57 protein-coding genes and 1 tRNA gene (2 of these 58 only partly in view) are annotated in these 55,244 nt (G+C 71.2%); 22 read left to right on the top strand and 36 right to left on the bottom strand.

The window, feature by feature from the left end; translation table 11 throughout:
- Nucleotides 1-1,288: the 5' portion of a HAMP domain-containing protein gene (locus tag SMD20_RS29145; RefSeq protein ID WP_329587295.1), read on the bottom strand. The gene continues 2,906 nt to the left of window position 1, outside the view; only the first 1,288 of its 4,194 coding nucleotides appear in the window; the start codon lies at nt 1,286-1,288; the stop codon falls past the left edge of the window.
- Nucleotides 1,289-1,749: 461 nt separating this feature from the next.
- Between SMD20_RS29145 and SMD20_RS29140 the strand changes: the two genes are divergently transcribed.
- Nucleotides 1,750-2,952, top strand: coding sequence for a PP2C family protein-serine/threonine phosphatase (locus SMD20_RS29140; protein WP_329587291.1), 1,203 nt, complete (start codon nt 1,750-1,752; stop codon nt 2,950-2,952).
- Between the two features lie 278 nt (nt 2,953-3,230).
- On the opposite strand, the gene SMD20_RS29135 is transcribed toward SMD20_RS29140, so the two are convergent.
- The 3 genes from SMD20_RS29135 to SMD20_RS29125 form a co-directional block, all read right to left on the bottom strand.
- Nucleotides 3,231-4,997 carry a S9 family peptidase gene (locus tag SMD20_RS29135; RefSeq protein ID WP_329587288.1) on the bottom strand — a complete coding sequence of 589 codons (1,767 nt, stop codon included), beginning with the start codon at nt 4,995-4,997 and terminating at the stop codon, nt 3,231-3,233.
- A 144-nt stretch (nt 4,998-5,141) separates the two neighbouring features.
- The gene (locus SMD20_RS29130) at nt 5,142-6,158 is read right to left on the bottom strand and encodes a putative RNA methyltransferase (protein ID WP_329587285.1); all 1,017 of its coding nucleotides are present in this window, start codon (nt 6,156-6,158) and stop codon (nt 5,142-5,144) included.
- Between the two features lie 89 nt (nt 6,159-6,247).
- Entirely contained in the window at nt 6,248-6,508 is a 261-nt protein-coding gene (locus SMD20_RS29125; protein WP_329587282.1) for a GntR family transcriptional regulator, read from the bottom strand.
- Nucleotides 6,509-6,709: 201 nt separating this feature from the next.
- On the opposite strand from SMD20_RS29125, the gene SMD20_RS29120 reads away from it, so the two are divergent.
- Complete coding sequence (locus SMD20_RS29120; protein ID WP_329587279.1) at nt 6,710-6,886, top strand: hypothetical protein; 177 nt, start codon at nt 6,710-6,712, stop codon at nt 6,884-6,886.
- Nucleotides 6,887-7,246: 360 nt separating this feature from the next.
- Here the strand turns inward: SMD20_RS29120 and SMD20_RS29115 are convergent, their stop codons facing one another.
- The 4 genes from SMD20_RS29115 to rho form a co-directional block, all read right to left on the bottom strand.
- Nucleotides 7,247-7,813, bottom strand: coding sequence for a hypothetical protein (locus tag SMD20_RS29115; protein WP_329587276.1), 567 nt, complete (start codon nt 7,811-7,813; stop codon nt 7,247-7,249).
- A gap of 10 nt (nt 7,814-7,823) precedes the next feature.
- A complete protein-coding gene (locus SMD20_RS29110; protein ID WP_329587274.1) occupies nt 7,824-9,914 on the bottom strand; it encodes a hypothetical protein in 2,091 nt (696 codons plus the stop codon).
- The gene (locus SMD20_RS29105; RefSeq protein WP_091087807.1) at nt 9,911-10,162 is read right to left on the bottom strand and encodes a hypothetical protein; all 252 of its coding nucleotides are present in this window, start codon (nt 10,160-10,162) and stop codon (nt 9,911-9,913) included. The genes SMD20_RS29110 and SMD20_RS29105 overlap by 4 nt, the downstream gene beginning before the upstream one ends.
- Before the next feature lie 65 nt (nt 10,163-10,227).
- Nucleotides 10,228-11,493: a transcription termination factor Rho gene (gene rho / locus SMD20_RS29100; RefSeq protein WP_329587268.1), complete on the bottom strand. Its 1,266-nt coding sequence runs from the start codon at nt 11,491-11,493 to the stop codon at nt 10,228-10,230.
- 201 nt (nt 11,494-11,694) lie between these two features.
- Between rho and SMD20_RS29095 the strand changes: the two genes are divergently transcribed.
- The 4 genes from SMD20_RS29095 to SMD20_RS29080 are packed head-to-tail and all read left to right on the top strand — an operon-like array spanning nt 11,695 to nt 13,973.
- Entirely contained in the window at nt 11,695-11,841 is a 147-nt protein-coding gene (locus SMD20_RS29095; protein ID WP_329587265.1) for a hypothetical protein, read from the top strand.
- A 14-nt stretch (nt 11,842-11,855) separates the two neighbouring features.
- On the top strand, nt 11,856-12,599 hold the full coding sequence (locus SMD20_RS29090; protein ID WP_329587262.1) for an MBL fold metallo-hydrolase: 744 nt from the start codon (nt 11,856-11,858) through the stop codon (nt 12,597-12,599).
- A gap of 26 nt (nt 12,600-12,625) precedes the next feature.
- Nucleotides 12,626-13,489: a hypothetical protein gene (locus SMD20_RS29085; protein ID WP_329587259.1), complete on the top strand. Its 864-nt coding sequence runs from the start codon at nt 12,626-12,628 to the stop codon at nt 13,487-13,489.
- Nucleotides 13,490-13,496: 7 nt separating this feature from the next.
- The gene (locus tag SMD20_RS29080) at nt 13,497-13,973 is read left to right on the top strand and encodes an NUDIX hydrolase (RefSeq protein ID WP_329587256.1); all 477 of its coding nucleotides are present in this window, start codon (nt 13,497-13,499) and stop codon (nt 13,971-13,973) included.
- Here SMD20_RS29080 and SMD20_RS29075 read toward each other — a convergent pair.
- On the bottom strand, nt 13,938-15,839 hold the full coding sequence (locus tag SMD20_RS29075; protein WP_329587252.1) for a sensor histidine kinase: 1,902 nt from the start codon (nt 15,837-15,839) through the stop codon (nt 13,938-13,940). The genes SMD20_RS29080 and SMD20_RS29075 overlap by 36 nt on opposite strands.
- A gap of 62 nt (nt 15,840-15,901) precedes the next feature.
- Here SMD20_RS29075 and SMD20_RS29070 point away from each other — a divergent pair, with 62 nt between their 5' ends.
- A complete protein-coding gene (locus SMD20_RS29070) occupies nt 15,902-16,333 on the top strand; it encodes a hypothetical protein (RefSeq protein ID WP_329587249.1) in 432 nt (143 codons plus the stop codon).
- A gap of 5 nt (nt 16,334-16,338) precedes the next feature.
- Here the strand turns inward: SMD20_RS29070 and SMD20_RS29065 are convergent, their stop codons facing one another.
- Entirely contained in the window at nt 16,339-16,785 is a 447-nt protein-coding gene (locus SMD20_RS29065; RefSeq protein ID WP_329587246.1) for a hypothetical protein, read from the bottom strand.
- A gap of 74 nt (nt 16,786-16,859) precedes the next feature.
- On the opposite strand from SMD20_RS29065, the gene SMD20_RS29060 reads away from it, so the two are divergent.
- Nucleotides 16,860-17,387, top strand: a complete 528-nt coding sequence (locus tag SMD20_RS29060) for a DUF6886 family protein (RefSeq protein ID WP_329587243.1) — start codon at nt 16,860-16,862, stop codon at nt 17,385-17,387.
- Here the strand turns inward: SMD20_RS29060 and SMD20_RS29055 are convergent.
- The 9 genes from SMD20_RS29055 to xylA all read right to left on the bottom strand — a co-directional run bounded on the left by SMD20_RS29055 (nt 17,353) and on the right by xylA (nt 25,997).
- Nucleotides 17,353-18,324 (bottom strand): ketopantoate reductase family protein, encoded by a 972-nt coding sequence (locus tag SMD20_RS29055; protein WP_329587241.1) that lies wholly within the window; start codon nt 18,322-18,324, stop codon nt 17,353-17,355. The genes SMD20_RS29060 and SMD20_RS29055 overlap by 35 nt on opposite strands.
- 19 nt (nt 18,325-18,343) lie before the next feature.
- Nucleotides 18,344-19,078 carry a glycosyltransferase family 2 protein gene (locus SMD20_RS29050; protein WP_329587238.1) on the bottom strand — a complete coding sequence of 245 codons (735 nt, stop codon included), beginning with the start codon at nt 19,076-19,078 and terminating at the stop codon, nt 18,344-18,346.
- 58 nt (nt 19,079-19,136) lie between these two features.
- Nucleotides 19,137-19,670, bottom strand: a complete 534-nt coding sequence (locus SMD20_RS29045) for an AAA family ATPase (RefSeq protein WP_329587235.1) — start codon at nt 19,668-19,670, stop codon at nt 19,137-19,139.
- Nucleotides 19,667-21,295, bottom strand: coding sequence for a lysine--tRNA ligase (gene lysS, locus SMD20_RS29040; RefSeq protein ID WP_329587233.1), 1,629 nt, complete (start codon nt 21,293-21,295; stop codon nt 19,667-19,669). The genes SMD20_RS29045 and lysS overlap by 4 nt, the downstream gene beginning before the upstream one ends.
- 40 nt (nt 21,296-21,335) lie before the next feature.
- A complete protein-coding gene (locus SMD20_RS29035; RefSeq protein ID WP_329587230.1) occupies nt 21,336-21,545 on the bottom strand; it encodes a hypothetical protein in 210 nt (69 codons plus the stop codon).
- A 1-nt stretch (nt 21,546) separates the two neighbouring features.
- Complete coding sequence (locus SMD20_RS29030) at nt 21,547-22,890, bottom strand: S8 family serine peptidase (protein WP_329587227.1); 1,344 nt, start codon at nt 22,888-22,890, stop codon at nt 21,547-21,549.
- 115 nt (nt 22,891-23,005) lie between these two features.
- Entirely contained in the window at nt 23,006-24,109 is a 1,104-nt protein-coding gene (locus tag SMD20_RS29025) for a Gfo/Idh/MocA family protein (RefSeq protein WP_329587224.1), read from the bottom strand.
- Entirely contained in the window at nt 24,106-24,849 is a 744-nt protein-coding gene (locus SMD20_RS29020) for a sugar phosphate isomerase/epimerase family protein (protein WP_329587221.1), read from the bottom strand. The genes SMD20_RS29025 and SMD20_RS29020 overlap by 4 nt, the downstream gene beginning before the upstream one ends.
- Nucleotides 24,846-25,997 (bottom strand): xylose isomerase, encoded by a 1,152-nt coding sequence (xylA, locus tag SMD20_RS29015; RefSeq protein ID WP_329587219.1) that lies wholly within the window; start codon nt 25,995-25,997, stop codon nt 24,846-24,848. Before xylA ends, SMD20_RS29020 begins: the two co-directional genes overlap by 4 nt.
- A gap of 90 nt (nt 25,998-26,087) precedes the next feature.
- On the opposite strand from xylA, the gene SMD20_RS29010 reads away from it, so the two are divergent.
- The 3 genes from SMD20_RS29010 (at nt 26,088) to SMD20_RS29000 (ending at nt 28,378) form a co-directional block, all read left to right on the top strand.
- Entirely contained in the window at nt 26,088-27,203 is a 1,116-nt protein-coding gene (locus SMD20_RS29010; protein WP_329587216.1) for an ROK family transcriptional regulator, read from the top strand.
- Nucleotides 27,204-27,225: 22 nt separating this feature from the next.
- On the top strand, nt 27,226-27,663 hold the full coding sequence (locus SMD20_RS29005) for a GNAT family N-acetyltransferase (RefSeq protein WP_329587214.1): 438 nt from the start codon (nt 27,226-27,228) through the stop codon (nt 27,661-27,663).
- A 79-nt stretch (nt 27,664-27,742) separates the two neighbouring features.
- On the top strand, nt 27,743-28,378 hold the full coding sequence (locus SMD20_RS29000) for a hemerythrin domain-containing protein (protein WP_329587211.1): 636 nt from the start codon (nt 27,743-27,745) through the stop codon (nt 28,376-28,378).
- On the opposite strand, the gene SMD20_RS28995 is transcribed toward SMD20_RS29000, so the two are convergent.
- The 4 genes from SMD20_RS28995 to SMD20_RS28980 form a co-directional block, all read right to left on the bottom strand.
- Nucleotides 28,359-31,673, bottom strand: coding sequence for a BTAD domain-containing putative transcriptional regulator (locus SMD20_RS28995; RefSeq protein WP_329587208.1), 3,315 nt, complete (start codon nt 31,671-31,673; stop codon nt 28,359-28,361). The genes SMD20_RS29000 and SMD20_RS28995 overlap by 20 nt on opposite strands.
- Before the next feature lie 46 nt (nt 31,674-31,719).
- Nucleotides 31,720-33,099 (bottom strand): PQQ-dependent sugar dehydrogenase, encoded by a 1,380-nt coding sequence (locus tag SMD20_RS28990; protein ID WP_329587205.1) that lies wholly within the window; start codon nt 33,097-33,099, stop codon nt 31,720-31,722.
- Nucleotides 33,100-33,218: 119 nt separating this feature from the next.
- On the bottom strand, nt 33,219-33,740 hold the full coding sequence (locus SMD20_RS28985; RefSeq protein WP_329587202.1) for a tetratricopeptide repeat protein: 522 nt from the start codon (nt 33,738-33,740) through the stop codon (nt 33,219-33,221).
- 21 nt (nt 33,741-33,761) lie between these two features.
- Nucleotides 33,762-34,223, bottom strand: a complete 462-nt coding sequence (locus tag SMD20_RS28980) for an iron chaperone (RefSeq protein ID WP_329587199.1) — start codon at nt 34,221-34,223, stop codon at nt 33,762-33,764.
- Between the two features lie 124 nt (nt 34,224-34,347).
- Here SMD20_RS28980 and SMD20_RS28975 point away from each other — a divergent pair, with 124 nt between their 5' ends.
- On the top strand, nt 34,348-35,124 hold the full coding sequence (locus SMD20_RS28975; RefSeq protein WP_329587196.1) for an endonuclease/exonuclease/phosphatase family protein: 777 nt from the start codon (nt 34,348-34,350) through the stop codon (nt 35,122-35,124).
- On the opposite strand, the gene SMD20_RS28970 is transcribed toward SMD20_RS28975, so the two are convergent.
- From SMD20_RS28970 to SMD20_RS28955, 4 genes are read right to left on the bottom strand one after another with little or no spacing between them, the layout of a single operon-like run.
- A complete protein-coding gene (locus SMD20_RS28970; RefSeq protein WP_329587193.1) occupies nt 35,111-35,947 on the bottom strand; it encodes a phosphotransferase in 837 nt (278 codons plus the stop codon). The genes SMD20_RS28975 and SMD20_RS28970 overlap by 14 nt on opposite strands.
- The gene (locus tag SMD20_RS28965) at nt 35,947-36,486 is read right to left on the bottom strand and encodes a GNAT family N-acetyltransferase (protein WP_329587190.1); all 540 of its coding nucleotides are present in this window, start codon (nt 36,484-36,486) and stop codon (nt 35,947-35,949) included. The genes SMD20_RS28970 and SMD20_RS28965 overlap by 1 nt, the downstream gene beginning before the upstream one ends.
- A gap of 46 nt (nt 36,487-36,532) precedes the next feature.
- Entirely contained in the window at nt 36,533-37,054 is a 522-nt protein-coding gene (locus SMD20_RS28960) for a hypothetical protein (protein ID WP_329587187.1), read from the bottom strand.
- A 30-nt stretch (nt 37,055-37,084) separates the two neighbouring features.
- On the bottom strand, nt 37,085-37,645 hold the full coding sequence (locus SMD20_RS28955) for a hypothetical protein (protein WP_329587184.1): 561 nt from the start codon (nt 37,643-37,645) through the stop codon (nt 37,085-37,087).
- Nucleotides 37,646-37,688: 43 nt separating this feature from the next.
- On the opposite strand from SMD20_RS28955, the gene SMD20_RS28950 reads away from it, so the two are divergent.
- From SMD20_RS28950 to SMD20_RS28935, 4 genes are all read left to right on the top strand, one after another.
- Nucleotides 37,689-39,092 (top strand): hypothetical protein, encoded by a 1,404-nt coding sequence (locus SMD20_RS28950; RefSeq protein ID WP_329587180.1) that lies wholly within the window; start codon nt 37,689-37,691, stop codon nt 39,090-39,092.
- 153 nt (nt 39,093-39,245) lie between these two features.
- Nucleotides 39,246-39,959, top strand: a complete 714-nt coding sequence (locus SMD20_RS28945; RefSeq protein ID WP_329587176.1) for a response regulator transcription factor — start codon at nt 39,246-39,248, stop codon at nt 39,957-39,959.
- Nucleotides 39,956-41,404 carry a sensor histidine kinase gene (locus tag SMD20_RS28940; protein WP_329587173.1) on the top strand — a complete coding sequence of 483 codons (1,449 nt, stop codon included), beginning with the start codon at nt 39,956-39,958 and terminating at the stop codon, nt 41,402-41,404. The genes SMD20_RS28945 and SMD20_RS28940 overlap by 4 nt, the downstream gene beginning before the upstream one ends.
- Before the next feature lie 102 nt (nt 41,405-41,506).
- On the top strand, nt 41,507-42,655 hold the full coding sequence (locus SMD20_RS28935) for a serine hydrolase domain-containing protein (RefSeq protein ID WP_329587170.1): 1,149 nt from the start codon (nt 41,507-41,509) through the stop codon (nt 42,653-42,655).
- 113 nt (nt 42,656-42,768) lie between these two features.
- Here SMD20_RS28935 and SMD20_RS28930 read toward each other — a convergent pair whose 3' ends face one another.
- The 4 genes from SMD20_RS28930 to SMD20_RS28915 all read right to left on the bottom strand — a co-directional run bounded on the left by SMD20_RS28930 (nt 42,769) and on the right by SMD20_RS28915 (nt 46,099).
- Nucleotides 42,769-43,974 (bottom strand): MFS transporter, encoded by a 1,206-nt coding sequence (locus tag SMD20_RS28930; RefSeq protein ID WP_329592704.1) that lies wholly within the window; start codon nt 43,972-43,974, stop codon nt 42,769-42,771.
- A gap of 2 nt (nt 43,975-43,976) precedes the next feature.
- Nucleotides 43,977-44,849 (bottom strand): class D beta-lactamase, encoded by an 873-nt coding sequence (gene blaOXA, locus SMD20_RS28925; protein ID WP_329587167.1) that lies wholly within the window; start codon nt 44,847-44,849, stop codon nt 43,977-43,979.
- 243 nt (nt 44,850-45,092) lie between these two features.
- A tRNA-Pro gene (locus SMD20_RS28920) sits at nt 45,093-45,166 on the bottom strand.
- Between the two features lie 66 nt (nt 45,167-45,232).
- Nucleotides 45,233-46,099 carry a metallophosphoesterase gene (locus SMD20_RS28915; RefSeq protein ID WP_329592702.1) on the bottom strand — a complete coding sequence of 289 codons (867 nt, stop codon included), beginning with the start codon at nt 46,097-46,099 and terminating at the stop codon, nt 45,233-45,235.
- An 89-nt stretch (nt 46,100-46,188) separates the two neighbouring features.
- On the opposite strand from SMD20_RS28915, the gene SMD20_RS28910 reads away from it, so the two are divergent.
- Entirely contained in the window at nt 46,189-46,647 is a 459-nt protein-coding gene (locus tag SMD20_RS28910) for a GatB/YqeY domain-containing protein (protein WP_329587164.1), read from the top strand.
- Between the two features lie 208 nt (nt 46,648-46,855).
- Here the strand turns inward: SMD20_RS28910 and SMD20_RS28905 are convergent, their stop codons facing one another.
- Nucleotides 46,856-49,129 (bottom strand): transglycosylase domain-containing protein, encoded by a 2,274-nt coding sequence (locus tag SMD20_RS28905; protein ID WP_329587160.1) that lies wholly within the window; start codon nt 49,127-49,129, stop codon nt 46,856-46,858.
- A 243-nt stretch (nt 49,130-49,372) separates the two neighbouring features.
- Here SMD20_RS28905 and SMD20_RS28900 point away from each other — a divergent pair, with 243 nt between their 5' ends.
- Complete coding sequence (locus SMD20_RS28900) at nt 49,373-49,669, top strand: WhiB family transcriptional regulator (protein ID WP_020542548.1); 297 nt, start codon at nt 49,373-49,375, stop codon at nt 49,667-49,669.
- Nucleotides 49,670-49,764: 95 nt separating this feature from the next.
- Here the strand turns inward: SMD20_RS28900 and SMD20_RS28895 are convergent, their stop codons facing one another.
- Nucleotides 49,765-50,892, bottom strand: a complete 1,128-nt coding sequence (locus SMD20_RS28895; protein WP_329587157.1) for an ArsA family ATPase — start codon at nt 50,890-50,892, stop codon at nt 49,765-49,767.
- Nucleotides 50,889-51,890: an ArsA-related P-loop ATPase gene (locus tag SMD20_RS28890; protein ID WP_329587154.1), complete on the bottom strand. Its 1,002-nt coding sequence runs from the start codon at nt 51,888-51,890 to the stop codon at nt 50,889-50,891. Before SMD20_RS28890 ends, SMD20_RS28895 begins: the two co-directional genes overlap by 4 nt.
- A 77-nt stretch (nt 51,891-51,967) precedes the next feature.
- On the opposite strand from SMD20_RS28890, the gene SMD20_RS28885 reads away from it, so the two are divergent.
- Genes SMD20_RS28885 through SMD20_RS28870 form a run of 4 tightly spaced genes read left to right on the top strand, consistent with a single transcriptional unit; the run spans nt 51,968 to nt 54,232 of the window.
- A complete protein-coding gene (locus SMD20_RS28885) occupies nt 51,968-52,123 on the top strand; it encodes a DUF4177 domain-containing protein (RefSeq protein ID WP_091100512.1) in 156 nt (51 codons plus the stop codon).
- Entirely contained in the window at nt 52,124-52,582 is a 459-nt protein-coding gene (locus tag SMD20_RS28880; protein ID WP_329587146.1) for a RidA family protein, read from the top strand.
- A gap of 55 nt (nt 52,583-52,637) precedes the next feature.
- Nucleotides 52,638-53,441, top strand: coding sequence for an NUDIX hydrolase (locus SMD20_RS28875; RefSeq protein WP_329587143.1), 804 nt, complete (start codon nt 52,638-52,640; stop codon nt 53,439-53,441).
- Nucleotides 53,438-54,232, top strand: a complete 795-nt coding sequence (locus tag SMD20_RS28870; protein ID WP_329587140.1) for an MBL fold metallo-hydrolase — start codon at nt 53,438-53,440, stop codon at nt 54,230-54,232. Before SMD20_RS28875 ends, SMD20_RS28870 begins: the two co-directional genes overlap by 4 nt.
- Here the strand turns inward: SMD20_RS28870 and SMD20_RS28865 are convergent.
- Nucleotides 54,214-54,894, bottom strand: coding sequence for a Crp/Fnr family transcriptional regulator (locus SMD20_RS28865; protein ID WP_329587137.1), 681 nt, complete (start codon nt 54,892-54,894; stop codon nt 54,214-54,216). The two genes, SMD20_RS28870 and SMD20_RS28865, sit on opposite strands and share 19 nt — an antisense overlap.
- Nucleotides 54,895-55,022: 128 nt before the next feature.
- Nucleotides 55,023-55,244, bottom strand: the 3' portion of a protein-coding gene (locus tag SMD20_RS28860; protein WP_329587135.1) for a hypothetical protein. It continues 225 nt past the right edge of the window; the window shows 222 of its 447 coding nt (coding positions 226-447); the start codon falls outside the window, past its right edge; it ends in the stop codon at nt 55,023-55,025.

Here is a 55,244-nt window from a genome sequence, read left to right as displayed (position 1 = left end):
GGTCGACCATCGTGTTCATGGTGGACTTGAGCTCCAGGATCTCGCCCTGGGCGTCCACGTCGATCTTGCGGGTGAGGTCGCCGTTGGCGACCGCGGTGGTGACCTGCGCGATGTTGCGCACCTGGTAGGTCAGGTTGTTGGCCATCGAGTTGACGTTGTCGGTGAGGTCCTTCCAGACGCCCGACACGCCCTTGACCTCGGCGCGCCCGCCGAGCTTGCCCTCGGTGCCGACCTCGCGGGCGACGCGCGTCACCTCGTCGGCGAACGACGAGAGCTGGTCCACCATCGTGTTGAGGGTGTCCTTGAGCTGGAGGATCTCGCCCTGCGCGTCGACGGTGATCTTCTTCGACAGGTTGCCCTGGGCCACGGCCGTCGCCACGGTCGCGATGCTGCGCACCTGCGAGGTGAGGTTGTTGGCCATGAAGTTGACGTTGTCGGTGAGGTCCTTCCAGACGCCCGACACGCCGGTGACCTGCGCCTGGCCGCCGAGCTGGCCCTCGGTGCCGACCTCGCGGGCGACCCTGGTGACCTCCTCGGCGAAGCCGGAGAGCTGGTCGACCATGGTGTTGACGGTGTTCTTCAGCTCGAACATCTCGCCCACGGCGTCGACCGTCACCTTGCGGCTCAGGTCGCCCTTGGCGACCGCGGTGGTGACCACGGCGATGTCGCGGACCTGGGCCGCGACGCGCGAGGACATCGTGTTGACGGCCTCGGTGAGGTCGCGCCAGCTTCCCGACATGCCGCGCAGGTTGGCGCTGCCGCCCAGCCGCCCCTCGGTGCCGGCCTCGCGGGCGACCCTCGTCACCTCGGAGTTGAACAGCGCGAGCTGGTCGACCATGCCGTTGATGGCCTTGCCCAGGCGGCGCACCTCGCCGCGGGCCGAGCGGTCGAGGTCGATGCGCCGCGACAGGTCGCCCTTGGCCACCGCGTCGATGACGTCCGCGGCGCCGCTGACCGGGCTGACCAGGGCGTCGATCAGCATGTTGACCGACTCGACGCTCTCGGCCCAGGCGCCCACGCCGGGGCCGGGCGTCAGCCGCTCGCTGAAGCGGCCTTCCTTGACCACTTCTTTACGTACGCGGACCAGCTCGTTCGCGAGATGCTCGCGACGGTCGGCCACCTCGTTGAGCAGCAGCCGCACCTCGCTCAGGATGCCCGGGGGTGCGTGGGGGACCCGCCGCCGGAAATCGCCGTCACGCCACGAGAAGAGAGTCTCCAGAATGGGCACGAGATCGGACTCGGTGTAAGTCCTCTCCTCCGGTGTCGGCTCGGCCTTGGCCGTGGTCATGGGGCCTCCTTCACTCGCATTGGGCCTGGCGAGTGATTCAAGTCTGTCACGTTGAGTAGCTCGTAGTCCTGCCCTTGGATTTACCCCAAGCCAATGCGATGTGTGGTAGGCACGTTGGGATGACTGGTTCTCCCCATGCGGTGCTGGCTGCGACGTTCGCGCCCGGCGAGACCGCTGTGACGGCTGCGATGAGGTTCACGCGCGAGGTGATGACCGCGTGGGCCGCCGGTGGCGTGCTTCACGCCGCTGAGCAGGTCGCGGGAGATTTGGCGGAGCAAGTCGCTGACGAGCCCTTTGAAGTGATCTGGCAGCATTTTGGGGATGCGGTGCGGGTCGAGTTGCGGCAGCGCATGGTTTCCCAGGGTGATCCGAAGGCTCCTTCCGCCAACGTGGAGGAGTGGGGAGTCACCTTCAGGGGCGATTCCCGTGTCCATTGGGCAAGACTCACGCTACCGGGCTCCGTGGACCGCGTGACCGCCGAGCGGGTGGAGGAGAGCACCCGCGGGCCGCACTGGCTGGGGTTCCTGGCCGACGCGAGCGACCTGCTCGCCGGCACCCTCGACCCCGACATGGTGCCCGCCATCATCGCCCAGATCGTGGTGCCGCGCCTGTCGAGCTGGTGCGCGGTCTACACCTCCGACGGCGACTCCGGGCCGTTGCGGCTGGTCTACCTGTGGCACGCCGACGAGGCCAGGATCGACGGGCTGCGCGAGCAGCTCGACGGCATGGACGTCAGCGCGGCCGACGACCGGATCACCTCGCTCATCCACCTGCCCGACACCCAGGTGCTGGCGGTGCCGCTCACGGCGCGCGGGCGCGGCCTCGGCCTGATGTGCCTCGGCCGGCCCGACCGCTTCCCCGACGAGGTCATCCAGTTCGCCGACGACATCGGCAGGCGCGCCGCGCTCGCGATGGACAACGCCCGCCTGTACGCCCAGCAGGCCGCCGCCAACCGGGCGCTCCAGCGCAGCCTGCTGCCGCCCAACGAGCCCGAGGTGCCGGGGCTCGACTACGGCGTCATCTACGAGCCCGCCGGCGAGGTCAACGAGGTCGGCGGCGACTTCTACGACCTGTTCAAGGCGGGCGACGACTCCTGGCGCTTCGCCATCGGCGACGTCTGCGGCACCGGGCCGGAGGCGGCCGCCGTGACCGGCCTGGCCCGGCACACGCTGCGGCTGCTGGCCCGCGAGGGCTACGGCATCGCCGCCGTGCTCGGGCGGCTCAACCAGGCGATCCTGGAGGAAGGGGAGCGGGCGCGCTTCCTGACGCTGCTGCACGGCGACATCACGCCGGTGGCGAGCGGGCTGGAGGTGCGGCTGGTCTCGGCGGGGCACCCCGAGGCGCTGCGGCTGCGCCCCAACGGCAAGGTCGAGGCGGTGACCACGCCGCAGTCGCTGCTCGGCGTCTTCCACGAGGTCTTCTTCGAGGCCGACACCGTCCACCTCGACCACGGCGACGTGCTGCTCGCCGTCACCGACGGCGTCACCGAGCGGCGCAACGGCGGGCGGCTGCTCGACGACAACGGCGGTCTGGCCAGGATGCTGGCCGAGTGCGCGGGGCTGTCGGCGCGGGCCGTGGCCGAGCGCATCCGGCGCGGGGTGGCCGAGTTCGCCACCGAGCCGAGCGCGGACGACCTCGCCATCGTCGTCCTGCGCGCCCGCTGACGCTTTTGGGCGCCCGGCTTTTGGGTGCCCGGCTTTTGAGCGCCCGGCTTTTGGGTGCCCGGCTTTTGGGTGCCCGGCGCCGGGCCCGCCCTCCGCGCCGGCGGGCACGCCGGTCGGGGCAGGACCGAACGGCGGCGGGCCGGGGAGGGCGTGGCCGGGCGAGCGGGGCCCGTACGTCCCGGTGACCCGGTCGTGACGGCGCTCCGCGCGAGCCTGACAGTGCGGACCGCCGACGATCAAGTCACCGGAGCCGCCAACTCTTTACGACATGTCACATGTCAGCGTGTTTTCACATGTTTCCTGGCGAAGTCGAGCTGCAGCGCGATCTGCGCGATCTGCTCGGAGACCACCAGAGAGCCGTGAATGGCGTCATAGGTGTAGAGCTCGTGCTCGCGCCCGTGCTCGGCGAGCTTGGCCACGTACTTCTCGATCTGGCGGAACGGGCAGCGCGTGTCGTTCTCGCCCGCGAGGATCAGCAGCGGGGCGCTCACGCGGTCCACGTACGTGATGGGGGAGCTGGCGGCGTACCGTTCGGGCTGCTCGTCGGGGGAGCCGCCGAACAGCGCCCGGTGGTAGGCGCGCAGGCTCTCGACCTCGTCCTCGTACGACGTCTGGTGGCACGCGATCGGCGCCGCCGCGATGCCGGCCGCCCACAGGTCGGGCTGGGTGCCGAGGCCGAGCAGCGTGAGGTAGCCGCCCCACGCCGAGCCGGCCAGCACCAGCCGGGCGGGGTCGGCGATGCCGCGTTCGACGACGCGCTGCCGCACCGCCGCCACGTCGGCCAGCTCGATGTGGCCGACGTCGCCGTGGAGCGCGTCGCGCCAGGCCGTGCCGTAGCCGGTCGAGCCGCGGTAGTTGACCCGTACCACCGCGAAGCCCGCGTCCACCCAGGCCGCGACCGTGGGGGAGAAGGAGTCGCGGTCGTGCATGGTCGGACCGCTGTGCAGCAGGAAGACGGTGGGATAGGGGGAGAGGCCGTGCTCCGGCTTGGAGATCAGCGCGTGGATGCGCCCGCCCTCGCCCTCGACGTCGAGGTCCTCGACCGGCACGCTGTGCGGCGCGGCAGGACCGCCGGAATTGACCACGACCTGGCCGTTGGTGGAGCGGATGACGGGCGGCCTGGACCCGCTGGACCAGGAGTACTCGACCTGGCCGCCGGGCCGGGGCGCGGCCTCGTCGATGACGCCGTGCGGGGTCTCGATCGAGGTCAGGGTGCCGCCGCCGAGGTCGTAGCGGTGCAGGTGGCTGCGGGCCCGGTCGTCGCGGAGGATGAGCAGGGCGCGGCCGTCGTCGTACCAGTCGGCGTCGAGGTCGCCGGAGTCCTTCAGCCAGATCTCGCGCTGCTCGCCGGTCACCGGGTCCCAGACCAGCGGCTCGTTGCGGTGGCGGCGCTCGTGCAGGGCGAGCAGCCGGCGGTCGCCGGGGACGGGGGCGAAGCCGAGGCCGGTCACGCCCTTGCCGGGGCCGTCGTGCAGCTCGCCGACGACGCTGCCGTCGGGGCGGACGACGCGCAGCGCCGGGTGGCGGAAGTCGCCGTACTCGCCGTGGTTGATCGCGATGAGGGAGCCGTCGAGCGACATGGCGGCCACCCAGGCGGCCTCGGTGTGCTCGTACAGCTGGCGGAACGGCTCGCCGGGGCGGCCCAGGTGGATGCGGAAGGTGCCCTCGGCGGCCCAGCTGATCGCGGCCACGCCGGTCATGGACAGCGCGATGCCGCCGGGCTGGCCGGGCGGCAGGCCGGGGGCGACCTCCTGGTCGGGGCCGCCGGTGAACGGCTGACGCCACCACACGCCGAACTCGTCGCCCTCGGTGTCGGCGAACCAGTAGATCCACTGGCCGGTGGGGTCGAGCGCCGCGTACGCCGTGCCCTTGGGCCGGTCGGTGACCTGGCGGAGGGCGCCGGTGACGCGGTCCCAGGCGTAGACCTCCCACTTGCCGGTGGCGTTGGAGCGGTAGATGGAGCGGTGCGGGGCCTGGCGAGCCCAGGACGGCAGCGTCATGCGCGAGGCCCGGAACCTGGCCTGCCAGCGTTCCTCCGCCTTCATGCGGAGCGCCCCCTCCCGTTGATGTCCCGTGCCAGCGGGCCCGGGATGCCGTCCAGTATTACGTCTGTCTGGGAGAAATACTTGGGGAATGTGGGGGAATTTCGGACTAAATGCCCCATCAGTAACACCAGTCGCACACGTCAGTCAAGGAGCAGGTCTTGAACGCGGTGCGGGCTCGAAGATAGACAGGTGAAACGCCGCGCGAGTCACCACTTTCTCCCTCTCAGGGGAGAAAAGTGCCGCGATGCGGGCGTCGAGTTCGGCCGGATCGGTGTGCCACGCGCTCGGGCCCATGCCGACCACCTGGGCGATCTCGCCGGCGTCCAGCTCCATGTCGAACGCGACGGTGCGCCGCTCCGCCAGGGTGAAGCCCTCCATGCCGCGCGCGACCCGGCGCTCCTTCTCCTCGTCGACGGAGAGCAGCCCCAGCTCGCCCACCAGCGGGCTCAAATGCTCGGCGGCCGGCGTGACGACCACCGCGACCCCGCCCGGCCGCAGGATCCGCCCGAACTCCGGGCCGTTCCTGGGCGCGAAGACGTCGATCACCACGTCCGCCACCCCGTCCCTGATGGGCAGCGGCCTCCAGACGTCGGCCACGAACGCGCCCGCCCTCGGATGCACCCGCGCCGCCCGGCGCACTGCGTGTTTCGACACATCGAACGCCATCCCGATGCCATCGTTCACGGCATTGAGCGCGGCCGCCAGGTAGTGCCCGGTGCCCGCGCCCGCGTCGACGATCACCGGCGCGGACCTGCCCTCCGCGCGACGACCCTCGACGCTGTCCCGGCCGGACTCGGGGCCTTCTGCCTGCCCCGGGCCGCGACCGGCCTCCATTACCGCCCCACGGTACGCCCTCAACCGGCTGCCGTCATTGGTTTCGGTAATCGGCTCACGTTCTGCTCGCACGTTCGCCTTGACGGCCTCGGCCACGGCCGCCGCCAGCGGCGCGTAGTGGCCGGCATCGAGGAAGGCGGCACGGGCGGCGACCATCTCCGCACTGTCGGCCGTCCCGGGCGCGCGGGAGCCGACGAGCAGGCTGACGTACCCCTGCCGGGCGACGTCGAACACATGCCCGCCCGCGCACCGCAGGGCACGCTCGTCCAGCCGCAGGTCGGCGCGGCAGACGGGGCATACGAGGTATTCGACGATGTCAGCCAGCATGCGGCCCATTCTCGTGCACCCGCACAACGGCGACATCAGTGGCCGAACTCCTGGCTGTCACTGAACCCCGGCTTCGCCCGCCGGGACCCCTAACCGGTTGGTTTCGCCCACTCGCTGGGCTCCGCCACGAAGCTGCCCATGCCGCGCACGGTGAAGATAAGGCCGCGCTCTCTGAGGATCACGGTCGCTTTTCGCGCCGTCTCCCTTGCAACCCCGAACTCCTGTACGAGTCGAACTTCATATATGGGATGTTTTGGCGGGTATTCGCCGACGTGGATACGTCGCTCGATCTCGGTCGCGATCTGCACGGACTTGGGGATCGTGTGGTCGAACTGCCAGCCATCAGCCATATCCAGAACAATAGGAACCCCCTCATGCCACCCCACTTTCCCCTATGTCGGCTGGCACCTATAGGCAGGGGTAGACAAGGGTAGGGATGACTCCTAGACTCGGGTCGGCAAGAAAGCTCAGGGCAACCCGCTGCCCCACGAGTCGGGCCTGTTCGAGGAGGCGGGCTTCAGTCAGCACGCAACCGCACTGGAGGTCCAGTCATGCGAAGTACAACCACGGACCTGCGATTCGAGCCACTGGCGGCCGAAGTCCTGGGCCTGCTTGAGCGGTACGGATACCGGCTGCCCCCGGGCGATCACGTCCGCGACCTCGTGCTGGTCCGCGTCGAGGGTGCGCTCAAGAACCTTGTGGAGATCTTCGAGGGAAGGACGTGGTGACGGCGTGATGAGGGAGATGCGCGACTTCCACGGGCCGCATGCCGCGTCGCCTCTGCCAGGTCATCTGGTGCTGACCTGGCAGGAGCCGGCCCGCCGGGCGGCGCGTGTCCGTGTGGTCTCGTGGACGTGTGGATGCCGGTCGATCACGTACGAGTTGTGCGCCGCCGCCGGGCAGGGCTTCGTCCGCCGTACTGACCGGGACAAGCGGACCGTCCACGAGACAGCGTGGACGTTGATCGCGACAGCCAGACGCACCTTCGATCGGATCCTGCGCGGCGAGGCCCGATGAGCCCGACCTGGCAGGCGCGCGCGAGGACCGAGATCCGGCCGAATCTGGGCGACCGGCGTTTTCACGTCGCGCTAGCCCTGCGGCGGACCGCCGGGTTGGCATTTGAACATCTCGGCGAACCGTCGCTGAGCGATCTTCGTGAGCTGAATGAGGTCGTGGTCCTGATCTCGGGCGGGATTGCGCTTGACAGTGATGGCGATGAGCGAGTTGTTGGATCCGCAGCGGAACCAGACGGACGCCCTCCGGTACGGATACAGCCGGATATCGAAGTCGCTTATCCCTCCCTTGCCCAGTTCCTCGGGAAGTGTGACCAGGTTGCTCTGTTTCCCGAATTCGAGAAAGTTCTCGATGACCCTTGCAGGAGCTGACACGTCATAGCGGGTGATGAAAAGACTCTGTTCATCGTTGGATACAACACAGCTGTAGCCGTCAGGATCGCGTTTGTCGTCACCGGCATCGTAAGGCCCGGTGTAGCCGGTGATGTCGGCCACCGCGGCCTGCGGGATGAAGTAACAGATGTACGGGGCGCGGTCGGCAACGGAACCACGTACGGGAGCGAGGCGGGGGGTCGGAGGAGTCGTGGGCAGGTCTGGCGTGCATCCGGTGATCATCGTGACAGCGGCGGTCGCGCAGAGCAACCTTGCAAGCCTACTCATTTTGGGCCGCAGCAGCTTTGAGGTTGGCAAGGAGTTCCCCGGCTCCGACGGCGGTGGTCTGTTGGACTTCCTTGTAATCGGCCGGCACCGTGGAATTCTCTTCGATCCAGTCCACGAAGCTCTCGTATTCGTTCCTGGTCATGTGGAGTGGAGGTTTGATTCGAGGTGGGTCGCCGGTCACGAAAGGCCCCTTGAGGTCATCATGGCTGTAAGATTCGTGAGCCACGGCAGAGGATTCCATCATCTGCTTCATCAACTGCTGGACGGTCTTGTCGTTCGTCGCCGCGTCGCCGACGGCCTTGGTCATGTTTCCGCCGGCGTGGCCGCTCTGCTGCACCAGCCAGTCCCCGGCTTTCGCGTAACCGTTGCTGACGAAGTTCTCGTATATGGTGCCGGCCGCCTTGAGCCCCACCTTGCCCACCTGCTGGGCGAAGGGGATCGGGACAAGGCCGACTCCTTCCTGAACCAGTTTCCGCAACGCCTCGTCCGCCGCGTCGGCCTCCTTGCCTCGGCCGACAAGAGCCATTCGGCGTGCCTCCACCAGATGCCCCAGCGCTGTCGAGTTGAGTGCGATCACGTTGTTCAGCCAGTCCCTGTTGCGTGTCGCCATCGCCTGATCGATCTTCCCGCGCATGTCCGCGACCTGTCCGAGGAGCAGGGCCCTGTACCCCTGGTCATCGGCAGCCACATCGAGCAGGACGAGATCGAGGTCGGGCGGGTGGAAGCGTGCTGTGTTCCTCCCCTCGACGTTGCCTACGAGCTCGTTGTCGGGCAGCCGTGGATGATTCTGGTAGTAGGAGGACACGATGTCGTCGGAGTGTTCGGCGAGGATGCGGCCCATGTTGTCGCGGATGCCCGAGAGCCAATCCAGTTCGGAGGGGTTCCCGATTTCGACCTCCCCGGCGTCGTTGAACGACACGTGCGGCCTCACCTCGTCGGCGAGGATCTGTGTGGCCCTGACCGCCAGTCGTTTGGAGTCGGCGTCCGAGCCCTTCATGGCGGCCTCCATGGCCTCGCCCAGCGACTCCCCGTGATCGCCCATCGCCCACTGCGGACGCCGGTCGCTCATCAGGTACTTCAGCAGATCCCGGTCGTCGAGCAGGGCCTGGGCGCGTTCGCGCGACGTGCCCGCGACGGTCAACAACGCGGCGATCGGGTCGGCGGCGCCGATGACGTCGGAGCTCTGGAAGGGGCGGGTCTCGGTGGGGGCGGGCAGGTTGTAGACGTCGGTGTCCTTCGGCAGGAAGCGGGTGCGGTGCTGCTTCAGGTAGTCGCGGTCCCAGCGGATCATGTCCTGGCCGATGGTCTTCATGAACCACTCGCTGTACGCCTGCTTCGGCGCAGCCGCGAGGATCTGGCCGAGCGACCAGTAGCCGGGGTTCGTCAGGCCGCCCATGTCCGGGGCCGGGATCTCCGTGCGGCCCTGCTGCTTCAGCTCCTCCAGGAACTTGCGGCCGAGACGGGCGTTCGCGGCCGGGTCGGTGGCCGTGGCCAGGGCCTTGCTCAGCATGGACAGGACGTCGTGGTTCTGACGTCGGACGGCCGCGGCCGAGTCGTCGTCGGCATCGAGGGCCTTGCGCACTCGCGTGCCCATGGCGGCGGGGATCGTGAGCAGACCTCGGGGGCCGAGTTGTTCCAGGAGGGCGGTGGCGAACTGCGGGTCGGACAGTCGTTCCTTGAAGGCGGCGAGCTGCTTCAGCGCGCCGGCGTCCCCGCGGGCGGCGGCCGTGAACAGTGGGGCCGCTCGGGCCGCCTCCGCGCGCAACGCGGCCGGGATGATTCTGGCCTCGTCGATCCGCGTCATCCCGGCCGGGACGGCCGCGCCGGGCAGCGGGTTGCCGAAGACGTCCACGTCGACCTTTTCGGCCTCGTACGCGAGGTCGCGCCGCCGGTAGAGGTCGGGGGCCTGGTCGGTCAGCCACTGCCCGATCCGGCCGATCGCGGCCACGCCGGGGTGGGTGAGCTCGACCTCGTTCAGGATCGCCCGGAGCTGCGCCGCGCATTCGGTCAGGCTTTTTCCCGCATTCTGCACGCCGGATCCGAGCTGGTGCATTTCGCCGGCGTGGATGGAGGAAAAAGTCATTCGTCCCTGGGCCCCATCACGGTCTGGTGGGAGATCGTCTCGTGGAGGTGGTCGATGACTCCGCGCAGCCCCCGCCACAGCTCCGCGCGCTGGTGCGCCAGGTCTCCGGCGAACCTGTCAGCGGTCGGGCCCGTCCACGTGCGGCCGCTCGACAGCTGCAGCAGCGGCCGGTCCAGGGAATGCCAGTGCTGGTCCGACAACTCCTGCGCGCGGCGCAGCGCGTTCATCAACTCGGTACGAGTAGCCATGCTGACCTCCCACCGCAGTTGTACGTGATTCGCCCCCGCCCGGTCTCGAATACATAGCGATTCGCTCAGGCGGCGGCGGCCGTCTCCAGCAGGAAGGCGGCGTTGGAGGAGGTGCCGCGCAGCTTGTCGATGAGCATCCGCGCGGCCTGCTGCCGGTCCAGGCCGGACAGAGAGCGGCGCAGCCGCCAGACGATCTGGCGTTCCTGCGGGTGCAGCAGGATCTCCTCGCGCCGCGTGCCGGAGGCGTCGAGGTCCACGGCGGGGAACAACCGCTGCTCGGCCAGCTCGCGGGTGAGGTGCACCTCCATGTTGCCGGTGCCCTTGAACTCCTCGTACAGGCTGTTGTCCATGCGGGAGCCGGTGTCGACGAGCGCGGTGGCGAGGATGGTGAGTGAGCCGCCGCCCTCGACGTTGCGGGCGGCGCCGAAGAAGCGCTTGGGCGGGTAGAGTGCGCCGGCGTCGAGGCCGCCGGTGAGCACCTTGCCGCCGCCGGGCGCCAGGTTGTTGTAGGCCCGGCCGAGCCGGGTCAGGGAGTCGAGCAGCACCACGACGTCCTGGCCGTCCTCGACGAGCCGCTTGGCGCGTTCGACGGCCAGCTCGGCGATGGCCGTGTGGTCGCGGTCGGGGTGGTCGAAGGTGGAGGCGAAGACCTCGCCGGGGATGCCGGCGCGCATCTCGGTGACCTCCTCGGGCCGCTCGCCCACCAGCACCACCAGCAGGTGGGCCTCGGGGTGGTTGCGGGCGATCCCGGCGGCCAGCGCCTGCAGGACCATCGTCTTGCCGGCCTTGGGCGGGGCCACGATCAGGCCGCGCTGACCTTTGCCGATGGGCGCGAACAGGTCGATGACGCGGGTGCTGAGCGACTCGGTCTCGACGCGCAGCCGCTCGGTCGGATGGACGGGCACGAGCTCGGCGAACGCCGGCCGCTCCCGCCAGTGCGGCGAGCCGTTGACCGACTCGACGCTCACGAGCCTGCCGCCGGTGTACGACGCCACGACGTGGTCGCCGGCACGCAGGCCGAACTGCTTGATCTTCTCGGGGGGCACGCGGACGTCCCCCGCTCCGGGAAGGTGCCCGGCCCTGATGAACGCGTTCTTGTCGCGTACGTCGAGGAGGCCGCTCACCCGCCGGTCGGCGGAGTCCGCGCGCTGCTGCGGAATGGTGTGCACAGACATGGTGAACCTCTTGGGAAGGTGCCAAGCCCAGGTGTGGCCTGGCGGATGATGAGGAAGCCGGGCCTGCCGGACGAAGCCGGGGCGAGGCTGTGATGAAGATCGGCGGAGCTTGAAGCTCAACGCTTGAGTGGGAACATACCACACGATCCGACCCATGAAACGTCTAGCCCTCTCGGACTATTCCCGGGCGGTTGTCGGCGTTTCCCCCGCGAATCCGCGGCGTCGCGCGTGACAATTCTCGGAGGCGCAGAACCCCCAGCGCAGCGGCTTCACGGTGTCAAGTGACATGCAGGGCCCCTGCAACTTCGCCGGGGTTTCCTAGACGCAGACAGAAAAACTCCTTGGGGGAGCACCATCATGAAGACCGTCAACCACTGCCCGCGGTGCCACCACGAGCTCGACGAGGGCCCGATCATGTACCGGTGCGCCAACTGCTGCCGCGCCGTCTACGCCGCCGACCTCGAGAACGAGTACGTCGCCCCGCTCCAGCCGGTCGCCGCCTAGCTAGTCTGGGGCTCGTGCCGCACCAGCCGATCACCGTCTCCGGCGTCGAGGTGACGCCGCTCTGCGACGCCGTGGGCCCGATGGGGCCGGCGATCCGCCGCCCGCTGCCCGAGATGTTCCCCGGTTCGGGGCTCCCGGACGAGCCGTGGGTCCTGCACTTCCACTGCTACCTGCTGCGTTCCGCGACGGGCCGCCTCACGCTGGTCGACACCGGCATCGGCGGCACCGGTTCGCCGGCGGCGAGCTGGGCGCCGGTCCCCGGGACGCTGCTCGGCGAGCTGGCCGCGGCCGGCGTCGCGCCCGCCGACGTCGAGACCGTCGTCCTCACCCACCTGCACAGCGACCACGCGAGCGGCGGGGTGACCGACGACGGCCGCCCGGCCTTCGAGAACGCCCGCTACGTGCTCCAGCGCGCCGAGCTCGACGCCGCCGAGGACGGCGCGCTCGACCGGCTGATCGCTCCCGTCAAGGCGCAGCTCCAGGTCGTCGAGGGCACCGCCGAGGTCGCGCCCGGCGTGTACGTGCACCTGACCGCGGGCCACACGCCCGGCCACCAGATCGTCCGGGCCGGCGACCTCGCGATGACCGGCGACCTCGTCCTTCACCCGGTCCAGCTCGACGATCCCGGCGTGCCCTACTGCTACGACGACGACCTGGAGGCCGCCGCCCGCGTCCGCGCCGAGGTGCTGGAGCGGCTGCGGGCCGAGCGGGCGGTGCTCGCCACGTCCCACTTCAGCGAGCCCTTCGTACGTCTATGAGTCGCTGACCTGTCACGATGCCTGGCATGAAGATTCGTATCGTGGCCGGCGTCGTGCTCGGTCTCACCCTGGCGGCCCCCACGCAGGCCGTGGCCGCCGCCCCGCAGCCGCTGTCGGGCGCCGCCGTGTACGGCGGCGACCGGCTCGACCGCTACCAGGACGGCGCGTGGAGCACGCTGGCGAGGACCGGCACGCTGCCCCAGGTCGCCGCCTCGCCCGACGGCAGGAAGGCCGCCTGGGTGACGCAGGGCGGCCGGCTCCAGGTCCGTGAGGGCGGCAGGACCGTCACCCTGGCGAGCGGAATCCAGGGCGGCACCCCCTGCCTGACGCCCGTGTGGTCGCCCGACTCCACCCGCGTCGCCTACGCAGGCGGCGGTGACGCCGTCATGTCCGTCAAGGCCGACGCGAGCGCCCCGCCGCGCAAGCTCGGGAGCTCCAAGGGTGTCTGCCACCTCGCCTGGTCGGTGAACGGCCGCTACCTCGCCGGCTACACCGGCGAGGCCGACGCCGTCTACCGGCTCGACGCCAAGACCGGCAAGGCCGTCCGGGCCAAGGGCGTCAAGCAGGTCACGCACGTCCAGAGCCTGTCGCCGGACGGCCGCCGCGCCGTCGTGGAGTTCCCGTCCAACCCCGACGCGCTCGGCGACGGGAGCTGGCCGTCCGCGTTCAAGCCGGTCGTGCTCGACCTCGTGACGGGCCGGCGGCAGACGCCGAAGGTGAAGGGCCGGCTCATCGGCGCCTCCTACCTGGCCGACGGCCGCCTGGTGGTGCGGGTCGCGGGATCGCCGGCCAACACGCTGGTCGTGCTGGACGCCGCCGGCGCGGAGCTCCAGCGGCTCGCCGAGCCGGCGCGGGCGCGGAACCGGGCGCTGCTCCAGGTTCTGCCATAGTTCGTGGGTGGACGATTTCTGGGGCACGGTCAACCGGGCGGTCTGCGGGGCGGCGGCGTACATCACGGACGAGCGCGGCCGGGTCCTGCTGGTGGATCCCAACTACCGCGAGCACTGGGGCTTCCCCGGCGGCATCATCGACGCCGGGGAGCACCCCGCGCAGGCGTGCGCGAGGGAGGTCGCCGAGGAGGTGGGGCTCACCGTCAAGGTCGGCCCCCTGCTGACCGTGGCCTGGCTCGACCGGACGCCGAACGTGCCCTTCCCGATGGTCAACTTCATGTTCGACTGCGGCGAGGTGCGTTCGGACACGCCGATCACGTTGCAGGCCGAGGAGCTCGACGGCTACGGGTTCTTCACCGTCGAGGAGGCCGGGCGGCTGCTCGCGGGCCACGCCCACGCGCGGCTGGTGGCCGCCGCGGCCGCCCGGGTCTCCGGCGTGATCGCCTATCTAGCGCCCGGCCAGGGCCGGCTGATCGGCCAGTAGCGACGACGGCAGCGCCACCACCGCGGTCAGACCGCCGTAAGGGGAGGCCACCAGGGTCGCCTTGATGCCGTGCCTGGCCGCCAGCCGGCTGACCACGAACAGCCCGAGCCGCTCGCTCTGCGCCAGGTCGAACTCGGGGGTGCGGTCCAGCCGGTCGTTGAGCTCGTCCAGCTCGGCGCGGGGCAGGCCGAGCCCGCGGTCCTCGATCTCGACCAGGAGGCCGTGCGGGCTGGTCGAGGTGCGTACGTCCACCCGGGTCTGCGGCGGCGAGAAGAGGGTGGCGTTCTCGATCAGCTCGGCCAGGAGGTGGGCCACGTCGGTGACGGCCGAGCCCACGAGCGCGACCGGCGGCGTCGAGAGCACCTCGACCCGCTCGTACTCCTCGATCTCGGCCACGGCGGCGCGCAGCACGTCGTGGATCGGCACCGGGTTGCGCCAGGCGCGGCCGGGGCTCTGGTCGGACAGGATGATCAGGCTCTCGGCGTGCCGGCGCATGCGGGTCGTCAGGTGGTCGAGCTTGAACAGGTCGGCCAGCATGCCGGGCTCCTCGGCGGCCCGCTCCATGCTGTCGAGCTGGAGGAGCTGGCGATGCAGCAGCGACTGGTTGCGCCGGGCCAGGTTGACGAACACCTGGTTGACGCCGTGCCGGAGCCGGGCCTGGTCCACGGCGGCCTCGACGGCGGTCGACTGCACCCGGTTGAACGCCTTGACGATGTCGTCCACCTCGGAGCTGTGCGTCACGACCTTCAGCGGCGCGGTCTCCTCGGGCGTCGGTTTGGAGGTGTTCGTACGCAGCCGCGCGACCAGGGCGGGAAGGCGCACCTCGGCCAGCTCGGTGGCCGCGTCGCGGAGCCCGGCCAGCTCCTCCACCAGCCGCCGGCGGAAGCGCAGCGAGAGCAGGACCGAGGCGACCACCGCGATCAGGCCCACGCCGCCGGCCACGCCGACCTTGACCAGCAGCCCGATGGCGGCCGGCTTGCTCCGGCCGGTGATGTCCTGGGTGAGCCGCACCTGTTCGCGCTCGACCACGGTCCACATGTTCTGGGCGTCGACCGGCCACGTGGCCGCCGCGGCGGGCAGGCCGGCGGCCGTCGCCTGGTCCCTGATGGCGTTCTCGGCCGTCAGGAACTCCTTGTTGACGGGCGAGGCGACCAACCGCTCGTACGACCCCCGCAGCTTGTTGTCGAGCTGCGGGAGCGCCTGGTTGAGCAGCAGCCGCCGGGTCGCGACCATCCCGGTGAACGCCTCCCGCTCCCGCGCGCCCACCCGGCCGGCGGAGAGCACGACCGCGATGAGCGCCCGCTCGCGCGAGAGCATCTCCGCGGCCTCGCCGAGCATGGTCGAGGCCCGCGCCTGGCGGTAGAGGGCCGTGTCGGGCACCAGGATCATGGCGTCGTACATGCGGAAGAAGGCGTCCACGGTCGTGCTGTAGCCGTTGATGACGTCGAGCGGCGCCCTCGTGCGCGCGTCCACGCCGCGGCGGGTCTCGCTGAGCTGGTCGAGCTTGCCGAACACCACGTTGAGCTGGGTCGCCATCTCCGGCGACAGGTCACGCATGGGCCTGGCGGAGGAGCGGAAGGTCGACACGGCCTGGTCGGTGCGGGTGCGCTGCTCGGTGACCTTGCTGAGCGGCAGGTCGCCGACCATGAACTCGACCGAGGCCAGCCGCTCCTTCTGCAGCTCGGCGGCGGCCCTCTCCGAGGGCAGGGCCACGTTCGTGGCCAGCTCGCTGATCGCGAGCAGGCGCAGCCCGTCTCCGCCGGTCAGGCCCGCCGCGAACGCCCACAGCCCGGCCAGGGACAGCAGGGGGACGAGCAGCAGGACGAGGAGCTTCACCGCGATGGGACGGCCACGCTTGGGGGGCATGCGACCTCCGGGTGCATGATGAGATCGCCTCGCAGATTACACCCCCCTTCGGAAGGATTCCTGTGCGTCTCCCGCGTTCCTTCTCCGGCTGGACCATGGCGGTGTTCGGATTCCTGGCCTTCGCGCTGGGTCTGCTCGGGCTCGTCTCGCCCACGACGCTGCTGGCCATGCTGGGGTTCGAGGTCCTCGACGTACGACCTGCGGGGGACTACACGCTGGTCTACATGGCCGCCTCGTCCATGGCGGCGGTGAACATGGGCGTCTACTACCTGTTCGCGGCGGCGGCCGACTACACGCCGTTCTTCCGCTGGACCGTGCCCTTCCGGCTGGTCACCTTCGCGGTCTTCACCACGCTCGTGCTGACCGGGGCCGCGCCGGCGAAGTTCTTCGGCGTCGGGCTCTGGGAGGGCGTGGGGGCGCTGGTGACGGGGTTCGCGCTCTGGCGCGAGGGCAAACTTCTGCCCTCGCGCCAGCAGCCGCGTGACGTGGCCTGACGGCCTTACCGCCTGCTGTCCTCGGAGCCGCGGGCCACGAGGCGGTCGTCCTCGGGAACCGAGTGGCGACCGGTGTGCTCAGCGGTGTGCTGGGCGGTGTGCTCCCGCTGCGCGGGAACGCCCTTGACGGGAGCCTGCTTGGCGGCGTGCTCACGTTCGAGACGCCGTTCGAGCTCGCGCTTCTCCTCCTCCAGCCGCGCCATGCGGCTGGAGGCCTCCGCCCGCTGGTCGCGGAGGCTGCGACGCTGCTTGGCCGTACGGCGCGCGCCCGAGCTCAGCATCCAGAGCCCCGCGAGCAGGACGGCCGCCGTGACCGCCCCGGCGAGGAACATCTCGACCTGGTTGAGCTCGAAGGTGTAACCGAAGAGGATGTACCTGCTGCTCTCCTCGGTGAAGACCAGGACACCGGCGCCGACGGCGAGCAGGACCAGGATCAAACCCAGGAAGATCATCCGACTCACCCCTTGTCGTAAGAGTGGGTTTCATCTGCCCGGCGGGCGCGGGGGTATGCGCGATGATGACTTTCATGAGACCAGAGCCCGGTCAGGTGCTGCACTTCTCCGAGGACCCGTCGATCGCGCGGTTCGTCCCGCACGTGGCGGTGACCACCTCGCTGGCCGAGCCGTACGTATGGGCCGTCGGTGCCGAGCGCTGCCCCGACTACTGGTTCCCGCGCGCCTGCCCGCGCGCGATGGCGTGGGTGGGCCCGCGCACCACCGAGGACGACCGGGCCAGGATCATCGGGGCCGGCTGCGGCGAGCGGGTGCACGCCGTCGAATACAGCTGGCTGCAGGCCATGCGGGAGGTCGAGCTGTTCGCCTACCGGCTGCCGGCGAGTGAGTTCAGGCCGATCGGCGACCCGCCGCACGCGGTGGTCGCCACCGTGCCGGTCGAGCCGCTGGGCCCGCCTGAGCCGGTCGGCGACCTGTTCGAGCTGCACGAGCGGGCGGGCATCCAGCTCCGGGTGCTGCCCAACCTGTGGTCGTTCTGGAACGAGGTGACGGCCAGCAGCCTGGAGTTCAGCGGGATCCGGCTGCGCAACGCTCGTCGATGAGCGCGTTGAGCGTCTCCAGCGGCATCGAGGCGGGCGGCAGCTTCTCGCGGGCGCACCGGTCGGCCTCACGCCGCAGCACCTCGTTGACCGGGGTGGGCACGCCGTGCAGGCGGCCGAGCAGGACGATCTCCCCGTTGAGGTGGTCGGTCTCGATGGAGCCGCTGCCCCTGGCCAGGCTCTGCCACGACGAGCCGCCGCCGCGCCGGACGCCCGCGATCGGACGGACGTCCACCTGGTGGCCGCGCACCGCGGCCTCCTCCTCGGGGGTGGAGTAGGGGATGCCGGCCCGGTCGAGCACGGTCCTCGCCTCCGCGCGGGCGCGTTCGACCAGATCGGCCATGCCGTCGGGATGGCCCACCAGGGCCTCGACGGCGTTGCCGAGGTTGCCGAGCAGCTTTCCGTGCTTCCAGCGCATCACGTCGGGGGTGGCGCGGGCGGCGAGCCCGTGCTTGCCGAGGTCGGTGACGATCTGCTCGGTGAGGTCGTCCACACCCTGGGGATAGCGGCCGACGTGCAGCATCCCGGTGCAGGGCTGCGCGTACGCGGCCACCACCCCGGGCTCCAGGTGCTGGGCGGGCAGCCACACGCACATGCCGTAGACGTCGGGGAAGCGCCGCAGGACCTCGCGCTCGTTGGCGACGCCGTTCTGCGCGCACACCACGGGCAGGTCGCGGGACCAGCCGTCGAGTGCGGCGACGGTGTCCTGGGACTTGGTGGCCAGGATCAGCACGTCGTCGGCGCGGGCCGGCACCGGCCCGCCCGCCGCGGGGATCCGGAGGGTCTCGGCGCCCTCCGGCGTGACGAAGCGGAGTCCGTCGGCGCGTAGTGCCGCCAGATGGGCGCCTCTCGCGACCAGGAGGACGTCATGTCCTCCCTGGTGCAGGCGCGCCCCGATGGCGCCGCCGACGGCCCCCGCTCCGATCACTATGTAGCGCATCGTTGCAGGATGCCATCCGTCACTCCGCGAAGGCGACCTGGGTGTGCCCCTGTATGGAGGCGCGCCCGGACCGCTCCCGGAGGATCGTGCGCAGCACCCGCAGGCCGTCGCGGACGGCGTTGAGGTTGCTGGTGCCGTGGATGCGGGAGCGCTCGTGGCTGGGCACCTCGCTGATGACGAGCCCGGCCTTGGCGGCGCGGACGTTCATCAGCGTCTCGATCTCGAAACCGTCGCAATCGAGGTTCAGTGCGTCCAGGTGGCGAGCCCAGAAGGCGTTGTAGCCGTAGCAAAGGTCGGTGTAGCGGGTGCCGTAGAGCAGGTTGGTCAGGCCCGTCAGGGCCTTGTTGCCGAGCGAGCGCACCGGGCTGAGGTCGTCGGAGCCGCCGCCGGGCGCGTAGCGGGAGCCCTTGGCGAAGTCGGCGCCGGCGAGCAGCGCGTCGACGAAGCTGCGGATCTCCCGGCCGTCGGTGGATCCGTCGGCGTCGATCATGACGATGATGTCGCCCTTGGCGGCCTGGAAGCCCTCGATGAGCGCGTTGCCCTTGCCGCGCCGGGTCTGCACGACGACCCGCAGGTCGGGGCGCAGCTTCCGCGCGACGGCGACGGTGTCGTCGGTTGAGTTGCCGTCGACGAGTATCACCTCGTCGATCCATTCGGGCAGCGTGGCGAAGACGTGGGGCAAGTTGTCGGCCTCGTTCATCGCGGGCACGATGACGGTGACGCTGACGTCGGCGGCGGAAGGCTGCATGTTCATGACTTCAGATTCTCCACAGCGCATGCAGTCCGCTTGACAGCGCCTTGCATAGATCGTTCTATGATTTGACGATTATCGCTTCATCCCATCTAGTGATGATTTTGGCGACCGTCTCCTCGGGGGTTTGCTCCGAGGTGTCCAGCCATAGCCCGAGCCGCGGCGTTTCGCGGCGGAGCACGTCGTCGAGCATGGCCGGGGTCCATCCGCCGGCGTAACCGGTCTTGGCCCGCCCCCGCTCCCGCTCCGCCACCACCTCGGGCCGGGGGGCCAGCACGACCACGTGCAGAGGGCGGGTGCGGATCAGGCCGACGAGGTGCTCCAGCTCGGCGCCGAGCACGACGTCCTGGACGACCGGGGTGAAGCCGGCCTCGGCGTACAGGTCGGCGGTGGTCGCGGTGAGACGATAGCGCAGGCGGAGCTGGCGGAGCGCCTCTTCGGACGGGTCGGGGGTCATCTCGGCGCGGCCGGAGACCACCATCCGGCGGAAGGCGTCGCCGCGGACGTGGGCGGCCCGCGGCAGGCGTTCGGCGAGCCGCTGGGCCACCGTGCTCTTGCCCGAGGCCATGATGCCGGTGATGAGGAAGGCGGTCATGCGCCCACCAGCTTGCGTACGCGGTCGGCGCCCACGGCGAGCAGGAGCGTGGGCAGGCGCGGGCCCGTGTCGCGGCCCACGAGCAGCCGGTAGAGAAGGGCGAAGAAGGCCCGCTGGGCGGCCTTCAGCTCCGGGGTCGCCGCGGCGTCGGCGGGCAGGCCCGCCTGGAGCTTGGGCACGCCGTACACGAGCGTGGTCAGCCCGTCCAGCGACCAGTCGTCGAGGCCGTCGGCCAGCAGCCGCAGCGACTCGCGCTCGTCCGGGCCGAGCGAGTCGAGCAGCCCCTCGTCCGGCTCCTCGCGCACCCGCGTGCGCTGGTCGGCGGGCAGGTGCAGCTCCACCCAGCGCTGCGCCCGGTCCAGGCGCGGCGCGGCGGCGTCAAGTCCGGTGACGCCGTCGAGGTCGCGCAGGATGCGCAGGGTCTGCTCGGCGTCGCCGGTCGTGATGTCGGCGATGGAGGCCAGCGTGCGGTAGGGGACCGGGTGCGAGGTCGCCGGCAGCGGGCCGTCGGCGGTGGTGACCGCCCGCTCGTACGCGGCCAGCTCGGCCGGCTGCCCCTGCCCGGCGGCGACCTTGCGGCCGAGGGCGTCCCACTCGTCGTAGAGCCGGTGGATCTCCTGGTCAAAGGCGATCTTGAAGGACTGGGCCGGCTTACGGCGGGCGTACAGCCAGCGCAGCACCGGGGCCTCCATGATCTCCAGGGCGTCGGACGGGGTCGGCACGTCGCCCTTGGAGCTGCTCATCTTGGCCATGCCGGTGATGCCGACGAAGGCGTACATGGGGCCGATGGGCCGTTCGCCGCCGAACACCTCGCCGACGATCTGGCCGCCGACCGTCCACGCCGAGCCGGGGGAGTGGTGGTCGACGCCGGACGGCTCGAACAGCACCCCCTCGTACGCCCACCGCATCGGCCAGTCGACCTTCCACACCAGCTTGCCCTGGTCGTGCTCGGCCAGGCGTACGGTCTCGCCGAAGCCGCACTCGCAGGTGTAGGCCAGCTCGGTGGTCTCGTCGTCGTACGCGGTGACCGTGGTGAGGTCGCGCCCGCACAGCTCGCAGTAGGGCCGGTAGGGGAAGTATTCCCCGGCCCGCTCGGGCTCCTCGGGCTGCTCCGCCTGCTTGGTGCGGTGCCGCGACAGCACGGCGTCGATCGCCGCCCGATCGCGCATCGCCCGCAGGATCCGCTCCCGGTAGGCCCCCGAGGTGTACTGCTCGGTCTGGCTGATCATCCGGCACCGCACGCCGAGCGCGGCCATGGCCTCGATCATCGGGGCCTTGAAGTGCTCGGCCCAGTTGGGGTGCGGGCTGCCGGGCGGCGCGGGCACCGCGGTCAGCGGCTTGCCGATGTGCTCCGCCCAGGACGGGTCGATGCCCGCGGGCACCCGGCGGAAGCGGTCGTAGTCGTCCCACGACAGCAGGTGGTCGCAGGGCACGCCGCGCCGCCGCAGCTCGTCGGCCACCAGGTGGGGGGTCATGATCTCGCGCAGGTTGCCCAGATGGATCGGGCCCGAGGGGCTGAGACCGGAGGCGCAGACAATCGGGTGGCCGGTGCCGCGCCGCTCCGCCTCGGAGATCACCTCGTCCGCGAACCTGGACACCCAGTCGCCTTCACCACGTTCAACCATCGGGCTATTGTCCCGGTTCTGGATGGTCGGAGCCAACGGATCAGCCGGGTTCGATCGGCGGATCCGAGAAGACCTGCCCGCCGACCCGGCGGCCGGCCTCCTCCGTGACGCGCAGGACGTGCAGCCCGGCCTCGGGAAGGACGGGCACCAGCCCGTAGCCGGTGTCGACGTCCTCCTCGGTCAGGCCGAGGGCGTCCAGGGCGTCGGCGAGGGTGGCGCCGGGCGGCAGGCGGACCTGGAGCAGGATCATGTCAGGCCGCGCGGGCGCGACTGAGGGCGGCGACCGCGGAGGGCGGGTCGATGATCCCCCAGCCGTAGTCGTAGTCGTAGCCGACGGTGCTGCGGTCGTCGGCCGTGCGGTTGAGCTGGGTGCGCAGCTGCTCGGGGGAGAGCTGCGCGGCCGGGCGCGTGTTGCGGACGGCGGCGACCACCCCGGCCGCGACGGGGCAGGCGGCGGAGGTGCCGCTGTCGGCCTCGCCGACCGCGCCCGAGCCGGCGAAGTGCGTGTAGGCGCACAGGTCGGGCTTGCGTTCCGCGAGCCGGCCCGGCCCCTGCGAGGAGTAGCCGACGCGCTCGCCGCGGACATTGACCCCGCCGACGGACAGCACGTCGGGATGGCCGTTGGCGCCGACGATCGGCCGCTCGCGAAAGCCGCAGCGCCCGTCGGGGCAGTCGCGCCCGCAGTTGCCGGCCGCGAAGACGATGTCGGCGCCCGCGTCGGCCAGGCTGCCCACGATCAGGTTGAACGGGTGCGCGGGGTTGTCGGAGTAGTTGCCGGGGTGGCCGGGCGGCAGGTCGTGCAGAGGGCTGAACAGGCCCCAGCTGTTGGAGACCACCAGCGACCTCGACTCCTCCGGCATGGCGTTGAGCACGTCGCGCAGGTGGGAGTAGGCGGCGACGGCGTCGGAGAGCAGGCCCGACATGTCGCCCTGCCGCGAGAGCAGGATCGGGATGTCGAGCAGGGTGGCCTTCGGCGCGGGCAGCAGCGCGTCGAAGGCGCACATCGTGCCGTGCTCGACGGGATAGCGGCCGGGGGTCTTGCGAACCCCTGGCGGCGCCCAGCTGCGCTCCGCGTCGATCCTGACCTCCTCGCCGAGGACCGACCGGACGTGCGCGGCGTTGATGCCGGTGTCACAGACGGCGACGGTCACGCCCTCGCCGTCGTGGCCCTGCTCCCACAGGTCGGAGGCGCCCAGCAGCCGCCTGACCTCCTGCCAGTCGCCGGCCGGGCCGTCGCCGCCGCAGGTGGGGCCGGCCGGGCTGATCCGCGGGTCGGCGTAGACGCCGGCCACGTCGCGGACCGCCGACTGCAGGCGGGCGAGCCTGATCGGCAGCTCCGAGTCGGGGATCTCGCCGCGGACCAGCACCGAGGCGTGCTCGGGGGACATCGAGAACTCCACGCGAGAGGAGAGCGAGAGCGGGCCGCCGTGGGCCGCGCTGGGCCGGGCGCGCGGCACCGCCACCGGGCCGTACGCCTCGTCGAGCAGGACGCCGGGCAGGTCGGCGACGACGTCGGCCACCGAACTGGCGACGCCGGGGTCGAGCACGGACGCCACGACGTCGGCCGCCGGACGGAGCTGGATCAGGACACGCATGTGATCACCTTCGGGAAGAGACGAGCGTGGTCGTTCGATTACGCTCCGTGATACATGCACTGACCGGCCTTTGGCAATGCCGGGGGGCGCGGGTACGACCCGCGCCGCCCCGGTCTCACGCCAGGGTCGCGGCGTGCGGGTCCCAGCCGTCGGGCAGCGGCTCGGGCGCGGTCAGGGTCGAGGTGATCGCCCGGAACTCGCCGCGCTCGCCCGCCTCGGCGATCGCCGTCATCAGCTCCAGCACGTGGTACGCCAGCTCGCCCGAGGCCCGGTGCGGCGTGCCCGCCCGCAGCGACCTGGCCAGGTCCAGGACGCCGATCCCCCGGCTCGTGGTGGTGCCCGAGACCGGCAGCTCGCGCCAGTCCGTGTCGTGCGCGCCGCGGGCCAGCAGCGGGCCCTCGAAGGTGTTGGGATCGGGCAGGGAGAGCGCGCCCTCCGTGCCGATGATCTCGATCATCCTGCGGTTGACGGGGGAGTCGAAGCTGAACGTGGCCGCCGCCGTCGCCGTGCCGGGGAAGTCCAGCAGGGCGTTGACATGGGTGGGCACGTCCACGGGGAATGTGGTGCCCGCCTTGGGGCCGGAGCCCACGACCCGCTCCGCGCGGGCCCTGCGGGTGCTCGCCGCGACCCGGGCGACCGGGCCGAGAAGGGACACCAGGGCGGTCAGGTAGTAGGGGCCGAGGTCGAACAGCGGGCCGCCGCCCGGCTGGTAGAAGAACTCGGGATTGGGGTGCCAGGACTCGGGGCCGAGGCTCTGCGTGGCCGCCGTGACGGCGACCGGCTCGCCGATGAGGCCGGAGCGCAGGGCGTGCAGGGCGGACTGCAGCCCGGCGCCTAAGAACGTGTCGGGCGCGCCGCCCGCCCTCAGGCCGCGCGCGGCGGCCTCGGCGAGGATCGCGGCGCCCTCGGCGGGGTTCATGGCGAACGGCTTCTCGCCGTACACGTGCTTGCCGGCGCGCAGCGACTCCAGCGCGACGGCCGCGTGCGCGGCCGGCACGGTGAGGTTGACGACGAGCTCGACCTCGGGCAGCGCGAGCACGTCGGCGAGCGAGCCGGAGACGGGCACGCCGTGCTCGCGGGCGACCGCGGCGGCCCGCCCGGCGTCGAGGTCGGCGAGGGCGAGCACGCGCACGTCGGGGAACGAGGTGAGGTTGCGGAGGTACTGGCCACTGATGACACCGGCGCCGACCAGGGCGACGCCGACGGGGCCTGCGGTCAACGGGCCTCCAGTGAGGTGAGGTAGGCGTGGCTGTCGGCCAGCGCGGCGAAGACGTCGGTGGCGCACTCGTCGAGCTCGACGACGCGCCAGGCGTCCGGCGCGGCGGCGAGCACGGCGGGCACGGGCATCGCGCCCGCTCCCACGGCGGTGTGCGGCTCGCCCTTGACCACCGGGCCGTCCTTCACGTGCAGCGCGAGGACGCGCCCTGCCAGGCGGCCGAGCAGGGCGGGCACGTCGGCGCCGCCGACCGCCGCCCAGTAGGTGTCGATCTCCAGGAACACCTCGGGCGCGAGCAGGTCGGCCAGCGCCTCCAGCGCGTGCCGGCCGTCGATTCGCGGCTCGATCTCCCACCAGTGGTTGTGGTAGCCGATCCGTACGCCGTGCCCGGCCGCCCGTTCGGCCAGGCCGTTCAGCAGGTCGGCGGTGCGCCGCAGGCCGTCGGTGGTGGTGAACTCCTCGTGGGGGATGCCGCCTGGCACGATCGCCAGATCGGTGCCGATCGTGGCGATCGCGTCGAGGACTGCGGTCGTGTCCTCGGTGAGCAGCGCGTACGCGTGCGTGGCCGACACCTGTAACCCCAGGTCGTCGGCCACCCTGCGGAAGCCCTCCGGGTCGGCGGTCGGGTCGTACGGCTCGACCGCCGCGTAGCCGGACCCGGCGAGCCGCCGCAGCACGGCGTCGCGATCGGCGGCCAGCGCATCCCTGACGGTGTAGAGCTGGACGCTGATCGGCGTGCTCATCCGCGTACCCCCATGAGGTGTTCGAGCGCGAGCTGGTTGAGCCGGGTGAAGTGGAAGCCGCGGGCGGCGGCCGCATCGACGTCGAAGTCGTCCTTGGCGAGGTCCTGCCAGGTCTCGCCGGCGGCGAGGGTGGGCTGGGCCAGCTCGGTCACGCGGGAGGCGGCCAGGGCCTCCTGGACCTCGGGGTCGGCGCGGAAGGCGCGGGACTTCTCGCGCAGGATGAGGTAGGTGCGCATGTTGGCGGCGGCGGAGTCCCACACGTCCTGCGCGTCCTCGGTGCGCAGCGGCTTGTAGTCGAAGTGGCGCGGGCCGTCGTAGCCGCCGTTCTCCAGCAGGTCGACCAGGAAGAACGCGCTCTTGAGGTCACCGTGGCCGAAGATCAGGTCCTGGTCGTACTTGGGGCCGTGCTGGCCGTTGAGGTCGATGTGGAAGAGCTTGCCGTGCCAGAGCGCCTGGGCGATGCCGTGGACGAAGTTGAGCCCGGCCATCTGCTCGTGGCCGACCTCCGGGTTGAGCCCGACCATCTCGGGGTGCTCCAGCTCGCCGATCAGGCCGAGGGCGTGGCCGATCGTGGGCAGCAGGATGTCGCCGCGCGGCTCGTTGGGCTTGGGCTCCAGGGCGAAGCGGATGTTGTAGCCCTTGTCGATGACGTACTGGCAGAGGAGGTCCAGGCTCTCCTTGAAACGGTCGAGCGCGGCCTTGACGTCCTTGGCGGCGTCGGACTCGGCGCCTTCGCGGCCGCCCCAGCACACGTACGTGGTCGCGCCGAGCGAGGCGGCGAGGTCGAGGTTGCGCATGACCTTGCGGAGGGCGTAGCGGCGTACGTCGCGGTCGTTGCTGGTGAACGCGCCGTCCTTGAAGACGGGGTGCGTGAAGAGGTTCGTGGTGGCCATGGGGACCTTCATGCCGGTCTCGTCCAGGGCCTTCCTGAAGGCGGCGATGGCCTTGTCGCGGTCGGGCTCGACGGCGAGGAGGTCGTCGTCGTGGAAGGTGACGCCGTACGCGCCGAGCTCGTGGAGCTTGTGGACGGTCTCGACCGGGTCGAGCGGGGCCCGGGAGGCGTCGCCGAACGGGTCGCGCGCCTGCCAGCCGACGGTCCAGAGGCCGAAGGTGAAGCGGTCGTCGGGGGTCGGGGTGAATGCGGTCATTTTCCTGCGCTCCAGGTGTTTAGTCCATAATCTGTACATAATCCTGAGGAGGTGGACCGGGTGTCGTCAAGAGGAGTGCGGCATGATTCCATGCGCGCCCGTAACCTGGCCGTAGTACTCGACGCCATCCACCGCACCGGACCCCATACCCGCGCGGCGCTCGCCGAGCGGACCGGGCTCACCAAGACCACCGTCTCCAGCCTGGTCGCCGACCTGCTGGAGGCCGGCGTGGTCAGCGAGCGCGGCGCCGTACGCGGCGGCGAGCGGGGCCGGCCGGGAGTCGCGGTCAGCCTGAGCGGGCAGCGCGTGGCCACGCTGGGGCTGGAGGTCAACATCGACTACCTGGCCGCCTGCGTGGTCGATCTGACCCGCGCCGTCCGGCTGCGCCGCACCCGCCCCGCCGACAACCGCAACTCCGACCCCGCCGAGATCCTGGGCCTGCTGCGCGCGCTCGCCCGCGAGACCATCGAGGCCGCCGAGGCCGGCGGGCTGCGCGTCATGGGCGCCGCGCTGGCCGTGCCCGGCACCGTGGAGGACGGCGTGCTGCGGAGCGCGCCGCACCTCGGCTGGCGGGACGTACGGGTCGCCGGCCTCGCCGGCGACCTGCCGCTCGCGATCGACAACGAGGCCAACCTGGCGGCGCTCGGCGAGCTGTGGTTCGGCTCGCGGGAGGCCGACTTCCTCTACGTCTCCGGCGAGATCGGCATCGGCGCCGGCCTCGTCGTCGGCGGGGCCCTGTTCAGGGGGACGTACGGGCTGGCCGGCGAGCTGGGCCACGTCGTCGTCGTGCCCGACGGCCCCGCCTGCCGGTGCGGCGGGCGTGGCTGCCTGGAGGTGTACGCCGGTCAGGACGCGCTCCTCGGCCCCCTGGAGTCGGTGACCGCGCTGGTCGAGCACCTGGAGGCGGGCGAACCGCGGGCGCTGGAGGCGTGCGCGCGGGCCGGCCACGCGCTCGGGGTGGCGCTCACCTCCGCCGTGCACCTGCTGGACCCCGGCAGGATCGTGCTCGGCGGCGTCTTCGCCCCGCTCTTCCCCTGGCTCGGCGGGCCCGTGCGGGACGGGCTCGGCGCCCGGCTCGCCCAGATGCGCGGCACCCCGCCCCCGCTCGTCGTGTCGGGGATCGGCGCGGACGCGGCGGTGCTGGGCGCGGCCGGGCTGGTCATCCAGCGCATCCTCGCCGACCCGGCCCAGGCGCTCGGCCTCTGAACCCCGTCCCTACGATGACGGGATGTTGATCGAAGAACGGGAGCTCGGCGACGCGGAGCTCGGCACGCTGCTCGACGCGGCCTACGCCGAGCTGGTGGCCCGCTACGGTCCCCAGGGGCGCTCGCAGGTGCGGCCGGGGGCCCGGTTCCTGGTGGCGGTCGTGGACGGCCTGGCGGTCGGCTGCGGGGCGGTGCAGCAGCTCGACGCGGTGACCGGCGAGCTCAAGCGCATGTACGTCATCCCCGCCCACCGGGGCCGCGGGATCGCGACGGCGCTGCTCGGCGCGCTGGAGGAGCTGGCCGTGAGCATGGGCCACCGGCGGCTGCGCCTCGCCACCGGCCTGCGGCAGCCGGAGGCCATCGCGCTGTACGAGCGGTGCGCGTACACGCTGACCGAGCCCTACGGCAGCTACGCCGACGCGCCCCTGACCCGCTGCTACGCCAAGGCGCTCACCCCCTAGCGGTCGCCAAGTCGACACCAAGAAGGGCCCAAGAGCGGCGGCGCACCCTGGTGGCATCCCCTAGCAGAGGAGCGGCCCCATGTCGCCCAACACGATCGGATTCCGCATCACCCACCGGGCCATGCGCGGCGACACGCGCCGCCTGTCCCGCACGATGGACAGCATCGCCGCCGGCGACGAGCGGGCCGACGCCGCCCGGCTCAAGGCCATCGCCACGTTCGCCACGAAGCTGTGCGCCGGCATCCACCACCATCACAAGGCCGAGGACGACGTGCTCTGGCCGGTGATCGTCCGCTCGGCCGGGGCCGAGGTGGACCTGACCGACCTCACCGACGACCACACCCAGCTCGACCCGCTGCTGGACGAGATCACCCAGGCGGCCGCGGGGCTCGGCAAGGACCCGGCCGCCGCCAGGCGCCTGGCCAAGACCCTCGGCATCCTCGCCGACCTGCTCGACGAGCACATCGAGGAGGAGGAGCGGCTGCTGTTCCCGATCATCGAGAAGTACGTCTCCGAGGCCGACTGGCACAAGGTCGAGACCGAGGTGCGCAAGGGCGGCGACACGGCCTTCGACCTGCCGCGCATCGCCCAGTACGCCCGCCCTGACGAGCTGGCCGAGCTGCGCAAGGCGGCGGGGCCGGTGCTCGGGGCGCTGATCGCGGTGTTCAGCCGGGGGCACCGCCGCCGCCAGCGGCTCATCTTCGGGAGCCTGTGACGTCTTCGAGGCTTTCGCGGGCGGCCGCGGCCCAGTGCGGCGAGCCGATCCGCTCGGCGACCTCCGCCGCCCGCGCGTAGTGCGCGCCCGCCACGGGCAGCTCCAGCAGCCGGGCCAGGTCGCCCAGCACCTGCGCGACCGGCCCGAGCGTGACCGAGCCGCTGCTGAGCCCGGCCACCCGGTCCTCCCAGGGCAGCAGGGTGTCGTAGCAGCGCGCGGCCGTCTCGCGGTCGCCGAGCGCCACCGCGGTCTGCGCGTGCATCGTCTCCCACAGCAGCCAGTAGTAGTCGCGCGAGTGCCGCTCGCCGGGCCGCCAGACCCGGCGGGCCGCGTCCGGCTCGCCGACCGTGGTCAGGGCGCGGGCGTACAGCTCGCGGGTCCCGGGGTTCGGCAGGCGCGTGTACAGGGCGGACAGCTCGGGGAGCGAGTCCCGTACGTCGCCGCGCGCCAGGCGCACCGTGAACCTGCTGAGCATGCCCATGGCCTCGGCGTTCACCGCGCCGCGCTCGGCCATCTGCCTGGTGATCGCGGTGTACGCCTCCTCGGCCGCGTCGAAGTCGCCCTCGACGAGCTTGCGCAGCGCCCCGAACAGCGACAGGACGACCAGCGACAGGCCGAGCTGGCCGCTCGTGGAGGACGCAAGGCCGGCGTCGGCGTGCCGGCCCGCCGCCTCCAGGTCGCCCCGGCCGAGCGCGGCCATGAGCAGCGCGAAGTGGGCCAGCGTCAGGTAGCCGACCAGCCGGTGCGCCCGGCCCAGCTCCAGCAGCTCCTCGCCCAGCGCGGCCAGCTCCTCGCGCCGCTCGGGGGAGAGCAACGAGAAGTAGCGGGCGTTGAGCGCCAGGCACAGCAGGTCGGGCCGGCCCAGCTCGCGGGCCAGCGCCACCGCCTCGGCCCCGGCGGCCTCCACCCGCTCGTCGTCGTGGCCCTCCACGGCGAAGACCAGCGCGGCGAGCAGCCGGCAGCGCGCCTCCGGCCCGTGCCCGGCATCCAGCTCCCGCTCCACGGCCGCGACGAACTCCGCGTCGTAGCGGGTGTCGGGCTGGATCGTCCAGATCACCGGGGCGTCGTACGAGGTCAGCGCGCGCACCCCCGGCGACAGCAGGACCGCCTCCGCCCGCGCCTCGACCGCCCCGGCCACGTCGCCCGCGTGGCCGAGCGCCGACACCAGGCCGCACAGCAGCTCCAGCCGGGTGTCGTCGTCGCCCGCGTACGGCAGCGCCGCCCGGTACAGCGCCGCCGCCTCCCGGTGCGCGTGCAACCCCGACGCCTGCGCCGCCGCCGCCCTGGCGTGGCCGACCGCGCCCGGCGCCCCGGCCTCCAGCGCGTGGTGCGCCAGTGCCGCCACCTCGCCCGGCCGCAGCCGCTCCAGGGCCGCCACCACGCGCCCGTGCAGACGGGTACGCCGGATCCGCGCCGTGTCCTCGTACAGCACCTCCCGCACCAGGACGTGCGTGAACCGCACCCGTCCCGGGCCGGGCTCGGACAGCAGGCCGGTCATGACCCCGGCCTCCAGGCCGTCGAGCACCGTGTCCTCGTCGCCGTCCTGCAGCGCGACCAGCACGTCCACGTCCGCGTCGCGGCCGACGACGGCGGCGTTGCGCAGCACGGTCTGCGCCGTGGCGGGCAGGCGGGCGATCCTGCGCCTGATCAGGTCGCGTACGCCGGGCGGCAGCGCCCGCGTGGCCCCCGGACCCTCCGAGGCCAGCAGCCGGGCGATCTCGCACACGAACAGCGGGTTGCCCAGCGTGCGCTCGCACACCGCGCGTACGGTCGCGGCGTCGGGGGCTCGCCCGGTGTGGCGTTCCAGCAGCTCGGCGACCGCGTCCTCGCCCAGTCCTGACAGCTCCACGTGCCTGCTGCCCGCCGCCAGCGCGGCCAGCGTCGTGCCCAGGTCCTCGGTGGTCTCGGCGGGGCGGAAGGTGGCCACCACCAGCAGCCGGGCGGTCTGCGGCAGGTGGCGCAGCAGGTGCAGGGTCTCGCCGTCGGCGCGGTGGACGTCCTCCAGCACCACCAGCAGGGGCGCGCAGGAGGCGAGGTAGCCGGCGACCGCCCTGGCGAGCAGGAACTGGTTGGGGATGGGGACGCCGTCGTGCAGCAGCGGGGCCAGCCCGGCCGGGTCCTCCGGCGGGAGCTCTTCAGCGAGGGTGCGGACGATCTCGCTCCACGCCCACGCGGGCGGGGCCCCGCCGTCGGTCTCCGGGCAGCGGCCGAACGCCACCCGCCAGCCGCGCCCGGCCAGCTCGGCGGCGAACGCCTCGGCCAGCGTGCTCTTGCCCGCGCCCGGCTCGCCGCCCAGCCAGACGGTGCGGTGGGTGGGCTGGGCGGCCTCCTCGCGCAGGATCGCCAGCTCGCGGGCGCGGCCGACGAGCAGGGGGGCTCCGGGGGCCGCCGCATGCTCCGGCCGTGGGACCGGGTGGCCGGGGTGGGCGGCGGGCTGGGGTTGGGCGGTCGCTTGGGGTTGGGCGGGCGGCCTGGGCGGCTCCGGTGCGTTGAGTGTGTCGGCGTGCCGGAGTATGTCCTGTTCGAGGGCCCGCAGCTCCGGCCCGGGGTCCACGCCCAGCTCGTCCGCCAGCCGCTCCCTGGCTCGCCGCAGCACGGTCAGCGCCTCCGCCTGCCCGCCCGCCCGGTAGCAGGCCAGCGCCAGCAGCCGTACGCCGCTCTCCCGCAGCGGGTGCCGCTCCACGTGCCCGCGCAGCTCCGCCACGACCTCCGCATGCCTGCCCAGCAGCAGCGCGGCCTCCGCCCGGTGCTCGACGGCGAGCAGCCGCAGCTCGGCCAGCCGCTCCACCTCGGGTACGGCCCACTCCTCGTCGGCGAACTCCTCGTACGCCGCCCCGGTCCACAGCCCGAGCGCCCGGTCCAGCAGCTCGTACGCGACCGCCCCCGCCCCCTGACGCAACGCCGCCCCCGCCTCCTCGACGATCCGGGGCAGCCGCCAGGCGTCCACGGCGTCGTCCGGCAGCCGCAGCCGGTAGCCGGGCGGGGCGCTCACGACGACCCGGGCCGGCGCGCGCGGCGGCCGGTCGGGCTCCAGGACGCGGCGCAGGTTGGAGACGTACACCTGGAGCGCGGCCAGCGCCTTCGGCGGCGGCTGCCCCCGCCACAGGTCGTCGATGAACCGGTCGGTGGACACGACCTGCCCGCCGGCCACGGCCAGCCGCGCGAGCACCGCCCGCTGCCTGGCCGGTCCGAGGTCCACGGCCCGCTCGTGCGCCTCGGCCTGGAGCGGGCCGAGCACGCGGAGCGTGAGCGCCGGCGGTTCCTCCTGATCCGGCGGGAACGGTCCATGTGTCACCCGCACAGAGTGGGGCAAAAAGTGAGCTCCTGGCAATCCGCGGCCGTCAGGCGCAGCGGTAGCCGGACGGGAGCTGCGTACCTGTGGCGGACCGGATCGCCTGGAACCCGAACGTCGTGCTCTGCCCCGGGCCCAGGGAGCCGTTGTGCGCGGCGTTCCGCGCCGTCACGGTCTGGCCGTTCACCGTCAGCACGGCGTTCCACGAGCTGGTGATGGTGTGGCCGGCCGGCAGCGTGAACGTGACCGACCAGCCGGCGATCGCGGCGGTGCTCGTGTTGGTGACCGTCACGGGCTGGATCACGTACCCGTTGCCCCACTGGGTCTGGGTGGTGGCGGTCACGGCGCAGGTCTCCGGCTGGCCGACGCTGGTCGGCGGAACCCGGATGATCCGGTCGTCGGCGGCGACCGGAGCGCCACGGCCGTCCCGGTTGCTGGTCGAGAGCCACAACCAGCCGTCCGGGCCCACCGCGGCGGCCCGCAGCCGCCCGTACGCGCCCTGCAGCTCGGCGACCGGCGTGCCCGCCGTGCCGGTCGGGGTGAGCGGCACCGCCCACACCCGCTGCCCGCGCAGCGCCGCCGCGAAGAGCGTGCCGTTCGCGTACGCCAGGCCGCTCGGCGACGCCTCCGCCGTCGTCCAGGTGACGATCGGGTTGCGGAAGGAGGTGCCGGAGCAGACGCCCTCACAGGTCGGCCAGCCGTAGTTGCCGCCCGCCACGATCTGGTTGATCTCGTCCCAGGTGTTCTGGCCGAACTCGGAGGCGTACATACGGCCCTGCGCGTCCCACGCGAGGCCCTGCACGTTGCGGTGGCCGTAGCTGTAGACCGGCGAGCCGGGGAACGGGTTGCCGGCCGGCACGCCGCCGTCGGGCGTCAGGCGCAGGATCTTGCCCGCCAGGCTGTTGAGGTTCTGCGCGTTCGCGGTGGTGTTGGCGTCGCCGGTGGAGACGTACAGCATGCCGTCCGGCCCGAACGCCAGCCGTCCGCCGTCATGGATCGTCGCGCTCGGCACGCCGGAGAGCAGCACCGGCTGGGTCTGGGGGGCGGTGAGCCGCAGCCTGACCAGCCGGTTGTCCCCGGCCGTGCTGGTGAAGTAGGCGTACACCCAGCCGTCCTGCGCGTACGTCGGCGAGACGGCGATCCCCAGCAGGCCGCTCTCGCCCGACGCGCTCACCCCGCTGATCGTGGCGACCGCCGTGGCCGGCTGCCCGGGGCGTACCTGCATGATCCGCCCGGTGCCCCGCTCCGACACGAGCGCGCTGCCGTCCGGCAGGAACGCGATCGCCCACGGCACCTGCAGCCCCGTGGCCGCCACCTCCGCCCGGCTGAAGTCGAACCCGCCTGCCGCCTGTGCCCGTGCCTCGGGCGCGGTGACCAGGAACGCGAGCAGGGCCAGGACCAGAGCCGGGATGACGCGACCGCGCCGCATGACGGACTCCTTGACCGGATCGGGACAAACCGCCGTCAGCACCGTAGGCATCCCTCGTGCCCCGCATCAACGCGCCGGTCCGGGAAAGCCCGCTCACCTGCGCCGCCTCGTTGAAACTTTCACCGCCCCATGCGAGGCCCGTGCGTGTCAAGGAGTCGCAGGGCGGCCCGGCTGCGGGCGACCAACTCGGGATCGCCCTCGCTCATCCGTAGCGCCAGCGCCTCCTCCAGGGTGTGCCGCGCCTCCCGCACGCGTCCCAGCTCGGCGAGCGTCTTGCCGAGATGCTGGAGCGCGAAGCCCGTCAGCTCGGGCGCCTCCTGCCGCGCGAGGGCGAGCGCCTCCCGGCACAGGCTCTCGGCGGTCGCCGCGTCGCCCGAGTAGCGATGGGCGTCGGCCAGGTTGATGGACGCGGCGATCCTCCTGCGGACGCTGTCCGCCAGGTCGAGCGCCCGGAAGAGGTGGTGGATCGCCTCGCCGTACTCGCCGAGGACCAGCAGCCCGACGCCGAACGCCCGCAGTGTGGCGTGGTCGGCGGGGGCCTGGGCCCGTACCGACTCGACGACGGCCACCAGCCGCTCACGGTCGCGCGGGACCATCCGCTGCCGCTCGTCATAGGCGACGAGCCGATCGATCTCGCGCAACAGCTCAGCGGACAAAACGGGTCACGCCCCCTCGGACACGGCCTTCTTCATGAGGGCGGCGATCCGCGCCTCCTCGTCGGGGCCCAGATCGGCGAGGGCGTACGCGGACGGCCACATGGTGCCCTCGTCGAGGTTCGCGACGTCGTTGAAGCCGAGCGTCGCGTAGCGCGTCTTGAACTTCGTGGCGGGCTGGAAGAAGCAGAGGATTTTGCCGTTCTTGGCGTACGCCGGCATGCCGTACCAGAGCTTCGGCGCGAGCTCGGGCGCGCTGGCCTTGATGATGGCGTGAAGGCGCTCGGCCATCTCCCGGTCCGGCCCCTCCATCTCGGCGATCTTCGCGAGCACGTCCGGCTCCAGGTCGACCTGCTTGGAACCACGCCGCGCCGTCTTCTTCAGCTCCTGAGCGTGCTCCTTCATCGCGGCACGCTCCTCCTCCGAGAAGCCCTCGAAGGTGGTGGCTTTGGTGTTCTTCGCGGCGCTCATGCCGGTTCCTCCCGTGGTGCTGCTTGCTGGGCGTTTCCCATGCTAGGGAGGCGCCTGGGCGTCGCGCTTCTTGAAAACTGACCTGAAGCGCACCCGCGCGGCACATGTGCTGAAATTTGCCTCGATGATCGGACACATCCTCATCGCCACCCTGCTGTCGGCGCCGACCACCCCCGCGCCGACACTGCACGTGATGACCTGGAACGTCTGCGCCGGCACGAACGCCGCCTGCCCGCTCCATCGCCGCTCCACCGCCGACCTGGCCTGGCACGTCGCCGTACTGGCCACCGACACGGACGCGATCTTCCTCCAGGAGTTCTGCACGGGCGCGGACGCCGACCTGGAACGCGAGCTGGAAGCCCGCACCGGCCGGGCGTGGAGCGTCAAGTCGGCCCCGCTCACCCACCCGGACGGCTCCCCGTACCAATGCCACCCCGACCGAACCGGCAGGCTACGCGGAACACAGAGCGTCACCCTGGCCGTGGCCGGCCACGGCATCCGCTTCGAGGTGCACCCGCTCACCTCGCCCCCGTGGGGCCCCCGCCGCTACGCGCTCTGCACGGCCGACCGCGCCTTCTGCACCACACACCTCTCCTCCGGCATGGCGAACGACGACCGCCAGAAGGGCGCCCCCTACCGGCACGCCCAGCTCCGCGAGCTGCTGAAGCTCAGCACGGGGGTCGTCGGCGGCGACCTCAACCTGGTGCCACGCGCCGCCGCCATCGCCTACAAGGGCCGCGACGAATGCGACCCCCGCAACCGCTGGACGTACGCCACCCGCAAACGCAAGATCGACTACCTGTTCGCCGACGACGGCCGCGTACGCCGCTGCTTCCTCGACTACGCCCGCAGCACGTGGTCCGACCACGTCCCCCTGCACGCCTGGATCAGCCGGCGGTGAACCCCAGCGCCCGGATCTGGTCGAGCCACTCCGCGCCCAGCCGCCGCCCGTCCGGGAGCTGATCGCCCAGCTCCCACCGCCAGGCCGCGATGATCGCGAGCACAAGGGTCCGGCACTCACGCAGCAAGTCCGGACTCACCCCCGAATAGTGCTCGCCGACTTCCTCGGGCGCATGAGCGAGGTCGAACTCGACCGGTCCACGGCAACACGTCTCCAGATCGATGAACAGCAACCCGTTCGCGGTGCTGAGCACGTTGCCCGGGTGCGGCTCGCCGTGCAGCAGCTGCTCGGCGCCGCCGCGCTCGCCGATCACTCGTCCCAGGCTCCGCAACGTGTCCCCGAGCAGCTCCCGATCCGCGTCGGCCAGTTCCGGCGTGAGGTCACGGCTCGCCACGAGCCGTTGAGCCTGCTCGACCCGATTCATGAAGTGCGGCGCAGGGAAGTCGAGCTCGCGCATGCCCGCGTGCAGCCGTTCGAGCGCCTTGGCGAAATCGGCCGGCGAGATCTCCCGAGACGACGCAGGTGCGTAGTAGGTCCACAGCGTGACCACGAACCCGTCACGCTCATGGACGCGCGGCTCCACCCGAGGGTCGAGAGCAGCCACAGGACAACTGGACTCGACCAGCCTCTGGGCAAGCTCGACCTCGAACTGCGCGACCTGCTGCGCCACGGGCGCCACCCGGGCCACGACGTCACACGGCAGCAGCCGCAGGGTGAGCTTGTTCGAATCATGAAGAACGATCGCGTCGTCGGCCGTCAGCCCGAGCGACGAGGCGATCGACCTGGCCGCCGCCACCGCACGGGAAACCTCTGAAGCCCGCATCAGATCCTCGCACCACGGGTGACGCGGTACAGCACGTTCGGACGCAGTGGCCCTTCCGGCTCGGTGGGATCGACGAAGTCGTCAGCCGGGTCCCGGGTCATGCCGATCCGGCGCATCACTGCCTGGGAACGATGGTTGGTGGCCGTCGTGACAGCGAGGATCTCAGGAAGCTCAAGAGCATCGAAGCCGTGGGCCAGGACAGCCAGCGCAGCCTCGGTGGCGTAACCCTGGCCCCAGGCCGAGCGGGCGAGCCGCCACCCGATCTCCACCCCTGTGAACGGCAGGTGGTCGTCCACTTCGTCCAAGCCCGCGAAGCCGATGAACTCGCCCGTGGCCTCGACCTCGACCGCCCACCACCCGTAGCCTCGCCGGTCGAACTCGGCCTGAAATCGCGACACGGAGGCATCGCTCTGTTCGCGGGTGAGCAGGTCGCCCAAGTGCTCGCGGACCTCGGGATCGGCATTCATCGCCGCCCACGGTTCGAGGTCGGAGTCACGCCATCGGCGCAGGACGAGGCGATCGGTACGCAGTTGAGCCATGCTGCCCCAGCCAACCTGAGCTCTGGCGCAGAGGCAATCGCTTTTCCTACGGGGTGGCGCGGAGATACGGCCGGTCGGCCGAGCGATAGAGCACGGCGATCAGGACGACGAGGGCGGCGAACCACCCGACGAGCAGGACGGGCGACAGCTCGCCGTAGCCGTACCTGGCCAGCAGGCCGGCCCCGCCCAGGCCGGCCACCGCCCAGCGCAGCACGTCCAGCAGGGCGACCTGGGAGCTGTCGCCGCTTGAGCGCATCCGGATCACGAGCGCGTCCACGATCAGCCAGACCGTGATGAGGCCACCGACCGTGACGGCGATGCCGATCACCGGCTTGATCGGCTCATCCGTGCGTACGCCCTCCGCGAAGACGGCCACCAGCGAGACGGGGACCATGCAGAGCGCCCACGCCCGGGCCACGGCGAAGGCGTGGCCCAGTCGCTGCAACGACAGCAGCCCGGCGGCGCACAGACCCCAGCCGACGGGATCGAACAGCAGGTCGAGGCCGTTGAGCCGGAGTGCGCAGAAGGCGATGACCAGCCCGGTGGCGATATTCGTGACGGGAAGCACGCGCAGTGCCCTTCTCTCGTGGGGCGGCCGTCAGAGGTCACCGCTCACTGCCTTGTTGCACACCAGGCCGGCCAGGCCGCGTTGCCAGGCCACGGGAACCTGGCCCTCGCTGCCGGTCAGCTGCCAGGGGGCCAGAGTCACCTCCGACGAACCCGACCCCAGCCAGGTCCGGTAGGTGAATCGGATCGGCTGCGGCTCGCGCGGCACCGCCGCACAGTCGGCGATGACGATCCGCCGGATCACCGTCCCGGACCCGCTGCCCTCGACAGTGATCTCGGCGGGATCCTCCTCCGTGTCCTCGGAAGGGAGCAGCCGCAGGCCCGGTATGGACATCGAGATATCCGTGATGGTGAATGGGGTGATCGTCTGGTTCTCAAGCTCGAACCAGGCCCTGGTCGACAGCACGCCATTGCCGTCCACGTCGGCATGGAGAAAGAAATCATTGATTCCCCAGCGGATGTGCGGCGTTATCGACCCCGACCACGCCAAGCCCACCGCGACGCACATCAGCGCGACACAACTGGACACCGCGAACGGCAATTGCCTACGCGGAGCAATGCCGAATCGCTGCCATAAGTCCGCTGAGATCACGAGACGGAACCATATATCGTGGCGCCTTGTGACGATACCCCCGATGATTTCCTGGGTGGCCGCGGTGATCACCGCGCTCGCGGCGGCCGTGCCCCTCAGCCCGGGGGGCCTCGGCAGGTTCGCCGCCCTGACGGGCCTTGAGATCACCGGGACCAACGCCCGCCAGGTCATCGGCCATTTCGCCGGCCTGCGCCGGTGGCGGCTGGCGACCGTCGTCCTCGCGGCTCCCGTGGCGGGTCTGACCGCGGATCCGTTCTATCTCGTCCTGGGCTGGTGCGCGGTTCCGGTATTCCGCGCCGTACGGTCGTCGGCCACCGAAGCCGTCTATCGCCGCGCCTGGGTGCTCGCCGTATGCGCTTCCGCCATAACAGGCTGCTATCTCCTGACAACGCAGGGAATCACGCCGACCCGATTGGCGCATGCCGCCATCGTGGTCGTGGTGGTGGCGGCGATATCGTACGCCGGCCGAAAAGCCGCCCCCGAAATACCGGACGAAACCGAATCGGCCATTCGCCGATGGTCCGTTCGCACCCGCTATTTAGCGGGAAGTGCGACAGTGCTCGCCGGCGTTCTCATCGCGCCCTGGCAGCCGCCGCTACCGACTGAACAGCCGCAGTACACGATGCCCAGGCAGTTCCCGGAGCAGCAGGTTTCCTTCCAGAAGATCGGCGAGGTCGAAGGACCCGCCTGCCCATGGCTCGACGAGATGGACGCCCCGTGCCGCTACTGGCTGGTGGACGGCGAGCCGTTCCCGCAGGCCGCGCCGTACGTCGTCATGAAGGGCGGGGCGCCGACGGCGGCGCCGTTCCTGGTGAGCCCCGATCGGCGATCCGTCGTCTACCTGGACCGGACCTCGCGCCGCCTGGTCCACCAGCACGCGGGGACCCGGCATGACCTCAGCGGGCCGCTCGCCGACCCGGACGTGCCCGAGGTGAGCGTCAGCGAGCGCGGCAGGTACGTCGCCCTCGCCAAGAACGGCACCCGCGTCATCGACACCAGGTCGAGGCGCGAGATCGTGCTTCCCGGCGCGCTGAAGGTGCTCGAGGTCAACTCGGCGGGGGTGGTGGTCACGACGGCTTCCCGCCTGGTGGCCCATGACCATCGCGGCAAGGAGCTGCTGAGCATCGCCATCCCCCGCGGGCTCCTGGAGTCCCGCAGCGCCTTCCTCAAGCCGGACGGCAGCCGGCTCGTGGTCATCAGCGATGACGGAAGCCTCGTCGAGACCTACGACCTCACCACCCGCGAGCGGATCCACCGCGTGCGCCCCCGGCTCCCCGACGGTGACCCGATCGGATCGGGCACCGGCTGGTCCGCCAAGGGCCCGTTCCAGATCTATCGGGACGCCGACGAGGAGGAGCGCAGGGACTTCTTCCTCGACCTGGCGACCGGCAGGACCAGATACGTCAAGAACGGCCTGCCGGACGGCTACCGCCCCGCGGACCAGTAGGCCGAACGCAACAGCGACCCCCGCCGCATACCGGTGTACGGAGTTACGATCGAGCTCGGTGGGGGCTACGGGGCGGCGGCCTCACCGGCGCCGGCTCGGCCGTGGGCCGGAGTCTCCGGGGGCAGCGTATGACGGCCGTACACGGTCGGATCGATGACGCACGGGGAGACGTCGATGGGGGAGTATCGCATTCTCGCGGTTGACGACGATCCCGCGATCCTGCGCTCGCTGCGGCGGGGGCTTCGCCTGGAAGGCTTCGAGGTCCGGACGGCCGGGTCCGGGTCGACGGCGCTGGAGATCGCGGAGAGCGAGTCGCCGGACGCGATCGTGCTGGATGTGTCGATGCCCGGGATGTCCGGCATCGAGGTGTGCGCGCGGCTACGGCAGCGGCGGGCGGAGGTGCCCGTGCTCATGCTCTCCGCGCTGGACGAGGTCGCCGACCGCGTGGCCGGCCTGGCGGCGGGCGCCGACGACTACGTGGTCAAGCCCTATGACCTCAGGGAACTGGTGCTGCGATTACGCGCCCTGCTGCGGCGTACGGGCCGCGTGGCGACCGGTGACGAGACGGTACGGGTGGGGCCGTTGTCCGTCGATCCCGCCACCCGGCGCGTGACCATGAACGGGCGGCGGGTCGAGCTGACCCGGCGCGAGTTCGAGCTGCTGGAGGTGCTCGCGCTCAACGCCGGAATCGTCCTGACCCGGCAGGTGCTGCTGGAGCGGGTGTGGGGCTACGACTTCGAGGTGACCGACAACGCCGTGGACACCTTCGTCGGGTATCTGCGGCGCAAGCTGGAGGCGGAGGGCGAACCGCGGATGGTGCACACCGTACGCGGGGTCGGCTTCGTGCTGCGGGACGACCCCGCGTGAGGCTGTCCACCCGGTTCGTGGTGTGCCTGGCGGCGATCGTGCCGCTGCTGGTGCTGCTCGCGGGGGTGCTGGTGCTGGGCCTGGTGAGCGCCGATCTGCGTGCCGAACGCGACCGGAGACTGGAGGCGCGGCTCAGCACTCTGACCCCGATGGCCAAGACGTACGCCTGGACCTATCGGCTCAGAGCGGGGACGCGCCCGGACTTTCTCGCCCAGCGACTGACCGGTGCCGCGCTCGGCGCCGACACTCCGGGTGGAGTGGTGGTGGACGTGTCCGGCACCGAGGCGCTCGTCATCGGGGACACGCCGCGCGGCCGGCCCGCCCTCACCGTGGACGGCCCCAGCGGCTACACGGAGGGGGAGCGCCGGTGGCGGTACGTCGCCGCCGATCTCGGCCCTGCCGGGAGCCTTGCCCGGGTCTGGGTGTTCGAGCCGGAACAGCTCCTTGAGCGGCAGATCGCGCTGCTCCGCCGCCGTGTGGGCGGCGTGACGCTGATCGCGGCGCTGGCCGGGGTCGGAGCCGGGCTCGTGCTCGGGCGGTTCGCGGTGCATCCCCTGGTGGTGCTGCGGCGGCAGGCCCGCGAGCTCGGCCGGTCGGCGCCAGGAACGGTACGGCTGGGCACCGCCTCCCGGGTCACCGAGATCGACGAACTGGCCGCCCTGCTCAACGAGTCGCTGGCCCGGCGCGACGAGGCCGTCAGCCGTACCGGAGAGGCGCTGGAGATCGCCCGTGCCTTCGCCGCGACCGTGGCGCACGAGCTGCGCACCCCGCTGACCAGCATGGGCACCAACCTCGACCTGCTGCGTCACCCTGGCCTGGAGCCGGACGACCAGGCCGGGATCATCGCCGACCTGGAGGGGGAGCACCTGCGCCTGCAACGGCTGATCACTCTGCTGCGCGGGCTCGCCCGTGGCGAGCTCGTGGACACCACGACGTTCACCGACATCGATCTGGCCGACGTCGTCGCGGACGCCGTCGGCGACGCGCGCCGGCGCCATCCACGAGCGACGATCATCCTGGCGGAGCCGGGCCCGGCACGGGTGCGGGGCTGGGAGGAAGGGCTGCGCGTGATCGTGGACAACCTGCTCGACAACGCGGCCATTCACGGGGCGGACGAGGCAGGGCACGTCGAGATCACGCTGACGCTGACGACCGAGGGAACCGTCGTGGCGCTGTCCGTACGGGATCGCGGGAGGGGGATCGCGGTCGCCGAACGGGAGAAGGTCTTCGACCGGTTCCACCGTCGGGCGGGCGGCCCGGGCTCCGGACTCGGGCTCACGCTGGTACGGCAGCAGGCGAGGCTGCACGGGGGCGAGGTCGAGGTGTCGGATCCCGAGGACGGACCTGGCGCCCGCTTCGTGGTACGCCTGCCGGCGGCGGGAGGCGAGCAAGAGCCTGGGGGGAGGGCGCATCTCGGTGCCTGGCTGGCGGTGTCCCGGGGCTGACGGAGCCGCCCGGCTCCGTTCCCAGAAATATGCCAAGAAGACTCGGCACCCTTTCGTGGCGACACGCGGGCATGCGGCCCGCGACCGTTCACAGGAGGGAACGTGTCCCACCCCAGCACCGCTCGCCGCCGACCGAGACACAGGAGACTGGCGGTCGCCGCCCTGGCGGTGGCCACCGCCATGATCCCCGTGAGCGCCCTTGAACCGGCCTCAGCCGCCCAGGTCAGCGCGGAGACGGCGTCCGCGCTGATCGGCACCGACCAGGTACGCCCGTCCGCCAACCCGGTCGTGTTGCGCAGCGCGCCGAGAAAGCTCGCGGTGACCTACACCCACAAGGGAGAGGAACGTACGCTCGACGACTTCCTCACGGCCACCAAGACCAACGGCTTCGTCGTCCTGGACGGCCAGGACATCGTCCTCGAACGCTACGTCGGCGCCGACCGAGACATGCGCTTCCAGTCCTGGTCGATGGCGAAGTCCTTCACCTCGGCGGCGATCGGCATCGCCCTGAGCGAGGGGCACATCCGCTCGATCGACGACCCGGTGACCCGGTATCTGCCCGAGTTGAAGGGCTCCGGCTTCAACGGCGTGAGCATCAGGAACCTGCTGCGCATGTCCTCGGGCATCGAGTGGGAGGAGACCAAGGGAGCGCCGCAGCTGCAGGCCCTCGCGCAGCGCGGGCGGCCGCTGAAGAACTTCGCGGCGCGGCAGAAGCGCGGCTGGAAGCCGGGCAGCCGGTTCGAGTACACCAGCGTCAACTCCTTCGTGCTCGCCCGGCTCATCGGGCAGACGACGGGCATGCCGTACCACCGGTACGTGCAGGAGAAGATCTGGAAGCCGGCGGGGATGGAGTCGTCCGTCCTGATCGGCAACGACTCCTCCGGCGACAACCTCGGCTACTGCTGCTTCCACGCCACCGACCGCGACTTCGCCCGCTTCGGCCTGCTCTACCTGCGGGGTGGCAAGGCGCACGGCAAGCAGGTCGTTCCCGCTTCCTGGGTGCGACGCTCGACCCAGCCGTCCGCCTCCTTCAACGAACGGTACGGCCTGCACTGGTGGCTGGGCGGCGGCGGCGAGAAGGACTACATGGCGGCCGGGTTCGGCGGCCAGCACATCTACGTCTCGCCGAAGCATGACGTGGTCATCGTCAAGTCGGTCATCTCAACACCCGGCGGCCAGATCGACCTGGACGAGGCATTCACCGCCTTCCGCGCCGTGGCCGCAGAGGTGGCGCGCACCCGTACCGACTGACCGAAGGACCGGCGCGCTCACGTAAACGATCTCCTCGACCGCCGCCTTCTCCGCCGGGCCCGCTCCACGGAGAAGGCGGCGTGCACCCGCCTGGTTCGCCGACCCACCGCTCCCTAGGGGCGTCCCTGTTCGACCCCGCCCGCCGCCCGCGCCGCGTCCCGGGCATCGATCGCCTGTCCGGGGTGCGGGCGGGCGCAGGCCGCCGCGGCGCAGGCGGTCAACGCGAGGACGACCAGCGCCGTCGTCGCCCCGCCCGGCCCCCGGTCGAACGACCAGCCCACGGCGATGCCGCCGGCGAACGCGAACAGACCCGAGAGGAACGTCTGCACGCCCAGGTATGCCCCGAAACGCGTCGGCGGAGCGAGCCGGGCGATCGTCTGGAACACCGCCGGTTGCAGCAGCCCGTCGGCGAGCCCGTGCAGCGCGGCCACCAACACCAGGCCCGTCAGCCCGCCGCCCGCGCCGACGGCGAGCAGCAGATGGCCGACGGCGGCGAACAGCAGCCCCGCGCGCAGCACGCCGGGCCGGTCGGCGCGTCCCGGCACCGCGCACCACGGCTGGACCATGGCCGACACCATGGCGAGCACGCAGACGAACACGGTCACCGCTCCCGCGTCCACGCCGCTGAGCGGTACCACCACCGACGCCTGGTCCGTCACCAGCATCGCGGGCGTCGACACGACCGCGAACCCCAGGAAGGCCCGGTCCCGCAGCACCGTCCGCACCCCGGAGACGACCCCGCTCACGACCCGGACGGGCGGGCCCTGCCGCAGCAGTGCGAACAGGAAGGCCGCACCGATCCACAGCGCGGCCGCGGTGAGCGCCACCAGCCAGTAGCCGACGTTCAACAGTGCCAGCCCGAGCGCCGGGCCGAGCACCGCCGCGATTTGCAACGTCACCGTGTACGCCGCGTATCCGCGCGCCCTTCGCCGTTCGGCGAGCCCGGCCAGGAGCGACTGCGCCGCCGGATGGAACAGCGCCCCGCCCGTGCCCAGCAACACCGCCGCGACGACCAGCCAGGGCAGCGAGGACACGGTGCCCAGCAGCGCGAACCCGGCCGCGCGCAGCAGGCACGCCAGTATGCCTATCCGCACCGGGCCGAGCACGTCCACCAGCGCGCCGACCGGCAGGGACAGCGTGTGCTGCACCAGATTGCGCAGCGCCAGCACCAGGCCGATCAGCCCGGCGGCCAGCCCCAGGTCGACTTTGAGGTGGAGGACGACATGCGCCATCGCCGCGAAGTAGCCCAGGGAGATGGCGGCCTGAATGGCGACGACCACGACGACCGTGCGACGGTCGCCGTGGTCGGAGAGGGGCATGGTCACGCCGTGGGCAGGACGTTCAGCCGGTGCAGCAGCTCACGCGCGAGGGTGGCGCGCTTGGCGGCGTCGCCGTCCTTAGCGATGTCCATGTTCAGCGCGAACGTGTACACGCGTCCGCCGCGTTCGACCCACCCGGTCCACCAGCCCGTGCCGGGGCCGGGGGCGTTCTGCCAGCCTGACTTGGCGTACAGCGCGTACCCGTCCTTCTCCTCCTGCTTGATCAGGTCGTGGACGGTGCGCTGGTGCTCACGCGAGGCGGGCAGGCGCAGGGCGGCCAGCCGTTCCATGAACCTGGTCTGTTCCACCGCCGAGATCTTCAGCGGGCCGTCCAGCCAGAACCGGTCCACCACCGTCCCGGTCTGCCGGTTGCCGTAGTTCAGCCGGTGCAGCCACTGCCGTTCGCGCTGGAGGCCGATGCGGCGGGCGATCACCTGGAACGCCGCCGCGTTGGATATGCGAACGGCCTCGCGCATGCTCATGTCCTTCTCCCATTCGGGGAACGGCTGCGGCGTGCCGTCCCAGGGGATCACCTCGTCGGGGCTCTTGACCACGCCGGTCTCCAGAGCGACCAGCGCGTGCGGCACCTTGAAACTGGAGGCGGGCACCATCGGCTTCTCGGCGCGCCGGCGGTCCACCACGGTCACCTTCCTGGACGACACGTCCAGCAACGCGAACGTGCCTCGCACCTGCGCCGTGTCGAACACCGCACGCAGGTCATCGCGTACGACGGTACCCGGCCTGACCTCATGGGCCGTCGCGACCATGGCGCCGTGGGCGGTGGCACCGTACGCGGGGATTCCGCAGAGAGTGAGCGAGACGAGCACGGCGGCGCCGAGCCCGGAGCGTAGGACCTGCGGGATCGTCTTCTTCATGCGCAGAGACCATCACGGGACATCGTGACTGTCCAATATTGATATTGATGGAAGACCAATATTCAAATGCATATCATTGCAGTTCAGAGCACTTATTTCAGGGGCCGAAGGCGCACCAGGCGTGGCACCGGCTCAAGCCGATGATCACCAAGGCTGCCCACGCGATGAACACCGTCTTCGGCGACAAACGGAAAAGGGCCCGATCCGCTTAGCGAATCAGACCCTCTGCCTGGCCGAACTGTGTCGGGGTGGCGGGATTTGAACCCACGACCTCTTCGTCCCGAACGAAGCGCGCTGCCAAGCTGCGCTACACCCCGGTGCACGCGCCGATCGGTGCGTACCTGGAAAAGTCTAGCGGACTCCCAAGGTGGTTGTGACCGCCTTTAGGCGCGGCGCGGTACGAGGGTGAGGAGGGACGCCTCCGGGAAGCAGGCGAAGCGGGCCGGGGCGTACGGCGAGGTGCCGAGGCCGGCCGAGACGTGCAGCCAGGAGCCGTCGTGGCGGCTCAGGCCCTTCACCCTGGCCCGGTCGATGCCGCAGTTGGTGACCAGGGCGCCGTAGAAGGGGACGCAGAGCTGGCCGCCGTGCGTGTGGCCGGCCAGCAGGAGCTGGTAGCCGTCGGCGGCGAAGAGGCTCATGTTGCGCGGCTCGGGGGAGTGCATGACGCCGAGGCGGAGGTCGGCGTCGGCCGGGGCCGGGCCGGCGACCAGGTCGTAGCGGTCGCGGGAGATGTGGGAGTCGTGGATGCCGGCCACGGCCACGTCGAGGTCGCCGACCTTGATGCGGGCCGTGGTGTTGTTCATGTCGAGCCAGCCCTCGGCGGCCATGCCGGCGCCCAGCTCCTCCCAGGGGAGGCTGGGGACGTGCTGGCGGCGCTCGTTCTTGGAGGTGCGCCAGAGGTAGCGGGCCGGGTTCTTCGGCTTGGGGGCGTAGAGGTCGTTGGAGCCGTAGACGAACAGGCCGGGACGGGAGAGCAGCGGCTCCAGGGCGTGCAGGAGCGAGGGGACGGCGTCCGGGTGGGCGATGGAGTCGCCGGTGTTGACGACCAGGTCGGGCTTGAGCTCGCCGAGCGAGCGGACCCACGTGATGAGCATTGAGCGGCGTGGCGTCAGATGCAGGTCGGACAGGTGGAGGATGCGCACCGGGCGCTGGCCGCGCTCCAGGACGGGTACGTCGAAGCGGCGCAACCGGAACCAGTTGCGCTCGACCACGGACGCGTAACCCAGCCCGGCCAGGCCGAGACCGAACATGGACAGGGGCACTGCGACGGCTTTCCTCACCCACTCATGATGCCCGACATCGGGCACGAGGTGTCCGCGCAGACGGCAAGATGGACCGCATGAGCGCATTGAAGGACAAGCTGAAGGCCGACCTCACGGCCTCGATGAAGAGCCGCGACGAGGTACGTCTCCGTACGATCCGGATGGCTTTGGCGGCGGTCAACGTCGAGGAGGTCTCCGGCAAGGAGGCCAGGGAGCTTTCCGACGACGAGGTCATCAAGGTCCTCACGAAGGAGGCCAAGAAGCGCAAGGAGGCGGCCGAGGCGTTCGGCAACGCCGGGCGCGCCGAGCAGGCGCAGGCGGAGCTGGACGAGCAGGCGGTGCTGGAGGAGTACCTCCCGGCGCAGCTCTCCGACGAGGAGCTGGTCGTGCTCGTGGACGCGGCGATCGCGGAGACGGGCGCGTCCGGGCCGCAGTCCATGGGGCAGGTCATGAAGGCCGTGAATCCGAAGGTCGCGGGCAGGGCCGAGGGCGGGCGGGTGGCCGCCACGGTACGCGCCCGCCTCGCCGCCCAATAGCCCAACAGCCCAACAGCCTGACAGCTCAAGAGCCCGACAGCTCAAGAGCCCGACAGCCCCACGGCTCCAAGGGCCCCAGGAGGCCCCGGCGGTGGCCGGGAGCGGCTTTGGGGTCGAGGAGAGGCGTTGCGGCGTTTCTGGGCGGTTCTACGGCGGCCACAGGGCCTCCTGGCGATGACAGGAGGCCCAGGCTCAAGAACCCCAGAGATCAGTTGCCGCCGAAGCCCGGCTCGATGATCGGCCCGGCGTCGCCGCCCCGGTTGCGCCCGTTGTCGTCGCGGCCACGCCCGTCGCCCCACCCACGGTCGTCGTTGCCCGGCGGGTTGAAGATGTCGAACGGGTTGTCGCGGTCGCCCGGCTTCCTGTCGTCCTTCTTCTTCTTGGGCTTGGGCGCGCAGTGGTCGGTGCACCCGCCGAAGCGCGAGCGGTCCACCGGCGTGAAGTCGACCGGTTCGACCCCCTTCAGCGCCCCGAGCATGGCGTCCTTCCAGATGCGCCCGGAGATCGACGCGCCGTACACGTACGAGTAGTAGCGCCCGCCGATGGTGATGCCGATCAGCTTGTGGCTCGCGGCGCCGCGCGGGTCGCCGAGGGAGACGGCGGAGGCCAGGTTGGGGGTGTAGCCGGCGAACCACGCGGACATGTAGTTGTCCGTCGTGCCGGTCTTGCCGGCCGCGTCCCGCCCGATGCCGCCGACCTCGGTCATCGTGCCCTTGGTGAACACCCCGGACAGGATGCCGCTGACCGCGTCGGCGACCTTCTCCTCCAGCACCTGGGAGCACTTCGGTTTGTACTGCTTGGCCTTGCCGTTGCGGTCGGTGATCTCGGTGATCGCGAGCGGCTTGCAGTACTGGCCGCGCGAGGCGAACACCGCGTACGAGCTGGCGATCGTCACCGGGTCGACCTCGTTGACGCCCAGCGTGAACGTCTCCACCTCCGACAGCTTGTTGCCGTCGGCCCGCTTGACGCCGAGCTTCTTGGCCATCTTGACCGTGTCGCAGAGCCCGACCTTCTGCTCCAGCCGCAGGAAGAACGTGTTGACCGAGCCCCAGGTGCCGGTCTCCAGGGTCTTGAAGCCGCCGCCGCCCTCGCTGGAGTTCGTGACGGTGTGGGAGGGGTCGCCGACGTTCTCGCCCTTGCAGTTCTTGAACGTGCTGTAGGCGTCGGCCTTGTAGCCGGCGGGGGCGGGGAAGCCGTCGCCGTACTTCAGCCCCTCCTCCAGGGCCGCGGCCAGCGTGTAGACCTTGGCCGTCGAGCCCTGCTGGAACCCGCGGCCGCCGCCGTGCGCGCCGTCGGCCACGATGTTGTAGCTCATCTCGTTCTTCTTCTTGCTCCCGCCGAACTTGCGCGAGGCGGCCATCGCCTTGATCTCGCCGGTGCCGGGAACGACCATGGCCTGCGAGGCCACGGGCTTGTCCTTGGTGGACACGTACTTCTTGATCGCCTTCTCGGAGGCGGCCTGCATCTTGGGGTCGATCGTGGTCTTGATGGTCAGGCCGCCCCGCTGCAGCAGCTTCCTGCGCTCGTCGGGGTTCTTGCCGAACTCCTCGTTGTTGAGGATCTCGTACTGGACGTAGAGGCAGAAGTACGGGTATTTGCTCTCCTCGCAGCCGCCCGGGAACTCGACGTCCTTATAGCCGAGCTTCTTCTCCTTGGCCGCGGCGGCGTCCTGCGCCGAGATCTTGCCGATCTCGACCATCCGGTCGAGCACGGTGTTGCGCCGCTGCAGCAGCCGCTCGCGGGACTCGGGGCCGACGTTGGGGTCGGTGCGCGCCGGGTTCTGGACGGCGCCGGCCAGCGTGGCGGCCTCGGCGAGGTTGAGCTTGGAGGCGGGCTTGTCGAAGAAGCGCCTGGCGGCGGCCTGGATGCCGTGGGCTCCGGCGCCGAAGTAGGCGATGTTGAGGTATTTCTCCAGGATCTGGTTCTTGGAGTATTTCTTCTCGATCGCCATCGCGTAGCGCAGCTCGGACAGCTTGCGGGAGACCGTGGGGGCGATGGCCGCCGCCTGCTCCTCCGGCGTCTCGGCCGCGTTGACCAGCACCTGCTTGACGTACTGCTGGGTGATCGAGGAGCCACCCTGCGTCACGCCGCCGTTGGTGAGATTCTTCACCAGCGCTCTGGCGGTTCCCTCCACGTCGATCGGCCCGTGCTGGTAGAAACGGAAGTCCTCGATCGCGATCAGCGCCTCACGCATGATCGGCGCCACCTGGTCGAGGGTCACCGACTGGCGGTTCTCGTAGTAGAAGAGCGCGATCTGCTTGCCGTTGGCGTCCAGGATCTTCGTGCGTTCGGGAAGAGGCGGCTCGTCCAGCTCTTCCGGCTTGAGGTTGAGCCCCTCAAGCGCGCTCTTGGTCGACATCCCGGCTCCGCCGACCGCGGGCAGGGCCACGGCGGCCGCGAGCACCCCGGCCGCGGTCGCGGCGATGATCAGTCGCACCAGGGTCAGGACGGGATTGGGCCGATCTTTGCGCTGCGCTTGCACGGTACCAAGGGTACGTCCAAAGGCTGACCGAATCGGTAGCCGCGCCACATTTCACCTTGACTGGGCCAGGTGACTAGTCATTCCCGGTCAACAGGGCCGCGAGAATTTGGTCCTCTGGGGTCTGTCGGCCCGAACGTCTCGTTGCGTACGTTCTCCCTGCGGCAACTGAATAACGGAGGCTCGGCGCCCGCGCCCGTCGGCCCCAAATGACGACTGACCACCTAAGGGGAGTGGGGTCGAAAAATGTGGATCACGGATTGGACCTCCCGTGCCGCCTGTAAAGGTGCGGATCCGGATGCCCTGTTCGTGCAGGGCGCCGCGCAGAACAGGGCGAAGCTCATCTGCCGGGGTTGCCCGGTCCGTACCGAGTGCCTCGCCGATGCGCTGGACAACCGCATCGAGTTCGGGGTGTGGGGCGGTATGACCGAACGCGAACGACGTGCGCTGCTACGGCGGCGTCCAGACGTCGACTCGTGGCGAGAGCTGCTCGAGTCGGCGAAAGAAGAGTACGAGCGAACCAACGAGCTGATCGCGGGCTGATCCGGCCCGGCGAGCCGAGAGCGTTGACGTACGGCCGGCGCCGTCCGCCGGCCGTACTCCCATGAGAGTCCCGGGAGATTCCCCGGGAAGAGCGGCTACGCGCTCGCCAGCAGTTCCCCGATCTGCCGCAGACCGGTCAGATCGTGGACGTCCTCCGACATGGCGCGAACCTTCGCCATCGGCACCGTGGGATGTGCCGTGACGAAGTGCTCCCGTTCGCGGTTCTCGCGAGCGGCGAGCTGCATCCGACCGGCGTGCAGCCGCAGCACGGCGGCGGTCAGCTCGTGCTCGCCCTTGGACTCCAGGTCCTCGGCCGCGGCGGCGCTCCGCGCCGCTGAGAGCGCGGCGGCGGGGGACGTGTGCACCCGGTTGACCACCAGGCCGGCCAGGGGCATACGTTCCTCGGCCAGCCTCTCGACGAAGTAAGAAGCCTCACGCATGGCGTCGCGCTCCGGCGCGGCGACCACGAGGAAGGCCGTCCCCGGCGCCTGAAGCAGCTGGTACGTCATCTCGGCCCGCTGCCTGAACCCGCCGAAGACGGCGTCCAGCGCGGAGACGAACGTCTGCAGGTCCTTGATGACCTGAGCGCCGAGCAGCTTGGTCAGTGCCCCGGCCATCAGCCCGAACCCGGCGTTGAGCAGCTTGAACGCGCTGCGGCCCCCGGCCTTGGCCGGCGCCGTCAGCAGCCGGATGAACCGGCCGTCCAAGAACCTCCCGAGCCGCTCGGGCGCGTCCAGGAAATCCAGGGCCGAGCGCGACGGCGGCGTGTCGACCACGATGAGGTCCCACTCGTCGGAGCGGCGGAGCTGGCCCAGCTTCTCCATCGCCATGTACTCCTGGGTGCCGGCGAAGCTGGAGGACAGCGACTGGTAGAAGGGGTTCGACAGGATCTGCCTGGCCCGCTCGGGGTCGGCGTGCGCCTCGATGATCTCGTCGAACGTGCGCTTCATGTCGAGCATCATCGCGAACAGCTGCCCGCCGTCGTCCGACTCGTGGATGAGGCGCGGGGTGTTGTCGAGCTCGCTGAGCCCCATCGACTGCGCCAGGCGCCGCGCGGGGTCGACGGTCAGCACGACCGCGCACCGGCCGCGTTCGGCGGCGCGCAGCCCGAGGGCCGCGGCGGTCGTGGTCTTGCCCACGCCGCCCGCGCCGCAGCAGACGATGATCCGGGTGCCGGGGTCGTCGAGGATGGCGTCGATGTCGAGCCGGGCGGGCTTCTTCACGCTGCTCCCTGGGTGCGGATGGTCTCGGCCAGCTCGTACAGGCCGGCCAGGTCGACGCCGTCGGCCAGGAGCGGCAGCTCGAAGCTCGGCAGCCCGGCCTCGGCCAGCGACTCGCGCTCGGCGCGCTCCAGCTCGGTGCGGTGCGCGTGCTCGACGACCTCCTCGGCCAGGGCCTCGGCGAGCGCCGTTGCCTCCGCGCCGTCGGCCACGCCGGCCGCCTTCAGCCCGAGCACGAGCTCGGCGGCGTCGAAGCGGCCCGTGGCGGCCTGGTCGAGCGTGGACTGCGGGAGCTGGGACTCGCGCACCATGTTGACGAAGATCCCGCCGGGCGGCAGGCCCGCGGAGCGCAGCTCGGCGACGCCGTCCAGGGTCTCCTGGACCGGCATCTCCTCCAGCAGGGTCACGAAGTGCACGGCGGTCTCCGGGCTCTTCACGACGCTGCTGACCAGCTCGGAGTGGTTCTTGATCGGCCCCACCCTGGCGAGCCCGGCGACCTCCTGCGTGACGTTGAGGAAGCGGGTGATGCGGCCGGTGGGCGGCGCGTCCAGCACGACCGCGTCGTAGACCCGGCGGCCGTTGCGGTTGCGCCTGCGTACGGCCTCCGTGGTCTTGCCGGTGACCAGCACGTCGCGGAAGCCGGGGGCGATGGTGGTGGCGAAGTCGACGATGCCCATCTTGCTCAGGGCGCGGCCGGCCCGCCGCATGCCGTAGAACATCTCCAGGTATTCGAGCATGGCGTCTTCGGGGTCGATCGCCAGCGCGTACACGTCCCCGCCGGAGGGCGCGACCGCGATGCGGCGCTCCTCGTAGGGCAACGGCGGCAGGTCGAAGATCTGCGCGATGCCCTGCCTGGCCTCCACCTCGACGAGCAGCACCTTCTTGCCGCCCGAGGCCAGGGCGAGCGCGAGGGCGGCGGCGACGGTCGTCTTGCCCGTGCCGCCCTTGCCGGTGACGACGTGCAGCCGCACGTCCGCCCATTCCGTGTGCGGAGAATCCACGCTTCGAGGCTACCGAACGGTCACTTGCCGAACGCCGGTGACCACCCTTTGAGATTGCTCACACTACTCTGACCCTCATGAAGAAATGGGAGTACCTCACAGCCCCCGTGCTCATCCACAACACCAAGATGATCCTGGACAACTTCGGCTCCGACGGCTGGGAGCTGGTCCAGATCGTGCAGGGCGCCACGCCGGAGCAGCTCGTCGCCTACTTCAAGAGGGAGAAGCAGTAGATGACGCCGGAGGAGAAGCTGACGGAGCTGGGGCTGACGCTGCCCGAAGTGGTCAAGCCGGTGGCGGCGTACGTGCCCGCGGTGCGTACGGGCAACCTCGTCTACACCTCCGGCCAGGTGCCGATCGTCGACGGCAAGCCGGCGGGCACCGGCAAGCTGGGCGCCGAGGTCAGCCTGGAGCAGGGCTACGAGATGGCCCGCATCTGCGCGCTCAACGCCCTCGCCGCGCTGAAGGCCGAGGTGGGCGACCTTTCGAAGATCGTACGGATCGTCAAGGTCGTCGTGTTCGTGGCGAGCGAGCCGTCGTTCACCGACCAGCCCAAGGTCGGCAACGGCGCCAGCGACCTGCTGGGCGAGGTGCTGGGCGAGGCGGGCAAGCACGCGCGCAGCGCCGTGGGCGTGGCCGCGCTCCCGCTGAACGTGCCGGTCGAGGTGGAGCTGATCGCCGAGGTCGGCTGAGCGGAGATATGTCACCATGACCGAGTGATGTTCTAGAGGAGGTCATGTGACCGGAATGCCGCTTCCAGCCGAGCTCGCCACGCGGGCCAGGGACCTCATCGCCGGGAGGATCGAGCCGGTGACCCCGCGGGACGCCGCCACGGTGGTGATCCTGCGGGACGGCCCCGGCGGGCCGCAGACCTACCTGCTCAGGCGCAAGGCCACCATGGCCTTCGCGGCCGGCGCGTACGTCTTCCCCGGCGGGTCGGTGGACGCCCGCGACACCGACCAGGCCGTGGCGTGGGCCGGCCCGCCGCCCGCCGAGTGGGGCGCGGCCTTCCGCGCGAGCGAGCAGCTCGCCAGGGGCCTGGTGTGCGCGGCCGTGCGCGAGACGTTCGAGGAGTCGGGGGTGCTGCTGGCCGGCCCCGACGCCGGCTCGGTGGTGGCCGACACCACCGGCGACGACTGGGAGGCCGACCGGCTGGCGCTGATCGACCACAGCCTCGCCTTCGCCGACTTCCTGGCGCGGAGGGGGCTGGTGCTCCGCTCCGACCTGCTCAAGCCGTGGGCCCACTGGATCACGCCGGAGATCGAGCAGCGCCGCTTCGACACCCGCTTCTTCGTGGCCGTGCTGCCCGAGGGCCAGCGCACCCGCGACGTGGGCGGTGAGGCCGACCAGGTGGTCTGGACGCGGCCCGCGCAGGCCGTCGAGCGGGCGCGCCAGGGGGAGATCTTCCTCATGCCGCCGACCCACCGCACGCTGAGCGAGCTGTCGGCGTACGGGAGCGTGGCCGAGGTCCTGGCCGCTCCCCGCGACATCGTGACCATACTGCCGAGGGCCGTGGAGGTCGAGGGCGAGATGCGGCTGGTGAACACGTGAGCGGCCTGCACATCCCGCTGGGCGGCGGCCCCGACGGCACCCGTACCGAGCACGCCGTCAACGTCCTCGCCCCCAACCCCGGGATCATGACGCTCGACGGCACCAACACGTGGCTCATCGGCGACGGCGAGGAGACGATCGTCGTCGACCCCGGCCCGGACGACGCCGACCACCTGGAACGCGTGCGCGCCCACCTCGACGGCCGCCGCGTCACCGAGATCCTGCTGACCCACGGCCACTTCGACCACAGCGGGGGCGCCCGCTCCTTCGCCGCGCTGGTGAACGCCCCCGTCCGCGCCCTCGACCCGCGGCACCGGCTCGGCGGCGAGGGGCTGGCCGACGGCGACGTGGTCACGGTCGGCGGCCTGGAGGTGCACGTCCACGGCACGCCCGGCCACTCGTTCGACTCGCTGTGCTTCTGGCTGCCGCAGGACCGCGCGATGCTGACCGGCGACACCGTGCTCGGCCGCGGCACCACGATCATCGCCCGCGACGGCGGCCTCGCCGACTACCTGCGCAGCCTCGACCGGCTGAGGGAGGCGGCCGAGCGCCTGGAGGCGAGGGTGCTGCTGCCGGGGCACGGGCCGGTGCTGACCGACCCCATCGCGGCGCTCGACGGCTATCTGGCGCACCGGCGCGAGCGGCTGGACCAGATCAGGGCGGCGCAGGCGCAGGGGGCGCGCACCCCGCGCGAGATCGTCCGCGTCGTCTACGCCGACGTGGACCGTTCGCTCTGGCCCGCCGCCGAGATGTCGGTGCGGGCCCAGCTCGACTATCTGGAGCGGTTGTAGAGCCGGTCGGTGTCGAGGATCACCACGGCCTTGGCCTCGATGCGCAGCCAGCCGCGCTGGGCGAAGTCGGCCAGCGCCTTGTTGACCGTCTCGCGGGAGGCGCCGACGAGCTGGGCCAGCTCCTCCTGGGTGAGGTCGTGGTGGACCCGCAGGCCGTCGTCGGTCTTGGTGCCGAACCGCTCGGCGAGGTCGAGCAGCTGCTTGGCCACCCGGCCGGGCACGTCGGTGAAGACCAGGTCGGCCAGCACGTCGTTGGTGCGGCGCAGACGCTGCGCGAGCGCGCGCAGCAGGTGCAGAGCCACCTCGGGACGGCCGGTGAGCCAGGGACGCAGGTCGTCGTGACCGAGGCCCGCCAGCCGCACCTCGGTCAGCGCCGTCGCCGTGGCCGTGCGCGGCCGCGGGTCGAACAGCGACAGCTCGCCGAACATCTCGCTCGGCCCCAGCACACTCAGCAGGTTCTCCCGGCCGTCCGGGGACGTGCGGGAGAGCTTGATCTTGCCTTCGAGCACGACGTAGAGGCGGTCGCCCGTCTCGTTCTCGTGGAAGAGCGTCTGCCCCTTGGAGAGCTGGACCTCGGTGATGCTCGTCCGCAGCGCCGCGGCGCTCTCGCGGTCGAGCGCGGCGAACAGGGGGGCCTTGCCCAGCACATCGTCGGTGTTCACTCTGCCTCCTCTGCTGCCATTGTGACTCACCCCACTCAAGGCGGCACACACAGGTTATGGGAATGCCGGAGTGTTCTGGCTCGTCCGGGTACGTCGAGTCCAGGGGGAAAGTTACCGGAAGCTCCGGTTCAGCAGGCCAGCAGGTCGTCCACGGAGGCCATCGCGCTCGCCACCGACCGGCCGAGGAGAACGCGCAGGACATCGGCGGCGCGCGGGCGGGCCACCCAGTCGGGACGGCGGCACTGGGCGACCGCGAGGCGCAGCGCCGGCGGGAGGACGTGAGGGTCCCCGTCGCGGACCCCGGTCGCCGCGAAGACCATCAGGTCGGCCCAGGCCCGTACGTCGTCGGC

The sequence above is a fragment of the Nonomuraea sp. LP-02 genome, assembly GCF_036289125.1.
GTDB classification, from domain to species: Bacteria; Actinomycetota; Actinomycetes; order Streptosporangiales; family Streptosporangiaceae; genus Nonomuraea; species Nonomuraea bangladeshensis.
This window is presented reverse-complemented; position numbering and strand designations above follow the sequence as displayed.

Excerpts from the sequence above, each read along its gene's own strand:
- SMD20_RS29135 (WP_329587288.1), bottom strand. The coding sequence starts at position 4,997 with ATGAAGGCGGAGGAACGCTGGCAGGCCAGGTTCCGGGCCTCGCGCATG.
- SMD20_RS29130 (WP_329587285.1), bottom strand. The coding sequence starts at position 6,158 with ATGCTGGCTGACATCGTCGAATACCTCGTATGCCCCGTCTGCCGCGCC.
- SMD20_RS29125 (WP_329587282.1), bottom strand. The coding sequence starts at position 6,508 with ATGGCTGATGGCTGGCAGTTCGACCACACGATCCCCAAGTCCGTGCAG.
- SMD20_RS29120 (WP_329587279.1), top strand. The coding sequence starts at position 6,710 with ATGCGAAGTACAACCACGGACCTGCGATTCGAGCCACTGGCGGCCGAA.
- SMD20_RS29110 (WP_329587274.1), bottom strand. The coding sequence starts at position 9,914 with ATGACTTTTTCCTCCATCCACGCCGGCGAAATGCACCAGCTCGGATCC.
- SMD20_RS29105 (WP_091087807.1), bottom strand. The coding sequence starts at position 10,162 with ATGGCTACTCGTACCGAGTTGATGAACGCGCTGCGCCGCGCGCAGGAG.
- rho (WP_329587268.1), bottom strand. The coding sequence starts at position 11,493 with ATGGGTCGGATCGTGTGGTATGTTCCCACTCAAGCGTTGAGCTTCAAG.
- SMD20_RS29095 (WP_329587265.1), top strand. The coding sequence starts at position 11,695 with ATGAAGACCGTCAACCACTGCCCGCGGTGCCACCACGAGCTCGACGAG.
- SMD20_RS29085 (WP_329587259.1), top strand. The coding sequence starts at position 12,626 with ATGAAGATTCGTATCGTGGCCGGCGTCGTGCTCGGTCTCACCCTGGCG.
- SMD20_RS29075 (WP_329587252.1), bottom strand. The coding sequence starts at position 15,839 with ATGCCCCCCAAGCGTGGCCGTCCCATCGCGGTGAAGCTCCTCGTCCTG.
- SMD20_RS29065 (WP_329587246.1), bottom strand. The coding sequence starts at position 16,785 with ATGATCTTCCTGGGTTTGATCCTGGTCCTGCTCGCCGTCGGCGCCGGT.
- SMD20_RS29060 (WP_329587243.1), top strand. The coding sequence starts at position 16,860 with ATGAGACCAGAGCCCGGTCAGGTGCTGCACTTCTCCGAGGACCCGTCG.
- SMD20_RS29055 (WP_329587241.1), bottom strand. The coding sequence starts at position 18,324 with ATGCGCTACATAGTGATCGGAGCGGGGGCCGTCGGCGGCGCCATCGGG.
- SMD20_RS29050 (WP_329587238.1), bottom strand. The coding sequence starts at position 19,078 with ATGAACATGCAGCCTTCCGCCGCCGACGTCAGCGTCACCGTCATCGTG.
- SMD20_RS29045 (WP_329587235.1), bottom strand. The coding sequence starts at position 19,670 with ATGACCGCCTTCCTCATCACCGGCATCATGGCCTCGGGCAAGAGCACG.
- lysS (WP_329587233.1), bottom strand. The coding sequence starts at position 21,295 with ATGGTTGAACGTGGTGAAGGCGACTGGGTGTCCAGGTTCGCGGACGAG.
- SMD20_RS29035 (WP_329587230.1), bottom strand. The coding sequence starts at position 21,545 with ATGATCCTGCTCCAGGTCCGCCTGCCGCCCGGCGCCACCCTCGCCGAC.
- SMD20_RS29030 (WP_329587227.1), bottom strand. The coding sequence starts at position 22,890 with ATGCGTGTCCTGATCCAGCTCCGTCCGGCGGCCGACGTCGTGGCGTCC.
- SMD20_RS29020 (WP_329587221.1), bottom strand. The coding sequence starts at position 24,849 with ATGAGCACGCCGATCAGCGTCCAGCTCTACACCGTCAGGGATGCGCTG.
- xylA (WP_329587219.1), bottom strand. The coding sequence starts at position 25,997 with ATGACCGCATTCACCCCGACCCCCGACGACCGCTTCACCTTCGGCCTC.
- SMD20_RS29010 (WP_329587216.1), top strand. The coding sequence starts at position 26,088 with ATGCGCGCCCGTAACCTGGCCGTAGTACTCGACGCCATCCACCGCACC.
- SMD20_RS29005 (WP_329587214.1), top strand. The coding sequence starts at position 27,226 with ATGTTGATCGAAGAACGGGAGCTCGGCGACGCGGAGCTCGGCACGCTG.
- SMD20_RS29000 (WP_329587211.1), top strand. The coding sequence starts at position 27,743 with ATGTCGCCCAACACGATCGGATTCCGCATCACCCACCGGGCCATGCGC.
- SMD20_RS28990 (WP_329587205.1), bottom strand. The coding sequence starts at position 33,099 with ATGCGGCGCGGTCGCGTCATCCCGGCTCTGGTCCTGGCCCTGCTCGCG.
- SMD20_RS28980 (WP_329587199.1), bottom strand. The coding sequence starts at position 34,223 with ATGAGCGCCGCGAAGAACACCAAAGCCACCACCTTCGAGGGCTTCTCG.
- SMD20_RS28975 (WP_329587196.1), top strand. The coding sequence starts at position 34,348 with ATGATCGGACACATCCTCATCGCCACCCTGCTGTCGGCGCCGACCACC.
- SMD20_RS28970 (WP_329587193.1), bottom strand. The coding sequence starts at position 35,947 with ATGCGGGCTTCAGAGGTTTCCCGTGCGGTGGCGGCGGCCAGGTCGATC.
- SMD20_RS28965 (WP_329587190.1), bottom strand. The coding sequence starts at position 36,486 with ATGGCTCAACTGCGTACCGATCGCCTCGTCCTGCGCCGATGGCGTGAC.
- SMD20_RS28950 (WP_329587180.1), top strand. The coding sequence starts at position 37,689 with ATGATTTCCTGGGTGGCCGCGGTGATCACCGCGCTCGCGGCGGCCGTG.
- SMD20_RS28945 (WP_329587176.1), top strand. The coding sequence starts at position 39,246 with ATGACGCACGGGGAGACGTCGATGGGGGAGTATCGCATTCTCGCGGTT.
- SMD20_RS28930 (WP_329592704.1), bottom strand. The coding sequence starts at position 43,974 with ATGCCCCTCTCCGACCACGGCGACCGTCGCACGGTCGTCGTGGTCGTC.
- blaOXA (WP_329587167.1), bottom strand. The coding sequence starts at position 44,849 with ATGAAGAAGACGATCCCGCAGGTCCTACGCTCCGGGCTCGGCGCCGCC.
- SMD20_RS28915 (WP_329592702.1), bottom strand. The coding sequence starts at position 46,099 with ATGTTCGGTCTCGGCCTGGCCGGGCTGGGTTACGCGTCCGTGGTCGAG.
- SMD20_RS28910 (WP_329587164.1), top strand. The coding sequence starts at position 46,189 with ATGAGCGCATTGAAGGACAAGCTGAAGGCCGACCTCACGGCCTCGATG.
- SMD20_RS28900 (WP_020542548.1), top strand. The coding sequence starts at position 49,373 with ATGTGGATCACGGATTGGACCTCCCGTGCCGCCTGTAAAGGTGCGGAT.
- SMD20_RS28885 (WP_091100512.1), top strand. The coding sequence starts at position 51,968 with ATGAAGAAATGGGAGTACCTCACAGCCCCCGTGCTCATCCACAACACC.
- SMD20_RS28880 (WP_329587146.1), top strand. The coding sequence starts at position 52,124 with ATGACGCCGGAGGAGAAGCTGACGGAGCTGGGGCTGACGCTGCCCGAA.
- SMD20_RS28875 (WP_329587143.1), top strand. The coding sequence starts at position 52,638 with ATGCCGCTTCCAGCCGAGCTCGCCACGCGGGCCAGGGACCTCATCGCC.